Origin of the sequence: Dryocola clanedunensis subsp. sulfonylureivorans, from assembly GCF_016756775.1 — a bacterium.
GTDB classification, from domain to species: domain Bacteria; phylum Pseudomonadota; class Gammaproteobacteria; order Enterobacterales; family Enterobacteriaceae; genus Dryocola; species Dryocola clanedunensis.
The window spans coordinates 56,121-113,791 of sequence record NZ_JAERMU010000010.1 but is presented as its reverse complement, the minus strand read 5'-3'; the positions used below and the strand labels follow the sequence as shown (position 1 = coordinate 113,791).

The following is a 57,671-nucleotide window of genomic DNA, read 5'->3' as shown; positions in this document are numbered from 1 at the left end:
GACGACAGGCCAAACTCATGGGCAACGGGCAAGAAGCTCTCCGGCAGGAAAACTGCGCCTTCACCGTCGTTCATGCGAATCAAAATCTCATGATAATTATCACCCCTCGCTCCCTCAATCCGCTGCGCCATCAGAATAAAATCACCGTTGTCGAGCGCGGACTGTAACCGGTTCATCATCGTGATTTTGTTCTTAACCGTGTTTTGTACCCGCTTCGAGCCCTGGTGCTGCAAACTTTCAGGATGAGAGGACTGCAATGACAGCTCTGCCATCGTGCTGAGTTCCCCCAGCAGAAGATATAAGTGACTGACGGGCTGGCGAACATCGCAATAACTGATGCCGACCTGTAGCTGTAACGGCACGCCATCCCAGATAAAGCGGAACTGTTTCACGCGCTGATCGATTAAGGCTATCCGTTCCTGATGCGTTTCACAGTTCAGCCGGACAGCCAGATCGTGCCCGAAAAGGTGATAAATCTTTTCTTCCTCATCCAGCACCGGACGCAAATATTCAGCAAGCTGCTGTTTGTACTTAATGCGTAGCAGTACCCCGTAATTGCGCCCTAACAACTCCAGCTCAGGCACGCTAAGGAAGACCAGGGTCATCACCGAGTAATGACTAATATCGTGATTCAGTGCCCGCAGATTGGGGATCATGACAACAGGGTCGATAAAGGCGGCCCGGTACGCTTTGGTATGCATACTGCGCTGACGCGTGCTGATCGCCGACATCATATAAATCGTCAGGGAGAACATGGCATAACTGGATGTCACGATGGCCAGGTGAAGCTGCAAACCTACATCCGAGGGCAGATAGTTATTAAATCCCCGGCAAAGAAGAATGAGAAGTGGCGTCCAAATAATGGTGATGAAATAGAGGCCATAGCGCGTAGCCCCCCATAGCATAACGGGTAAAAGTAACGTCAACGTATAGTCCGTCTTAAAGATCGAACCAGACGGGCCAACGGGTGATAAAAGTAGAGTGATGACCATGGCCATTAGCATTGACCAGAGCGCAAACTCCATCGTGGTAACCCCCTGGTGCGCCTGAGCACGCGTGCGCGACCAAAGGGATTTAAGAAACTGCGGATTACGGGCTATGCGGATAATGCAGTAAAAGAGCGGCAAACCAGTCAGGGTCCCGACTAATACGGCCTGAAAATTGATGAGCATCCGGGGCCGGAAAGGATTTTCTGCCATCAGCCCCTTCAGCGGTTCATACCAGCCAAAAAATACACCTATCTGGAAAATCATCACAAACAGGGCTGAATTGAACAGAACCAGCCAAAACATCCTTTGCAAAATCACCTGCAGGGAAGTGAAATCGATGCAGTGGCGTCGAGGTGAGAACACCCGATAGCCGCACAGGCTCAACGTAATGGGAAAAAGGAAATGGAAAATGGTCAGTAGCGCTACCCACTCCCCTTTTATAGGAATATACCGAATGAGCAGTGCCAGAACGATACCCGGTATTGCCGCCCATCCAAAGAGGATAGTCAGTGCGGTCATCAGGGCTAATGGCAGATAAATAAGGAAAACCCTACCGTCGTTTAATACAGTATTAGCATTACACCAGACGGCAAAGGGGAGCAGCAGACACGGCAGAACGAGAGGTAGCGCCCACCACTTATTTTTATACGTTCTGTACCAGTTCGCAACTTGCATAGATATTTGTCAGAAACCTGCCGGGTGAAGTTCAGAATGGGCTTCGGTTTGCCTGATTTGTAACCTTGTTATGAGGTGAAGGGTGATTTTAGTTAGGGTCTGACGATCAGAATTGATGCAGATCAATTTATGCTTAAAGTTGATCCAGGTTACAGAACTTTCCTGGATACTTAAAAACAAAATATCGCGATTTTAAATAAAGAATCGTTTATCTATCAGTCACAACCTGTCCGTTGACGCTATTTTACATGTTTCCGAATTGACCCAACCGCCGCGCTATGCCTAAATATCCCCGTCGCCCGCAGCTGTCGGGCAAACCCAGAGACCACTTGCGTGACACAGGTTACGAGTATGCGAAGACGACACCGGTTTAACGGCCGAATGACCCGCATTATTCTTCTTATCAGCTTCCTTTTCCTTTTTGGCCGTTTTGTCTACTCCTCGATTGGCGCCTGGCAGCATCACCAGGACAAGAAAGCAGACGCCCAGCAAAGCAGCCTCTCCGTGGATAACACCAACCGGTAACCCGCCCCCGTTAAGTAAAATAACGCTGTAGAAACAGCGGGCTTCGTCACGCCTGTCGTTCATCAATACCAGATAAAAAAACGGGTGGCACATGGCCACCCGGTTTATTTATGACGTGAGTTTTATTCCCACTCGATAGTCGCTGGCGGCTTGCCAGAGATATCGTAAACCACGCGGGAGATACCGTTAACTTCGTTGATGATGCGGTTGGAAACGCGGCCAAGGAAATCGTATGGCAGATGCGCCCAGTGCGCGGTCATGAAGTCGATGGTTTCCACAGCACGCAGGGAAACAACCCAGTCGTACTTGCGGCCATCGCCCATTACGCCAACGGAACGAACCGGCAGGAACACGGTGAACGCCTGGCTCACTTTGTTGTACAGATCCGCTTTGTGCAGCTCTTCGATGAAGATAGCATCCGCACGACGCAGCAGGTCACAGTACTCTTTCTTCACTTCGCCCAGCACGCGCACGCCCAGACCTGGCCCCGGGAACGGGTGACGATACAGCATGTCGTAAGGCAGACCCAGCTCCAGACCGATTTTACGCACTTCGTCTTTGAACAGCTCTTTCAGCGGCTCAACCAGACCCATCTTCATCTCTTTCGGCAGGCCGCCCACATTGTGGTGAGATTTAATGACGTGCGCTTTGCCGGTGGCGGAAGCCGCGGATTCAATAACGTCAGGATAGATAGTCCCCTGCGCCAGCCACTTCACATCTTCCAGACGCAGCGCCTCTTCGTCGAACACTTCAACAAAGACGCGGCCGATGGTTTTACGTTTGGCTTCTGGCTCATCAATACCTGCCAGCTGGGACAGGAAACGCTCTTCCGCAGGCACGTGAACGATATTCAGACCGAAGTGATCGCCAAACATTTCCAGAACCTGCTCGGCTTCGTTCAGGCGCAGCAGGCCGTTATCCACGAACACACAGGTCAGACGGTCGCCAATGGCGCGGTGCAGCAGCATGGCCGTGACGGAAGAATCCACGCCGCCGGACAGGCCCAGAATCACTTTGTCGTCACCCACCTGCTCACGCAGACGCACAATAGCATCTTCGATAATTTTTGCCGGGGTCCACAGCGCTTCACAGCCGCAGATATCCAGAACAAAGCGCTCCAGCAGACGCTGACCCTGACGAGTATGGGTGACTTCCGGGTGGAACTGTACGCCGTAGAAACGCTTCTCTTCGTTGGCCATGATGGCGAACGGACAGGTTTCGGTGCTGGCAACGGTCACGAAGTCAGACGGGATGGCCGTGACTTTGTCGCCGTGGCTCATCCAGACGTCCAGCAGCGGTTTGCCTGCGGCGCTCAGAGAATCTTCGATACCGCGAACCAGCGCGCTATCGGTTTTAACTTCAACCTGCGCATAACCAAATTCACGCTCGTTAGAGGCTTCTACGTGGCCGCCAAGCTGCATCGCCATGGTCTGCATGCCGTAGCACACGCCGAATACCGGGACGTCTGCGGTAAACACATATTCCGGCGCACGCGGGCTATTTTGCTCGGTGGTACTTTCCGGGCCGCCGGACAGGATAATGCCGCTTGGGTTGAATTCACGGATTTGTGCTTCAGTGACATCCCACGCCCACAGCTCACAGTAAACGCCCAGCTCACGTACGCGACGCGCTACAAGCTGAGTGTACTGAGAACCGAAATCGAGGATCAGGATGCGATGTTTATGAATGTTTTCCGTCATTGACGCTAATTCCGAGGCAAGTGAAACAGGGAAAGTAAATCGCCCGCGTGTGCGGGCGATGAAGAATCAGGAGCCCATACGGTAGTTCGGGGACTCTTTAGTGATGGTCACGTCGTGTACGTGACTTTCCTGGATACCCGCACCGCTGATGCGTACGAATTCCGCTTTGGTGCGCAGGTCGTCGATGGTAGCACAACCGGTCAGACCCATACAGGAGCGCAGGCCGCCCATCTGCTGGTGAACGATCGCTTTCAAATGGCCCTTGTAAGCCACGCGGCCTTCGATACCTTCTGGAACCAGTTTGTCTGCCGCGTTATCCGTCTGGAAGTAACGGTCAGAAGAACCTTTGGACATCGCGCCCAGTGAGCCCATACCACGGTAAGATTTGAATGAACGCCCCTGGTAGAGTTCGATTTCGCCCGGAGACTCTTCAGTACCGGCCAGCATGCCGCCAACCATGACCGCAGACGCGCCCGCAGCGATAGCTTTTGCGATGTCGCCGGAGAAACGAATACCGCCGTCGGCGATGACCGGAATGCCAGTGCCTTCCAGCGCTTCCACCGCGTCTGCTACAGCAGTAATCTGCGGAACGCCAACGCCGGTAACGATACGGGTAGTACAGATGGAGCCTGGACCGATACCTACTTTCACTGCGCTAACGCCCGCATCAGCCAGGGCACGAGCACCCGCCGCTGTCGCAACGTTGCCACCGATGATTTGCAGGTCAGGATATTTAGCACGGGTCTCGCGAATACGTTGCAGAACGCCTTCGGAGTGCCCGTGAGAGGAATCTATCAGCAGAATGTCCACGCCAGCAGCTACCAGAGCGTCGATACGCTCTTCGTTGCCTGCGCCTGCCCCTACGGCAGCCCCAACGCGCAGACGGCCCTGGTCGTCCTTACAGGCGTTTGGTTTACGCTCTGCTTTCTGGAAGTCTTTTACGGTGATCATGCCGCGAAGGTGGAACTGGTCATCAACGACCAGCGCCTTCTCAACGCGTTTTTCATGCATTTTTGAAAGCACCACGTCGCGTGCTTCGCCTTCTTTCACGGTCACCAGACGCTCTTTCGGCGTCATGTACACGCTAACAGGCTGATTTAAATCGGTAACGAAACGCACATCACGGCCGGTGATAATACCGACCAGCTCGTATTTCTCAGTGACTACCGGATAACCGGCAAAGCCGTTACGCTCGGTCAGCTCTTTCACTTCACGCAGGGTGGTGGTTGGCAGTACGGTTTGCGGGTCGGTGACCACGCCACTTTCATGCTTCTTCACACGCAGGACTTCTTCAGCCTGGCGCTCAATCGACATATTTTTGTGGATAAAACCAAGGCCACCTTCCTGAGCAAGCGCAATAGCCAGACGTGCTTCGGTCACGGTATCCATCGCTGCGGACAGCATCGGGATATTCAGACGAATAGTTTTGGTCAATTGGGTGCCGAGATCCGCCGTATTAGGCAGAACGGTGGAGTGAGCTGGAACGAGGAGAACGTCATCAAACGTCAGTGCTTCTTTGGCGATTCGTAGCATGGCAATATCTCAACCTGGGGTGAATGAGAACAGATAAAATATTGCCGCGGCATTATACAGAGCGTAATCGGTTGCATCCACACTTTTTTACCAAAAATCCTTGCCACTCGCGATATGGGAGGTACTATTGACCGAATAACCCGCTGATTTAAAATTTGATCCAGCTCACATGCCAATCGCAAATTCTCCTTCAATTTTTACTGTTACCCGTCTGAATCAGGCGGTCCGTTTGCTGCTGGAGCAGGAAATGGGACAGGTCTGGATCAGCGGCGAAATCTCCAACTTCAGCCAGCCCTCTTCCGGCCACTGGTACTTCACGTTGAAAGACGACACCGCTCAGGTTCGCTGTGCAATGTTCCGCAACAGCAATCGCCGGGTAACTTTTCGTCCGCAGCACGGGCAACAGGTTCTGGTTCGCGCCAATATCACGCTGTATGAACCACGCGGTGATTACCAGATTATTGTCGAAAGCATGCAGCCAGCGGGCGAAGGTCTGCTTCAGCAGCAGTACGAACAGCTCAAGCAGCGTCTGACAGCAGAAGGCCTTTTCGAGCAGCAGTACAAAAAATCCCTGCCCAGTCCGGCGCGTCAGGTCGGTGTGATTACGTCCAAATCCGGTGCGGCCCTGCACGATATTTTGCATGTCTTAAAACGCCGCGATCCTTCTTTGCCGATTATCATTTATCCCACCTCCGTTCAGGGTGCCGATGCCCCTGGGCAAATCGTCCGGGCCATTGAACTCGCCAACCAGCGCGCTGAGTGTGATGTGCTGATTGTCGGGCGCGGCGGCGGTTCGCTGGAGGATTTGTGGAGTTTTAACGACGAGCGTGTGGCCCGGGCTATTTTCGCAAGCCAAATCCCGGTCGTTAGCGCCGTAGGACATGAAACTGACGTCACGATCGCCGATTTTGTGGCGGATCTGCGTGCTCCAACCCCCTCGGCTGCCGCAGAGATTGTCAGCCGTAATCAGCTTGAATTGTTACGTCAGATCCAGTCGCAGCAAACGCGTATGGAGATGGCGATGGACTACTACCTCGCCCAGCGAACGCAGCGTTTCACTCGCCTTCAGCATCGCCTGCAACAACAACATCCTCAGCTTCGCCTGGCTCGTCAGCAGACCACGCTTGAGCGTTTGCAGCAGCGCCTGAACGCAGCAATGGAGACAAAGCTGCGCCGGACTTCTCAGCAGCAGCAGCGCCTTGCCCAACGCCTGAATCAGCAACAGCCGCAGGCGCGCATTCACCGTGCGCAGACACGCATTCAACAGCTGGAATACAGATTGTCGCAGATCTTGACGGCGCGGTTGAGCACCACGCGGCAGCGCTTTGGAACGGCACTGGCACAGCTGGAAGCCGTCAGCCCGCTGGCAACGCTTGCCCGTGGCTACAGCGTCACAACCGCAACGGATGGCAAAGTGCTGAAGAAGACAAAGCAGATTAAATCCGGAGATACGCTGACAACGCGCCTGGAGGATGGCTGGGTAGAAAGTCAGGTCACCGGTATTACACCGGTGAAGCCTGCCCGCAAGCGTAAGCCAGCGGCTAAAAGTTAGCGCTTACTGCGCGACGGGAACAAACTCGACGCGCTTTTTAGAAATCAATCCGTGGCCGTTCTGGCAGAAATAATCCACCGCGCCGCAGGCCTTCAACACTTCCAGCGGCTGATGGCAGTCCGGGCAGCGGGCTTCCAGCCTGAAATCCTGATTGCAGCTTTCGCAGTGGCCGCCGCCGTCGATTTCCTGCAGCTGCCTGTCGCAGATTGGGCAGTTCATGTCCATGACTCCTCCTCAAAGAAAACGGGAGCGCTTTGCTCCCGTTGTGTATTACTTGCTCTTCTTGATGTGCTTGATCAGGCGCTTACGCTTACGCATCTGGTTCGGCGTCAGGGTATTACGCTTGTTGGCAAACGGGTTATCCCCTTCCTTGAACTGGATGCGGATTGGCGTCCCCATGACGTCCAGCGACTTACGGAAGTAGTTCATCAGGTAGCGCTTGTAGGAGTCCGGCAGGTCTTTCACCTGGTTGCCGTGAATCACCACGATTGGCGGGTTGTAACCACCGGCGTGCGCATACTTCAGCTTCACACGACGACCGCGAACCAGCGGTGGCTGGTGATCTTCAGACGCCATGTTCATAATGCGGGTCAGCAGCGCGGTGCTTACACGACGTGTAGAACTGTCGTAGGCCTCACGTACTGATTCAAACAGGTTGCCTACGCCGCTGCCGTGCAGTGCGGAGATGAAGTGCACGCGGGCAAAGTCGATGAAGCCAAGGCGATAATCCAGCGTCTCTTTGACCTGCTCGCGAACTTCGTTACTGAGGCCATCCCACTTGTTAACCACAATCACCAGTGAGCGCCCACTATTGAGGATAAAGCCCAGCAGCGAGAGATCCTGATCGGAGATGCCTTCGCGGGCGTCAATCACCAGCAGCACGACGTTGGCGTCTTCGATAGCCTGAAGCGTTTTAATTACGGAGAATTTCTCAACGGTTTCAGTGATTTTGCCACGCTTACGCACGCCCGCGGTATCGATCAGTACGTATTCACGCTCGTCACGCTCCATCGGGATGTAGATGCTGTCACGGGTCGTGCCGGGCATGTCGTAAACGACGACGCGGTCTTCACCGAGGATACGGTTAGTTAGCGTTGACTTACCAACGTTCGGACGCCCGACGATAGCCAGCTTAATCGGCAGATCCTGAGGATTGAAAGCTTCCTCTTCTTCTTCCTCTTCGGCCTCGTCATCTTCGTTGACAATGCCGTTTTTCGCGTTGAATGCCGCCCAGTAGGCCGCATCTTCGTCAATCTCTTCTTCCGCTTCGCGCGGGTTCACTTCGTCGATGAACGGCATCAGCACGTGTTCGAGAAGCGTTGTCACACCGCGACCGTGGGAAGCCGCAATAGGATGAATTTCGCCCAGGCCAAGGGAGTAAAAATCAATGACGGCCTGATCCGGGTCCATCCCATCAGTTTTGTTCGCCACCAGGAAGGTTGGCTTCTGACGCGAACGCAGGTGTTTGGCGATGGCTTCATCGGCAGGCATCAGGCCCGCACGAGCATCCACCATAAACAGCACGACATCCGCTTCTTCAATCGCCAACAGCGACTGGGCAGCCATGTGCGTTTCAACACCGTCTTCCGTACCGTCAATACCGCCGGTATCGATAGCGATAAATTCGCGACCTTCCACTTCAGCACGACCATACTTGCGGTCGCGAGTCAGCCCCGGGAAATCCGCGACCAGCGCATCACGGGTACGCGTTAAGCGGTTAAACAACGTGGATTTTCCAACATTAGGGCGCCCGACAAGCGCAACCACAGGTACCATTATAAAAGCCTCATTACTCAATAATTCATCATCAAACGGCGCGCAAATGCGCCGTTTCTTAAAAACAGGAAACGGCTCCTGGAGATCAGGAACCGTTTCGAACTAGCCAACTACCCTGGCAAGTTTAGCGTTTGATCGAGTACAGCGTACCGTCTTTCGCCTGAATCAGCAGTTTATCACTGGCAACGACTGGCTCAGTCTGGAAGCCGGAGCCGTCCATTTTTTGCTGAGCAACAAAGCGACCATCGTCGGTGTTAATCCAGTGCATATAGCCTTCGCTGTCGCCGACAACCAGATAGCCATTGTACAGAACAGGTGCAGTCAGGTTGCGGTGCAGCAGATCGCTCTGCGTCCACAGCGTCACGCCGCCTTCTGCGTTCAGGGCAATCACGCGGTCGCTCTGATCCACCAGGAAGATACGGTTGGCATCCACGATGAAGTCGTTAACTGAACCCAGCTCACGCTTCCACATGATCTGGCCAGAGCGCAGGTCCAATGCGGTCAGGTTGCCGTTATAGGCCAGCGCGTACACTACGCCATTAACAATCACCGGCGTGGTATCCACATCGCTCAGGCGGTCAATTTCTGTTGCACCTGTTGCCTGGGAGATACGCTGTTGCCAAATCAGCTGGCCTTGTTTCATCAGGACTGCGCTGACGCGGCCGTTGTCACCGCCCACGATGGCTGCGCCAAACGCAACGGACGGAGCTGATTCACCACGCAGCGAAAGCGCTGGCATATCAAGGTTGACGGTCCAGACAACCGCACCGTCAGTTTCGTTCATCGCCTGCAGCTGACCGTTGCTGGTATGAATCAGCACCAGGCCATCGCTGACAACAGGACGGGACAACACTTCGCCCGCGGCCTTGCTTTGCCATGCGATGCTGCCGTCAGTGGTATTGAGCGCGAAGACCTGCGCTTTTTCGCTGCCGACATACACATGACCGCCATCAACCGTTACACCACCGGAAAGCAGTGCCGGGATATTGCGGGAGAAGAAGCCCGTTTTTTCGGACAAGTCGACAGACCAGACTTCTTTGCCATCATCCGCATTCACAGCTTTCACTGTTCCACGACGGTCAGCAGCAAAAACGGTGCTGTCCTGCCATGCCGGATGAAGGTTGGAGTAAAAATCACCAATTCCGTCACCGACCGAAGTGCTCCACACTTTTTCCGGTTCGAACTGGTTTTCAACCGTTGGCAGTGGAGACATTTTAACAACATCTTCTTCACCGCTGAACAATGAACAGCCGCTGAGCAGCGTCAGAGAAATCAGACCTGGCACAAGTAATTTACGCAATTGCATCGTGTCCCTCTTAGCTGGACAAATTATTAATTTTCATCTGCATCATTTCACGCAGTGCAGGAGAAGCGTCAGATTGTGCGCCCTTGCTCCACGCATCGCGCGCACCTTGCTTGTCCCCTTTACTGAGCAGCGCTTCGCCGCGCATATCCGCGACAATAGCAACCCAGCCTTCGCCTTTGATCCCTTCCAGGGTCTTCAGCGCGGCGTCAGCTTGTTTTAACTGGACCTGAACACGAGCCAGACGCAGGTTAATGAGCGCCTGAAGATTCGCATCTTTGGTTTTGGTCAGAGCCTGCTGCAGCTGCGCCGCAGCTTTGGCAAGATCATTTTTGTCCGCGTACTGCTGCGCCAGCTCAAGTGAGGTCAGTGCGCCGTAGGTATTGTCTGTCGCGGCAGCAAATTTTTCTGCAGCGCTGAGCGTTGCCGGTTGATCTGCACGCACGTTGCTGGTGACGGTCTGATATTCCAAAGAGGATGCCATGGCGGAATCAGCCTGATGGCTATTCCAGTAGCGCCAGCCCACCAGCGCGCCAATCCCCAGTACGACACCCACCACCAGCGCTTTGCCGTTTTCGGCAAAGAAGCGTTTTACCGCTTCAACCTGATCGTTTTCGTTCTCGTAAACTTCCACGCAGTCCTTCTCCTTAACGATTAATCACCGGGGAAATTAGCCCAGTAGCGCCTGTAGATGTGCCACCGCGTTGTGCTGTTCCACGGTTTGCTGCTCACCTGTGCGCAGATCCTTCACAACGACCAGGCCTTTAGCCACTTCATCTTCACCCAAAACCAGCGCGGCGCGAGCGCCCCACTTATCTGCGCGAATGAACTGTTTCTTGAAGTTGCCGCCGCCATAGTTGGTCATCAGCTTCAGTGCCGGGATCTGGTCACGCAGCTGCTCTGCTAACAGCATGGCAGCGGCCTGAGTTCCCTGACCCGACGATATCAGGTATATATCGACAACAGGTTCTGCTTTAAATTCAGGATTGATCGCCTGAACCAGTAAAACAAGACGCTCGAGACCCATCGCGAATCCAACTGCAGGTGCCGCACGGCCCCCAAGTTGTTCAACCAGACCATCGTAACGACCACCGGCACACACGGTTCCCTGGGAGCCGAGGCTGGTCGTCACCCATTCGAACACAGTACGGTTGTAATAGTCGAGACCACGTACCAGGCGCTGGTTCACGGTATAAGCAATACCTGCAGCATCAAGGTACTGGCACAGGCCAGCAAAATGTTCACGGGACTCGTCGTCGAGATAGTCACCCAACGCAGGTGCATTATCCAACAGCGCCTGCACTTCAGGATTTTTGGAATCCAGTACGCGCAGCGGGTTGGTATACATGCGGCGCTGACTGTCTTCATCTAATTTTTCTTTGAACTGCTCCAGGTAGGCAACCAGCGCTTCACGGTATTTTGCGCGTGCTTCCAGCGAACCGATAGAGTTCAGCTCAAGGCTAACGTGCTTATCAATACCCAGCGCACGCCACCAGCGAGCCGTCAGCATGATTAACTCGGCGTCGATGTCGGGCCCTTGCAGACCAAAGACTTCCACACCTAGCTGGTTGAACTGACGGTAGCGCCCTTTCTGCGGACGCTCGTGGCGGAACATCGGCCCGATGTACCACAAACGCTGTTCCTGATTGTACAGAAGACCATGTTCGATACCGGCGCGTACGCAGCCTGCAGTGCCCTCAGGGCGCAGGGTCAGGCTATCGCCATTGCGGTCCTCAAAGGTATACATCTCTTTTTCAACCACGTCGGTCACTTCACCAATGGCGCGTTTGAATAACGGGGTCTGCTCTACAATCGGCAAACGGATTTCACTATAGCCGTAGCTACCGAGTACCTGTTTGATAATGCCTTCAATACGCTGCCAGATGGCGGTTTCGCCCGGCAGGTAATCGTTCATGCCGCGAATGGCTTGAATATTTTTTGCCACGTTTGTTCTCTGTCGTTTTATACAAAAAATGAACCCGAAATCAGTTCCTTCGCTACTGCGAAAAAACCAGCGGGTTCAATCATACACGCAGAAGCCCTGTGCTTCCCATGTTTCGCGTTATTTTTCCAGTTGCTGGATGCTGATTCGCTGCTTCTCATCGAGCATACTGGCCTTGGCACGAATGCGCGCTTCAAGCTGAGCAATCATGTTGTCGTTGTCCATGCGCTCTTTCTGGCGTACGCCATCTTCGTAGAATCCGCTCTTTTTATTGCCGCCCGTCACGCCCAGGGTGGACACCAGCGCTTCACCAGGCCCGTTGACCACACAACCAATGATAGAAACGTCCATCGGCGTGATGATGTCTTCCAGGCGCTCTTCCAGCGCGTTAACGGTGCCGATCACGTCAAATTCCTGACGGGAGCAGGTTGGGCAAGCAATAAAGTTGATGCCACGGGCACGAATACGCAGAGATTTCAGGATGTCGAAACCAACTTTGATCTCTTCCACCGGATCGGCCGCCAGAGAAACACGCAGCGTATCGCCGATCCCTTCCGAAAGCAGAAGTCCCAGGCCGATAGCGGATTTCACGGAGCCGCTGCGGAAACCACCCGCTTCGGTGATCCCTAAGTGCAAAGGCTGATCGATCTGTTTTGCCAGCAAACGATAAGACTCCACCGCAAGGAATACGTCGGATGCTTTGACGCTGACTTTAAACTGATCGAAGTTAAGACGATCTAAGTGATCGACATGGCGCATGGCGGACTCAAGCAGTGCCTGAGGCGTTGGCTCACCATATTTCTCCTGGAGATCTTTCTCCAGAGAACCAGCGTTGACCCCAATACGAATAGGAATATTTTTGTCACGTGCGCAGTCAACCACCTGACGAATACGCTCTTCACTGCCGATATTGCCTGGGTTGATGCGCAGGCAATCAACGCCGTATTCGGCAACTTTCAGCGCAATGCGGTAGTCGAAGTGAATATCGGCCACCAGCGGAACATTAACCTGCTGTTTAATCAGTTTGAAAGCTTCAGCCGCGTCCATAGTAGGAACAGATACGCGAACGATATCCGCACCTACTCTTTCTAACGCTTTGATCTGATTGACCGTTGCTTCAACATCCGTGGTACGGGTGTTGGTCATGGACTGGACGGCGATAGGGGCCCCATCGCCGATTGGCACATTCCCGACGTAGATGCGCTTAGATTTTCTACGCTGAATCGGGTTTTCGTTATGCATGACAAGTCTCCACAATTACACGTCTCGCCGGTGGCGATTATTCCGCGCTGACGGTCAGACGGGCAACCTGGCTAGTTCTGATAAAGCGACTCAGATCGACAGGTTTACCCTGGAACTGAATCTGTACTGCTGCCGGAGCACCGATTTTTAACTTATACGGGGCCTGACCTACTAAATTTAAATTGCCGTCTTTACGCTGCATACCGCTGAACAGCTTTTTGCCCGTGGCGTCGGTCACTTCCAGCCAGCAATCTGCATTGAAGTTCATCACCAGCGCATTAGCATCTGCCGCAGGTTGCGTGGTAGCAGCCTGATCGGTAGGCAGAGTGGTCGCAGTACCTGGTGCTGGAGCCGTTTGTGCGGCATCAATCGGAGCCTGGCTCGGTGACACGACAGTGCCGTTATCCGCTGGTGTCTGTTGCGGCGCGGTCTGCGCTGTGCTGTCTACTGGTGCAGATTGACTCTCTGGAGCCGTTGTCGGCGCAGGCTGAGACGCCGTTGCATCAGGAGCAGCCGCAGCATCGCTACCTGTATTCAGCGGCACAGACTGACCAGCAGAGGTATTGCCTGCTGACAGCTCTGCGGAGGATTGATCTGCCATTGTTGAGATCTCTTCCTGCTGTGCTTTATGGTTTTGCCACCACCACGCACCCGTCAGGCCGATAACTACAAACAGAATCATCCAGGTAAAGCTCATTAACCAACCGTCACGCTTTTTACGGCGTTTACCCAGCGCAAAAGTCTGCATTGGGGCCACTTTTGCTGCCCTGATCGGAGCTTGTTTCTCCATCATCGGCAACAGTTCTTCCTCTGGAATATGCACCAGACGAGCGTAAGAACGGATATAACCGCGCAGGAACGTCGACGCCAGTTCAGCAGGCGCTTTGTCGTCTTCAATATCCCGAACGGTAGAAACCTTCAGACATAACCGTTCAGCCACGGCTTGCTGGCTGAGACCCAGTTGCTCACGCGCATTACGTAAACGAACGCCTGTGGTTTGTGCTGCATTTGTTTCTTGAGTGGCTTCAGTATTCATTAGCTACAACTGCTGGTACGGTTCAATTAGGAAATAGGCACGAGCCTGTAGTGCAGCTTATCAGCTGCGCTACAATCGCCCGAACCACGAGAATAATCTGGCACCTGAGGAGTCACTCCTCAGCCAATCGCGCCGGCATTGTCCACATTGGATGTTCATACACTGCCTGAAGCAACAGCGTTACTGATGCTTCTGTTAACCATAGACTGCATTTTTAAATGCTGTCGGCTGACGTTTCACAATGTCTGCTCAAACGCCCGGCGCTAAACTGTTGTTGTGCGGTTACATACTGCCTTAAAGCGCAAAGAAACGCACCGTAATTATTGCCCTGAATCAGGTACCGATTAACCAGACTCACTGATGGTTATCATTCGGTGGTTTTTTGCACCAGCCAGCGCCTGTTTTGCACTGGCTGGTCATAGGTAACTGCTAATCAGACTGCTTTAACATCAATTGGTTCACCCTGCATACGTTTACGCAGAGTTCGTTTGGTCCGGTCGATAACCTCACCCGCTAACTGACCACAGGCGGCATCAATATCATCACCACGAGTTTTACGCACGATGGTGGTGAATCCGTAGCTCATCAGTACTTTTGAGAATCGGTCTATGCGGCTGTTGGAGCTGCGCCCATAAGGTGCGCCCGGGAACGGGTTCCATGGAATCAGGTTAATTTTGCACGGCGTATCTTTCAGACATTCTGCAAGCTGGTGCGCGTGTTCGGTACCATCGTTAACATGATCAAGCAGCACGTACTCAACGGTGACGCGGCCTTGGTTGGCGTTGGATTTCGCCAGATAGCGACGCACGGCGGCCAGGAACGTTTCGATATTGTACTTTTTGTTGATCGGCATGATTTCATCACGAATATCATCCGTTGGCGCATGCAGAGAAATCGCCAGCGCCACGTCGATCATATCACCCAGCTTGTCCAGCGCAGGAACTACGCCAGAGGTCGAAAGCGTTACGCGACGTTTTGACAGGCCGAAGCCGAAATCGTCCAGCATGATTTCCATGGCCGGGACAACGTTGTTCAGGTTCAGCAGCGGCTCGCCCATGCCCATCATCACGACGTTAGTGATAGGCCGCACGCCGGTCTTTTTCTGTGCGCCAATAATTTTCGCCGCGCGCCAGACCTGACCAATAATTTCAGAAACGCGCAGGTTACGGTTAAAGCCCTGCTGCGCCGTGGAACAAAACTTACACTCCAGCGCACAACCAACCTGGGATGAAACGCACAGCGTGGCGCGGTCTTCTTCCGGGATATACACGGTTTCGACCAGCTGATCGGCGATCCTGATGGCCCACTTAATGGTACCGTCCGCGGAACGCTGCTCTTCCGCAACTTCAGGGGCGCGAATTTCGGCGACCTCTTTAAGCCTGTTGCGCAGAACCTTATTGATATCGGTCATCTCATCGAAGTCATCACTGCAGTAGTGATACATCCATTTCATGACCTGATCGGCACGGAACGGCTTTTCGCCCATTTCGGCAAAGAACTCGCGCAGCTGCTGACGGTTGAGATCCAACAGATTAATTTTTTCAGATTTACCAGGCACGACAGCGACTGGCGTCTGGGAGGTGACAGTTTGCTCAGACATAATTTTTTCCGGCCTCGTTGTTACACGTTACGGCCCCAGGAGGGTTAAAAAGAGACGCCCCGGAGAGATGGCTCATCCGGGGCGCAGCATTGTACAAATTCTATGGCACAGATGCCATGACTGAAAGCGGCTTCACCTAAATAAAATGTAAAGTCCTCTCACAGCAAACACTTATTAACGCGTGCGTGGGCACACTTCGCCTTCTGCGAAGAAGTAAGCGATTTCACGTGCAGCAGATTCCAGAGAGTCAGAACCGTGGGTGCCGTTCTCGGTGAAGCTGTCAGCGTAGTCTGCACGCAGAGTACCAGCCAGTGCGTTCGCAGGGTTAGTTGCGCCCAGGATATCACGGTGGCGCTGAACTGCGTTTTCACCTTCCAGCACGCTAACAACGATTGGGCCAGAAGTCATGAACGCAACCAGACCGTCGAAGAAAGGTTTGCCTTCGTGTTCAGCGTAGAAACCCTGAGCCTGCTCGGAAGTCAGGTGCAGCATTTTAGCGCCAACAATTTTAAACCCTGCTGCTTCAAAGCGAGCATAAATGTTACCAATAACGTTTTTTGCCACCGCGTTTGGTTTGATGATGGAAAAAGTACGTTCAATAGCCATGATTACCTCTGTGTTTGTTCTGTTTGTACCGGTTGCCCGGTTATGAATTGGCGCAGATTATAATGACCATCGCGGGCGTTGCCTATGGATGGAGATAACATTTCTTTAAAATAAGACTATTTTCGGCAACACTTTTTTCCCTAAGGGGCCAAAAAAGCAGTTTTTACCTACCTCAAGGTAAAGTTTGCCGCGGCAACCTGCCCCGCCTCATCCAGCACCAGAACCTGATAAGTGCCTGGTTTATCTAATGTCAGCGCCATCTCGTTAACGCTCTCGCCGACAGCGTCTCCGTTTAAGAACCACCAGCGTTTACCTTGTCCGCCCTGGCTGGTTAAGCGGAGCGGAAGCTCTGTCTGCCCCGGTAAGCGTTTTAAAATAGCGCCCTCACGCACGCCGAACAACAACAAAGGCGTAACCTCATCTTTCTGGATGGGTGGGCAAGTGACAGATACTGGCGGTAAACGTGCGGCCCTGCGTTCTGCTACGGGAAGCCACGGCTCCAGGGGCAGAGGCCAGAGTGAAATTGTTTTTTCAGCGGCTTCCGGGCAGTCTGCCGCCACCCGCTGCCCTTTGCCGTCCAGCCATATGATCCGCCGGGTTCCCTGAATGCTTTCCTGGCCCGGCGCCTGTAGCGTAGGCGGCTCGCTTTTATCCAGCAGCCAGCTCGACAACCTGCGGCGGCAATTGGCATCGCCGGCAGGCAGATTTTGCCCTCCGGGCCAACATATCTCCCCGGCTGAAACAGAGGCTGGCCGGGGATCGGCAGGCAACCGCGCCTGCTGGATACCCGAACTGGCCTGGAGCAGATTATTGACCTGATTAAGCAACGGCACGGCACTCCCAAGCCCAAACTGTCCCGCGACGGGCGTACTGTCTGGTCGCCCTGTCCAGACGCCGATGAGGTAGCGGGAATTCAGCCCTATCGCCCAGGCATCGCGATAGCCGTAGCTGGTTCCAGTTTTAAACGCCAAGGGCACGACGGCAGGTAAAGAGGAGTCCGGTTGCGGCAAAGCTTCACCCGCAAGAATCCGCCGGATTATCCAGGCCGCCCCTGGGGAAAGCAGTGGCCGATCAACCAGTGGCTGCCCTGGCTGGACACGAAGCTGCGCTGCCCGACCATGGCGGGCAAAAGCGCTGTAGGCGGCAACCATCTGGTCAAGACGCGCGCCGCCGCCGCCGAGAATCAGCGACAAATTAGGCTCACTGCCTACCGGGAAGCGGAGATCCAGCCCAACGTTTCGTAGCCTGGCAGCAAAACGTTTAGGTCCGTAGGCGTCCAGCACCTGCACCGCCGGCAGGTTCAACGAACGAACCAGCGCCTGGCTCATACTGACCGGGCCGTGGAAGCCGGTATCAAAATTACCCGGCCGATAGTCGCCAAACCGCCGGGGGACATCCTGAAGCAGCGACGAGGGATGGATCAGCCCTTCGTCAAGCGCCATTCCATAGACAAAGGGTTTCAGCACCGAGCCGGGTGAACGAATCGCCGTCACCATATCAACGTGCCCGAAGCGGCTATCATCACGAATATCCGCCGATCCCACCCAGCCGCGAACGGCCATGGTCGTGTGATCCACGACCAGCAGCGCCAGAGAAGAACGCGGGGGCAGTTGCCCTTTCCAGTTCAGCGCCAGCTCTTCAAGCTGCCTTTGCAGTGCGGCATCCAGCGTGGTGGTCATTTTCGCATCCCGTGTCCGTCCGGCGAGATAACGTGAAAACAGGGGGGCTAACTGCGGCATCTGGCGCGGAGCCAGCCAGACAGGCTCTTCCAGCGATTCGTTGACCTGCTTTTGTGTCCAGACGCCCTGCTCCGCCATGCGGTGCAGAACTTTGTTACGCGCGGCTTCAGCCCTTTCCGGCCAGCGGTCAGGACGCAGACGGCTGGGTGCCTGCGGCAAAACGGCCAGTAATGCCGCATCTGAATAGCTCAGCTGCGCCGGTGATTTACCCAAATACGCCCAGCTCGCCGCCCCTACGCCTTGCAGAGTGCCCCCAAACGGCGCGCGATTGAGGTAAAGCGTCAGGATCTGCTCTTTGGAAAGGTGCCACTCCAGCTGCATTGCCCGCCAGACCTGGCGAACCTTACCGCCAAATGTGCGGGGATGCGGATCGAGCAATCGCGCCACCTGCATGGTCAGGGTACTCCCCCCTGAGATCACTTCACCGCTGCGAAGATCCTGCCAGGCCGCACGAAGAATAGCGAAAGGGTTGATCCCGGGGTGATCCCAGAAGAAACGATCTTCATAGTTGATCAGTGCTTCCAGGTAACGAGGGGAAACCTCGGCGATCGTGACCGGATAGCGCCAGATTCCGTTCTCGTCGGCAAAGCGCCACAGAGGCGTACCGTCCGCTGCAACAACCACACGGGCGGGATGGACTTCCCTGAGAGGAAGCGGCCAGCATTTATCCGCCAGCCACATGCCCAGCACCAATAAAACCGGCACCACCGCAAAAAGATAGCGGCGGTGCCAGCGGGCTAATTTGATCACCTCAACACCGGATTACGGCAGAACCGTCAGAACACCAGCGCTGACACCCGTTGCACGCCACTGCGGCACGTACATGGATTCCACCTGCGGCACCGGAATCGTGTAGCTTCCCGGCGTGACGGCACGAGCCAGATAAACCAGCGTGGCATGCTGGCCCTCGTTGAGCGGCAGTGCCGCAACGAAGCGATCGTCCCGGAACTCCATATGCTGGATATCCGCCTGCTGCATCTGGCTCAACAAACCCTGCACCTCGTTGCTACTCTCGCCCAGGCTGGCGCTGCTGTCGGATAAATTCTGGTTCTCAAGTTCCAGTCCGGCAGGAAGCAGATCGACCACTAACGCATCGGGCACGTTTTTATCTGCCCACACGTCCAGCCAGACCATGACCAATTCGCCGCTCTTGAGGGCGGAAACAGGTTTGGTGTTGCCTTTGGCATCAAGGAAATGACGCTCAACGTGCAGAACATTGCTGTAAGGTTGCGGCGCGCGAAGTGGATAGCCCACGGTATCAAGACGCAGATACAGATTTTCCGTCCCCGTATTCGTCACCTGCAGCGCGGAAAGCCGATCCGCATCCAGGTTTCTGGTCATGCTCTGCCCGGCAGCTAAGGGCTCACTGCTGAATGAAGTCTGGGCCTGCCAGTCGCCTTTCGCCGTTTGCCAGTGACGACCGGCAAGGAACAGCGAATTACTTTCCTGAGTAGAGAGCCAGCGCTGGCTGTAGGCCAGATTTGATAGCGCCTGTAACAGCTGATTTTGCTGTTCCGGCAGAAGCTTGTTCTCTTCAAGCAGGCTGAGCATCATCGCCTTATCGCGCAAATCGCTGCCGTAATCGGCCATCCAGATATGCCGGTCATCACGTTTGGTCTGCAACCCCAGCGTCAACGTCTGCTGGCTGCGTGGCGCATCCCCCATCAGTTTTAATGCCACACCCAGCTGTACCAGCGGTAGCCCTGCTTTTGCGGTTTCATGGTGCTGCCACAGCTCACGCAGTGCGCCCAACGGTGCTTTTTGCTGACGAGCAAGCACCAGGCCCGCATAGGCCTGTACGGCAAATTTGCTGGCGGCTGTGTCATCGCTATAGCGCAGGGCAATCAGGCCGGGGTCCTGTAAGTAACGCAATAAGCGCTGGTTGGCATTGTTCAGCGCATCGCTGTTGACGCTGTAACCCTGCTCACCGGCCCTCACCAGGAAATCGGTAACGTAGGCGGTTAGCCAGTACTCTTCCGGCCCCTCTTTGTCCCAAAGCCCAAATCCACCGCTTTCTCGCTGCATGTCCAACAGGCGCCCGATTCCTACATCAATGGCCGTACGCCGCTGTTCATCGCTGATACCCTTAATCCCCAGTGCGGTAAGCTGAGCCTCATTGGTATACAAGGACGGGAACAAGCCGCTGGCTGTCTGCTCCAGACAGCCATAGGGATAAGCCTTAAGCTCACGGATATAGCGGGCCAGGTTAAGCGGCGGTCGTCCGCTCAGCAACAGCTGGCCTTCAAGCGTTTTCGGCGCAAGGCCTGAGAGATGCTCCGCTGAAATATTCCAGACCTGCCCTGGCGACAGAATCGCCCCGCTATTCACCGTTTGAGCCGGGAAGGCAGGACGCACGCCAAGCTTCCACTGTTTTACCTGCGACGCGACGGTTTCACCCGGCAGGTTAAGACCGGTGATCTCTGCGCTCAATGCTCCGTCACCAAAGCCATCCAGTGCGCGCACGGGAACAAAGACGGTTGAGCGGGCACCTGGCGCTAACTTCACGGGCAGTGAGGATGAAGCATCCAGAGAGAGCAAACCGCTGGTTTTAAGATTAACCGTGAGCTGCTGGGGTAGATCCGTCAGGTTAGTCAGATCAAGCGCCAGGCGACTGTTATCACCGCTTGCCATAAAGCGCGGCGCGGCAAGCTCTGTCACCAGCGGGGCCGCCACTGTCACTTTGTCTTCGCTATTGCCAAAGCGATCGTCCGTCCAGGCCTGCGCCATCACGCGCAGCTCACCGTTGAAATCACCAATCGGTAAGGTGACGGTTCCTTCACCTTTGTCATCCAAAAGCACCGGCTGCGCCTGCTGGGCGATTATCGTGACGTGGTTAACCGGTTTTTTACCGCCACGGCTTAACTCATCCCCCTCGTCGCCGTCACCGCCAAATCGAAGCGTGGCTAGTTTGCCTTCACCTTCAATCACCTGGCCATAGATATCATAGAGGTCTGCGCCATAGCGTTTACGGCCAAAGAACGCCTCCCACGGATCCGGGGTTTTGTAGTCGGTGATATTTAAGACCCCGCTGTCGACAGCGGAGAGCAGCACGTTAATTTTCTTCGGCACTTCCCCCTCTTTAACGCTTGCTTTCACCTTCATCGTCAGCGTCTGATTCGGGCGTATCTTCGCCGGCCCCTCCAGTGCGATAGCAAGGCGACGGCTTTCGTCGCCCAATGGAAGATGGAGAAGGCCTACGGCACGCTTCGGCGTTGCTGCACGGCTCTTATCACCGGGACGAACCACCAGGGTACTCAGATACAAATCATGACGCTGCCAGCTTTTATCTACCGGGATGGAGAGGTCCATGCCTTCTGCAGGCACATCAATTTCTTTCCACCACAGCGGGCCATCGCTGGATTCCACCATCGCATAACCTTTACCCGCAGCGGGGGCCGCGATATGCAGTTTGATCGTATCGCCTGGCTTGTAGGCAGGCTTATCTATTTTCAGCATGACGCGATCCGGGCGAACTGACCCGGTGCCGTCACTGTTGTCCTGCCAGCTGTAGCCTGCCCAGAAACGCACGCTGCTGACGATCTCGTTATCGGGAGAGCGAACCTCGAGCCGGTAGGATCCCCATTCAACCGGGAAGGAAACCTTGCCTGTCTCACCTGCGGCAAGATCGACTTTCTGCTCTGCCTCCACCAGATCTTTTTGATCGTACTGAGACTGCCAGCCCTGCCCGTCCTCCCAGTTCCAGTAGTAATCGCGGCGTTCGCGGATCAGGCGAACATCCAGACCCGTTGCGGCAAGCTTTTCCCCCTTCGCGTTGGCGTAAACAATGTCAAAACCCGCACTGCTGTCTTCATCAACAATAGGATGGGTGCGCGTCGTATCAGTGCGGTAGTCATACACCTCTTTACTGGCGAACTGAGGACGAATACCGGGTAAAGCGTCCGCAGGCCAGATAGCCTGCTCGGCACGACGCGTCACGGGGCGACCGCCGGATTCGAGAAGACTTGCCTGCAACACCAGCCGCAGCGGCGAATGAACATCACCCCACTGGCTTTCAGTACTCACCGTCGTATTGCCTTGTTCATCCATCTGCAGCTGAACTTCATCCAGGCTGCGCGAGAGATTCTCTTCGGTGAGATCTCCAAACTGGAAGCCCGGCAGGGCTGTGACCGCTTCACGCAGCGGACGCAGGAATAGCTGCCCTTGCAGAGTGTTTCCTGCCGCAGGTGCGCCGTAGAGATAACGGCCGTTTACCTGGAAGCTAACCGCCTCATCAGGACTCACTGGCTGCCGCCCGCTGGTGATATTGAGCGCCATACGCTCCGGCATGAAATCTTCGACTTTAAATGACCAGCTGCGCGGCTGGTTGTCCCCGGTATTGACCCTAACCTGCCAGCTGCCCGTCTGAACATCGCTGCCCAGCGGATAGTTGAACTGATAAAGGCCGTTTTCGGGCTGCCATACTTGCGTTCTTATCACCTGCCCGTCAGGCTTAACGACTTCGAGTTTAACCGGCTGAGCGGGCAGAGGCTTACCGTCGCCGTCGCGCAACAGCGCATTTAAAATGACCGTTTCACCTGGGCGATATAAATCGCGCGGGCCAAACATAAAGAATTGTTTGCTGTACCCCTTTTCCCCGGCTATATCGAATTCGGCTAAATCCAGTGCCGGACGATTTAAGTCCAGCAATGTGGTCTGATCCCCGCTCCGAGCCAGTAACAATACGCCTTTATGAATTTTCTCCAGCAGCGCGTGTCCGTCGCCATCGCTTTTCGCCTGCGCAACGGTCTGGCCCTTTTCATTAAGCAGTGTGATATCCACACCTGACTGCGCGGCACCGTTCTCAAGGCTTTGGGCAAAAACATCCAGCCGGTCGTGGTAGCGGTGTGCAGAGACACCAACGTCGCTCAACGTGAAGAGCGTGGCGGCGTTGCTGTAGCTGTACCGCCCGGCCTCGCTCATGATGGCAAGGTAGACCCCCGGCTGCTGCAGCGGCTTAATCTCGCCCAGCGGCAGCATGACCTTTTCGCGGGTATTGCGCTGTGGATTGAGGTCGAATCGCCCGCTGTAGACCAAATCGGCGAGCTTGAGCAGATTGTCAGATTCCCAGTTAGACATGGCGTTGCGGTATTCCCACTGGCTGACAAACGAAGCAAGGGATTCATTTTTAATGCGGTAGAAATTCACATCCACTTTATCAACGTTTAGCGCCATGACGGGTAGCCCGGCGATGACCTTCGTGGGCAGCAGCGAACCACGGCTGGCAAAGCCAACGCTTGGCTGAATATCTCGCGTGGCAATTTTCTTTTCGAAGTTTATTTCAAAGGTGTTTTTATTCAGCGCAGCCAGCCCGCTGTCGACGGTCAGAATCAGATTACGTTTTGGTTCAAGGTGACGCATGCGCAGCTCTTTTAAATCCTGCGAAAGCTCCCAGGCACCGTCAACTTTGCCGCTGGTTTTGTCCACCAGATGGACAACGCTGGAAAAGTTCTGATCCGGGTTGAGGGGAATGGAAAAAGTCAGCACCAGGGCACTTGCCCCGTCCAGCTGTACTTCCGAAGCGTCCAGTAGTTTCAAAGGCTTGCCAGCAGAGAGCTGAGAGAGTTTTTCCAGCTGTGCGGCATCGGGTTTCGGGGCCGGTACCGCGCTTTGCTTTTCAGCCGCTGCTGGCGGGGCCGACGCCGTCTGAGAAGTGTTTTTATCATCACACCCTCCGAGCGCTAAACCCGCCAATAAAGCAGCCGTGAGGCCAACTATACGCATGTTTTTCATTTTTTTATCCTGGCCATAGCGGCCCCCAGTCCCAGAACGTAGGGAAAGTATTATGCGTGAAGCAGGAAAAAGCGAAAGTAGAAAAGCCGCCCGGTGCGGGATGTCTCGCAAACAGAAAAGTAACGGATGCAAACGGCAGAAAACTTATTTCAGAACTTCGAGTTATCTCGCGTGCCGGGAGATGGACGCTTGTCGGTTTGCTGAAAAGCGTCGACAATCCTTAGGTGAAAAATAATTCGGAGGCAACCATGTCCACCTCTTACTTCGTTGCGGGCGACTGGCTCGCAGAACATATTTTCGATGCCGACATCCAGGTTCTGGATGCCCGCATGCTCCCGCCCGGCCAGGAGCACAGAGATATTGCGAGCGAATACCGGGCGGGCCATCTGCCCGGAGCAGCCTTTTTTGATATTGAAGCCTTGTCCGACCACACCAGCCCGCTGCCGCATATGATGCCGCGAGCGGAAGCTTTTGCGGTTGCCATGCGCGAACTGGGCGTGAACAGCGATAAGCATCTGATTGTTTATGACGAGGGCAACCTTTTCTCCGCCCCCCGCGCATGGTGGATGCTGAAGAGCTTTGGCGTTGAGAACGTGTCAATTCTGGCGGGAGGACTGGCAGACTGGCTGCGCGAAGAGATGCCGCTCCAGCAGGGGGACGTTGAATTACCAGAAGGTGAATTCGACGTGAACTTTGACCCGCTGGTGATAAAACGGCTGACGGATGTTCTACTCATTAGCCATGAAGGCACCGCTCAGCTGGTTGATGCCCGCCCGGCTGCCCGCTTCAATGCGCAAATGGATGAACCGCGTCCGGGCCTGAAACGTGGCCATATTCCCGGTGCGCTGAACGTGCCGTGGGGCGATCTGGTGGAAAACGGCCAGCTGAAGACGACGGATGAGCTGAGTGAGATTTTCGAACGTCAGGGTGTGAGCTTTGAGCAGCCGATCGTTGCCAGCTGTGGCTCTGGTGTTACCGCTGCGGTGGTTGTGCTGGCGCTGGCGACTTTAGGTGTGAACGGCGTGTCGCTGTATGACGGCTCGTGGAGTGAATGGGGCGCACGTTCCGACCTGCCTGTCGAACCGGCGTAAACAGCGCCCCTCACTGACAGAGTGAGGGGCAACTTGTCAGATAATACGGTTTGTTTTGAAGTCGCGCAGGAAGCTGCCCCAGCGGCGTTCGTAGAACGGGGTGATATGGGCCATCATAAAGTGGCTAATGCCCTTCTCCCCTTCGGCGACCAGACAAATATCTACCGGCTCGTCACCGGGTAAAGTATCTGTCGCCACGCTTCCCGCCTGGCGGATGATCGCCTCAACATCCCCCTCGGCCTCAATACCAATCAGCAGGTTTGGCTGCTCGTCGGCCCTCTCCTTAATGGAGCACAGAAAAGCTCGCTTCACGGTTTTCAGGCTTTTGAACAGGGTAGTCAGCGACTCCACCATCTGCGCTGGCGGCTCGGCAACTTCTGAAAGCAGCAGTGAGGCACCGCCCTCCAGTACTTCCTGCTGGCTGAGCGGATCGCCTTCGCTGCTAATCAGATGGCTGATTTCACGCGGAGTGAACTCTTTGCCGGTCGGCAGCTTAGCGTTCAGGAACAGCGTCTCGCCGATGGTCATCTCAAACAAGGTGCGCACAGGCATCGCCACAAAGGCCTGCTCGTGGCTAATGGCCTGCTGTAACGCCTCTACGGAGGTGAAAAAAGGAATGACGGAGGTGCCGTCTTCTTTTTCCCAGTGCTGTAATTCAACCGCGCTGTCTGCATCTATGGCTTCGCCTTCGGCCGCTTCGCCCGGCACCCAGACGGTAGATTCAAGCAGGACACGGAAGAAGGCCGGACGGTGCGCAGGCTCAGTTGCGGCCTGCTCCAGCAGGGTTTCAAGTTCGTTTTTTGGTTCTGACATTGTGGTTCCAGGAAAAGCATAAGTTGTAGGGTGAACAGGCGCATTGCCCTCCACCACTTATCTGAAAAAGCGGCGGATGGCGCAAGCTTATCCGCCCTACAAAAAGGTGTTATTTACTCGTCAACAGGTTAGCAATGGCGCGCACGCCCAGGCCGGTTGCGCCCGCAGACCATTGCTCAACGGCACCTTTGCGATAGGTTGCAGAGCAGTCCACGTGCAGCCAGCCCTGATGGTAATTTTCCACGAAGTGGGAAAGGAAGCCTGCTGCGGTGCTGGCACCCGCCGGGAAAGAGGCGTTGGAGGTGTTGTTCAGCTCGGCAAAGTTAGACGGCAGCTGATTGCGGTGGAACTCAGCCAGCGGCAGACGCCAGAACGGTTCGTTCTCCTGCTCGGCGCTCGCCATCAGACTGTTTACCAGCCCGTCATCGAAGCTGAACAGCGCGTGATAGTCGTTGCCCAGCGCGGTTTTCGCCGCCCCCGTTAAGGTTGCACAGTCGATGATCAGCTCCGGTTTTTGCGCGCTGGCGTCAATCAGGCCATCGGCCAGTACCAGACGGCCTTCCGCATCGGTGTTCATCACCTCAACGGTTTTACCGTTGCGGTATTTGATGATGTCGCCAAGTTTAAAGGCGTTGCCGCTGACCATGTTGTCCGCGCAGCACAGGTAAAGCTTCACGCGCTTGTTCAGACCGCGAGTAATCGCAAACGCCAGTGCACCCGTGATAGTAGCCGCGCCGCCCATATCAGACTTCATGGAGTCCATGAACGCGCTTTGCTTCATGCTGTAACCGCCGGAGTCAAAGGTAATGCCTTTGCCGACCAGAGCCGCGAAGACCGGCGCTTCCGGATTACCCGTCGGGTTGTAATCCAGCGCCAGCAGAACTGGCGGACGCTCAGAGCCACGGCCCACGGTGTGGATACCCATGTAGTTCTGCTCGCGCAGATCTTCGCCTTTCGTGATGCGGTAAGAAACCCGATCGCAGGCTACATCGCACAGCAGATCGACCGCGCGCGATGCCAGCTGTTCAGGCCCCAGCTCTTCTGCCGGTGCGTTGATGGTGTTGCGAACCCAGTCGATGATTTTCAGACGGTTATCCAGCTCTTTCTGGTCAGCGTCATTCAGCTGCGCCCACTCAACTTTACGAGTGCCTTTTGGCGCGCGGTAGCCCTGCCAGAAGGCCCAGCTTTTCTCTACGTCCCAGCCTTCGCCCGCCAGCTGAACGTGCTTCAGCCCCTGGCCGTCGATTTTACGCGCGGCGCGCTGAATCAGTCCCAGGTCGTCTTTACCGTTCAAATGCAGGGTAATGCCTTCGTCATTAATACTATAAGCGGCTTTTTCGCCCCAGCGCGCATCGGCAGGCGCGGTGGAAAGCGTAATTTTCATGGCTTCTGTCATTTTATTTTCCTTTATCCAGCACATGTAAAAAAGGCTGCCTGAGGCAGCCCCTTTTCAACTATTCTGCTTCATCTAACCAGACTAACAGAATCGCTTCCAGAATTTTTTCATTGGATGCGTTTGGATCGTCGTCGAAATCTTCCAGATCGCATACCCACTGATGAAGATCGGTGAAGCGCACCGTTTTCGGATCGAGATCCGGGCGGCTGTCATACAGCGCTTCGCCGATTTCACGGCTGTCGGTCCATTTCAGTCCCATTAAGCCCCCGTTAGTGCTCGCGCGCATGGTTGATGGTGTAGCGCGGCATCTCAACAACCAGGTCTTCGTCAGTGACGCGAGCCTGGCAGCTCAGACGGCTTTCCGGCTCCAGACCCCATGCCTTATCGAGCATGTCGTCTTCATCTTCCGTGCTTTCCGCAAGGGAGTCGAAGCCTTCGCGCACGACGCAGTGGCAGGTGGTGCAGGCACAGGATTTCTCGCAGGCGTGTTCAATCTCGATACCGTTGCGCAGGGCCACGTCAAGAATGGTCTCACCGACATTCGCTTCCAGAACTGCGCCATCCGGACAAAGGTCCTGATGAGGCAGAAAAACAATCTTTGGCATGTTAAACCTCGTCCACGGAGTGGCCTTTCAGCGCTTTACGGATCGATTGATCCATGCGGCGAGCGGCGAAATCCTGGGTTTGTTTGTCTACGTTTTTAATGGCTTGTTCGATAGCATCGGTGTCGTCACCTGCGGCGGCGGCGCTAAGCACAACCATCGTGGCGTCGATTTCCGAGCGCTCTGCGGCGCTTAACAGCGCGGCATCTGTAGCTAACGCACCCTGCAGGCTTTCCAGCACGCGGGCCGCGTCGACTTTTTGCTCCGCGAGCATGCGCGCTTTCACGTCATGCTCGGCAAAACTCATGGAGTCCTGAATCATCGAGGCGATTTCACCGTCGCTGAGACCGTAGGACGGTTTCACCTGAATAGAGGCTTCCACGCCGGTGGATTTCTCCATCGCCGTTACGCTCAGCAGGCCGTCCGCATCCACCTGGAAGGTTACGCGGATATGTGCGCCGCCCGCAGGCATCGCCGGGATGCCACGTAGCGTAAAGCGAGCCAGAGAACGGCAGTCCTGCACCAGTTCACGCTCACCCTGTAAAACCTGAATCGACATTGCGGTCTGGCCGTCTTTGAAGGTCGTGAAGTCCTGCGCGCGCGCCACCGGAATCGTGGTATTACGCGGGATCACTTTTTCAACCAGCCCGCCCATCGTTTCCAGGCCGAGCGACAGCGGTATGACGTCCAGCAGCAGCATTTCGCTGTCCGGCTTGTTGCCGACCAGAATATCCGCCTGGATAGCTGCGCCAATGGCGACAACTTTATCCGGGTCAATGGAGGTCAGCGGCGTACGGCCAAAGAACTCCCCCACTCGCTCACGCACCAGCGGTACGCGGGTTGAACCGCCAACCATTACCACTTCCAGCACTTCCCCGGCTTCCACTGCGGCGTCTTTCAGCGCCCGGCGGCAGGCCAGCAATGTGCGTTTAACCAGGGAGGCAATCAGCTCATTGAACTCTTCTCGCGTCACCGAGCCTTTCCAGCCGGCAACTTCAACGGCTGCGCTTTCCGCATCGCTCAGGGCAATTTTGGCGGCAATAGCGGCATCCAGTAACTGACGCTGTACGCGATCGTCGCTGCGGTCGGCAACGCCAGCCTGCTCACGCAGCCAGTCCGCCAGCAGATGGTCGAAGTCGTCGCCGCCCAGCGCGGAATCACCGCCGGTCGCCAGCACTTCAAACACGCCGCGGCTCAGGCGCAGAATCGAGATATCAAATGTACCGCCGCCCAAATCGTAGACGGCGATAACACCTTCTTTACCGGAATCCAGGCCATAGGCAATCGCTGCCGCCGTGGGTTCATTCAGCAGGCGTAAGACGTGCAGGCCAGCCAGACGCGCGGCGTCTTTGGTGCCCTGACGCTGTGCGTCATCGAAGTAAGCAGGAACGGTGATCACTACACCATCCAGTTCACCTTCCAGCGCTTCGGTCGCACGCAGGGAAAGCGCCTTTAGAATGTCGGCGGAGATACGAATTGGGTTTAACAACCCCGCAGGCGTGGCGATCATCGGCAGACCGTTTTCGCTGGCTTGCAGTTTGTAGGGGAGATGCGGGTAACGTGCCTGGATATCGCTCAGCGAACGTCCCATCAGACGCTTAACCGAACTGATGGTGTTAGCCGGGTCCGCTGCCGCCTGGGCACGCGCGTCCCAGCCTACGTTCAGGCCGTCTTGCTGATAGTGTACGACTGAAGGTAACAGATGGCGCCCTTCGTGGTCTGCCAGCGTTTCGGCCTGACCACTGCGCACGGTGGCCACCAGGGAATTGGTGGTACCCAAGTCGATGCCCGCCGCCAGCTTGCGCTGGTGCGGTGCGGCGCTCAGGCCGGGCTCACTGATTTGTAATAACGCCATTTTAGCTTCCAGTTAAAAATCGAGCAGCTTTTCTTCGAGTTGTTCTATTTGGCTGCGCAGTTTATCGAGAAAACGGAGTTTACGCACGGTATCCGCCGCCTGCGTCCAGTCCTGGGCAGCCAGCTGCTGCTCCATTTGTTCGCTGCGGGTTTTCACCATGCCGTTCACATTCGTTGCAAAGGACGCAAGGCGATCGCTATCTTTCGCCTGCTCGATATTATCGAGCTCTTCGCGCAGTTCGAGCTGCTCCATCAGAAACGCGGTATCGCGCACGGTATGCTGCTCGTTAGCAAGGTCAAAACCGTTGAGGGAGAGGATGTACTCGGCGCGTAGCAGCGGGTGACGTAGCGTAAGCCATGCCTGATTGATGGTGGCAGATTGTTGCACCGCCAACAGCTGTTCCGCCTGGGGGCGGCTGGCGTATTTATCCGGGTGGAACTGGCGTTGCAGCTCCTGGTAACGGGTAGCCAGCAGCTCGCGATCGACGGTGTATCCTGCCGGTAACCCAAAGAGGGTAAAGTAATCCATAACAGACTCGGGGTTAACGTGGTAAAGCGTCATCCCCCACCGGGGTGGGGGATGAGCTGAAATCAGACGTGGAAGCTTTCGCCGCAGCCGCACTCATCTTTAACGTTCGGGTTAGTAAACTTAAACCCTTCGTTCAGACCTTCTTTGACGAAGTCGAGCACGGTGCCGTCCAAAAATTGCAGGCTTTTACCATCGACGACCACTTTCACGCCTTTGTCTTCGAATACGGTGTCATCCACCATAGGTTCGTCGACAAATTCAAGAACATAAGCCATACCAGAACAGCCAGATGTGCGCACGCCTAAACGCAGGCCAAACCCTTTACCGCGGTTGGCAAGAAAAGCATTCACACGAGCGGCAGCACTGTCGCTAAGGGTAATCGACATACAACAACCTCAATTCAACAATGATTATTTCGCTTCACGCTTGCTTTTGTAATCCGCGATAGCCGCTTTGATAGCGTCTTCTGCAAGGATTGAGCAGTGAATTTTCACCGGCGGCAGCTCGAGTTCGTCTGCGATATCGGTGTTTTTGATCGCCTGCGCTTCGTCCAGGGATTTACCTTTGACCCACTCGGTCACGAGGGAGCTGGAAGCAATCGCCGAGCCGCAACCATAGGTTTTGAAACGGGCGTCTTCAATAATACCTTCATTGTTAACTTTGATCTGCAACTTCATCACGTCGCCACAGGCTGGTGCACCCACCATGCCGGAACCTACGCTGTCGTCGCTGTTATCAAAAGAGCCCACGTTGCGTGGATTCTCATAGTGATCAATTACTTTTTCGCTGTAAGCCATTTTTTACTTCTCCAGAATCCTGACGACTAATTAGTGGTGAGCCCATTCGATGGAATTGATATCCACGCCCTGCTTAAACATTTCCCACAGCGGAGAAAGGTCGCGCAGACGGCCAATGGATTTACGTACCAGCTCGATGGTGTAGTCGATCTCTTCTTCGGTGGTGAAACGGCCCAAAGAGAAACGAATGGAGCTGTGAGCAAGCTCGTCACTCATACCCAGCGCACGCAGCACGTAAGACGGCTCAAGGCTTGCGGAGGTACAGGCGGAACCTGAAGAAACCGCGAGGTCTTTCAGCGCCATGATCAGAGACTCACCTTCTACGTAGTTGAAGCTCACGTTAAGGATGTTCGGTGCGCCCTGCTCCAGGTCGCCGTTCAGGTAAACTTCTTCCATATCTTTCACGCCGTTCCACAAACGGTTACGAAGCGTGCGCAGACGGGCCATCTCTGACTCCATCTCTTCTTTCGCGATACGGTAAGCTTCACCCATGCCGACAATCTGGTGAACAGGCAAAGTCCCTGAACGCATACCGCGCTCATGGCCGCCACCGTGGATCTGGGATTCAATACGAATACGTGGCTTACGGCGAACATACAGCGCGCCAATGCCTTTAGGACCGTAGATTTTGTGCCCGGAGAAGGACATCAAATCCACTTTCAGCTCGCCAAGATTAATAGGCAGTTTGCCCACGCTCTGGGTCGCATCTACGTGGAAGATAATGCCACGCGCACGGCACATTTCGCCGATTGTCGCGATATCCTGCACCACGCCGATTTCGTTATTTACGTGCATGATGGACACCAGAATAGTGTCGTCACGCATTGCCGCTTCCAGGGCCTTCAGGTCAACGATGCCGTTGCTCTGTGGCGCAAGGTAAGTTACCTCGAAACCTTCGCGCTCAAGCTGGCGGCAGGTATCAAGGACGGCTTTATGTTCGGTTTTAACGGTGATGATGTGCTTGCCTTTCTTCTGATAGAAGTTAGCGGCACCTTTGATAGCCAGGTTATCAGATTCCGTTGCACCTGAGGTAAAGACGATCTCACGTGGATCTGCCCCCACCAGGTCTGCGATTTGGTTACGAGCGATATCAACCGCTTCTTCTGCCTGCCACCCAAAACGGTGGGAGCGAGAAGCCGGGTTACCGAAGGTTCCGTCCATCGTCAAAAACTGCATCATCTTCTGCGCAACACGTGGATCGACAGGCGTGGTTGCGGAGTAATCCAGATAAATCGGTAATTTCATTGCTCTTAAGCTCCGTACATCACTTCAATACGAAGAATCAGGCTTAAAAGGGTATAGCCATTTTTAGAAGGGGTGGATAAACACCCCTGACCTGATTCTAAAATTCTTTGCTTTCTGCTTATGCGCGCAGTTTGACGTCAATTGCGTCCTGAGAACGTGAACTACGATGGTTTTCGTTCTGCTGACGGTCAGATACATCCAGAACTTCCTGGTTATTCACCAGTTCACCTAAGGTAATGTTGTTCAGGAAACCGGTCAGACGATCGCTCAGGTCGCGCCACAGCGCGTGGGTCAGGCATTTATCGCCGCCCTGGCATCCGCCTTTACCCTGACAACGGGTGGCATCAACAGATTCGTCTACTGCACTGATGACTTCACCTACCGCGATGCTGCCTGCATCTTTCCCTAACAGATAACCGCCGCCTGGACCACGTACGCTGGCAACGAGGCCATTTTTACGCAGACGGGAGAACAGTTGCTCCAGATAGGAGAGCGAAATTCCCTGACGCTCAGAAATATCAGCCAACGGCACCGGACCTGATTCGGAGTTTAAAGCAACGTCCAGCATTGCGGTCACGGCATAGCGCCCTTTCGATGTCAGTCTCATGTCTTACTTAACCTCAGATAGCCCCTCGAGCCGGGGGTTTTTCAAAAATGTGATTGTCACATAGCAGGCGCAAGTCTGACATTCCCGAGTAAATTGGTCAACTATTTAACCTACTAATTTACTCAAGTATTATTTGCTCAATTTTTTGTCGCTTTCGATAGAGGAAAGCATGCCGCGCAGGATGTTAAGTTCCTGACTTTCCGGGCGGGCACGGGTAAACATGCGACGAAGTCGGCTCATCACCTGCCCCGGATGGTTTGGCTTAATAAAGCCGGTATTTTGCATGACCTGCTCAAGATGACCGTAAAAACGCTCCAGATCATCCACCAGCGGGTACTCGACAACTTCGGCTTCAGGTTCGTCTTTTTCCTGAGAATCCAGCCAGGCAATGCGCACTTCATAAGCGAGGATCTGCACCGCCATCGCCAGGTTCAGAGAGCTGTATTCAGGATTAGCCTGGATCGCGACATGATAATGACACTTTTGCAGCTCATCGTTGGTTAAGCCAACACGTTCGCGGCCAAACACGATGGCAACCGGGGCATCTTTCGCCTCGGTGATGCTTTGCAGGCCACATTCACGGGGATTAAGCATGGGCCACGGTAACGTGCGGGAACGCGCGCTAGTCCCCACCACGAGGCTACAACCGGCCAGCGCTTCGTCCAGGGTGTCGACGATTTTGGCATCGCCAATCACATCGCTGGCACCCGCCGCCAGGGCGATAGCCTGAGAGTCAGGTTTCACCAGCGGATTCACCAGCCAGAGATTAGTCAGACCCATCGTTTTCATAGCACGGGCGACGGAGCCCATGTTGCCGGTGTGGGAAGTTTCAACCAGCACAATACGTACGTTATCCAGCATGCTCAATTCATAGTCCAGGAAGAATATCGCAATATCTTATCATAAGCCTGGGACATAATCCGAACGCTCTGCTATACTCCGCCCCGTTTTCCGTTCTTTAACATCCAGTGAGAGAGATACCGATGGGATCATTGCACCCGCTGCTCAACATCGCCGTGCGCGCTGCGCGCAAGGCCGGTAATTTAATTACCAAAAACTACGAAACCCCGGACGCTGTTGAAGCGAGCCAAAAGGGTAGCAACGATTTCGTGACTAACGTCGATCGTGACGCCGAGCGTCTGATCATCGAAATCATCCGTAAATCCTACCCGAACCACACCATTATCGCCGAAGAATCCGGCGAATTAGCGGGTAGCGAGCCGGATGTACAATGGGTTATCGATCCTCTGGATGGCACCACCAACTTCATTAAACGTCTGCCGCACTTCGCGGTCTCCATTGCCGTTCGTGTCAAAGGCCGCACCGAAGTTGCTGTGGTATATGACCCAATGCGCAATGAGCTGTTCTCTGCCGTTCGCGGTCAGGGCGCACAGCTGAACGGTTATCGTCTGCGCGGCAGCACGGCTCGCGACCTGGACGGCACTATTCTGGCGACCGGTTTCCCGTTCAAAGCCAAACAGCACGCAACGCCTTATATGAATATCCTCGGCAAACTGTTCACCCAGTGTGCAGACTTCCGCCGCACCGGTTCCGCAGCACTTGACCTGGCCTACGTTGCCGCAGGTCGCGTTGATGGTTACTTTGAAATTGGCCTGAAGCCGTGGGATTTTGCCGCGGGTGAACTGATTGCTCGTGAATCCGGCAGCCTGGTGTGCGATTTCACCGGTGGCCACAACCACCTGCTGACGGGTAACATCGTTGCGGGTAACCCACGCGTCGTCAAAGCCATGCTGGCGAGTATGCGTGAAGAACTGAGCGAAGCGCTGAAGCGTTAATCTCAGTTAGCTTTCCCGCCCGGGATGGCTTCGGCTGTTTCAGGGCGGGGAAGCACTCCGCCCTCCCCCAAAGCATCAGAAAGGCCTTATCCCCCGCACCGCAGGTTGAGCACTCAACCACATCACCACCGCCGCTACAATCAGAATCAAACTTCCTGCTAAGGCAAGCGTTGCCCAGCCAACCTGTCGCCATAATACAGGTGCGGAATTACCGCTGACCTTGACGGCGAAAGTGCGGAAGCTGTGTACCAGCAGCGCAAGAGCAGAGATGGTTATCGAGGTGCCCGCCGCCATCGCCAGAGCAGACAGCATCCCCCAGTTAAACACGCCGATCACCTTGCTGAACAACAGCACCATAATCGCCCCGGAACATGGCCGCATCCCCATAGAAAGCACGATCATCAGGCGCGCCCGCCAGTCCTCCCCGGCGGCCAGCTGTTTTTCCGTTGGTAGGTGCTGATGCCCGCAGCCGCACTTTGCGTCATGAACATGATGCGGCGTAAAAGCAGTAAATTTAGGCCTGCGCAGAACCGAACGTAATTTTTTCAACGCCCGCAGAGCCAGCATCAGCCCCAGCACGCCCACCAGCAGATAGCTTCCCTTCTCCAGCCAGAAGCTGCTCATATGCAACTGCCGGGAAGGTAGCTGTAAAATAACCAACACCACCACGACCAGAGCTATTGCCACCAGCCCCTGTAAAAGCGAGGCGGCGAAGGTAAGTTTGAGACTGCTTTTAAGCCGTGAAGGATGCGTGGCAAGCCAGGTGGTTATCACAACTTTGCCATGCCCCGGCCCAAGCGCGTGAAGCACGCCGTAGATAAAGCTGAACGAAAGCAAAGACCAGCCCGCCCGCGTCGGGTTCTCCGCCACCTGACGCAGCAGGCTACTTAACTGCTGGTTGATGGTTTTCTGCCACGCGGCGCTGTTGAGCAAAATCTGCGGCCAGTAATGCCAGAGCAGATATAACGCCGCCGTGGTCAGCAGCGCAAAGAGCGCCAGCGGCCACAAATGCAGCCAGCGGCGAGGAGCGGGTTTCGATGAAGAGATTACTGACACTGGACGGTCACCTGCTGGGCAAACTGTTTACCCAGTTCCATATCTTCCGGCGGTGCATCGGCCTTATCCAGCGACAGCGCAAACGCCTGCATATCCTGAGTAGGCTGCGGCGTTTTGACGGCAATATGACAGCCCGCAGTTAACTCATCACTCAGGCGGGCATCCGTTGGTTTGTCGTAGCTCATATCGACAAAGTAGGTCGGATCGAAGGTAGAAAAGGTATAAGTCTGCCCTTTTAAAGGCTGCGGGTGCGCCAGCGGCAGCACGAAAGTCAGCACGGCCTGATGGTCGACATCTTTCAGGCTATATTCCGTAGGGAGATTGTTGAATTTCACCTTTTCGCCGTTGTGCCAGAACTCGGTGAAGTAGTGCTGGCCCAGCACGTTGGCCATCACTTCTGCGGCAAGCTTCTTCCACACGGGGGAGTCCGGCTTCGCGTCCCCTGCGTCATACAGTAGATCCGCTGAAGTGATTTCATCCATCGTCCAGACCATTTTAAGGCCGGTCATCTGGCCCTTATCCGCCATCACGGTAGAGGCCAGCGAAATGAAACTGTGCGGGTGTGCCAGCGCAGCGGGCGCCAGGAGCGCCGAAGCCAGTATGATAGTCCCTTTCGTCCAACCCGTTTTCACGTGCATATAACCCTTAGATCAAAAATTCTGTGAGCCAGTCAAGATTCCGTAATTAAAAACCCCTGCCGCTACGATCTCCTGCAAAAGCTTTAGCTATCCTTAGCAATACTCAATTTAACTGGACCTGACGGATGATGACATTGCTCTCCCCACCACCATCTGTGCTCTCCAGTCCGCAGCGCCGCTGCCACCTGCTCTTAATGCTCTACCTGCCTGGCCTCACGGTCACACCGGAGATCCTGGGCAGGATTAACGGGGTGGACAGTCACAAAGCCCTGCAAGATATAGCCGACACGGGTGATGAAATCCAGCGTTATCACCGTCTCGCTATGATCACTGAGCCCGATGGCAGCTACCGGATTGAAGGCACCGCACTCGACCGCCGCCTCTGTTTACTTCACTGGCTTCGCCGGGGCCTGCGGCTGTGCCCGCATTTTGTTCAGCAGCATTTTGCCCCGACGCTGAAAGAGCAGCTAAGACGCCAGGGGATAGCCAAAGCCCTGTACGACGAAACCAATCTCCAGGCGCTGGTCAGCCTGTGCGCCCGACGCCTCCAGCGTCAGTTCGACAGCCGTGACATGCAGTTTCTGAGCCTCTATTTGCAGTATTGCCTGCATCAGCATCAGCTTGGCGTAACGCCCGAGTTTAACGATCGGCAAAGGGAGTGGACTCGGGCACGCCCGGAATTCCTCGCAGCCCAGGATATCGCCCGCCACTGGACACGCCGCGTTCGCCTGCCCGCGCATGAAGACGAACAGCTGTTTCTGGCGCTGCTTTTCCAGATGCTGCGCATGCCGGACCCTATCCGCGACGACCATGAGCAGGATGTGCGCCTGCGCACCTCGATTTCCCGGACCATCGGCCGCTTTCGCGATCTGGCAGGCATGTCGTTCAGCGATGAGCAGGGGCTGAGCGATCAGCTTTATATTCACCTGGCCCAGGCGCTGGACCGCAGCCTGTTTGCCATCGGCATCGACAACAGCCTGCCGGAAGAGATAACCCGTCTGTATCCTAAACTGATGCGCACCACCCGTGAAGCATTCAGCCAGTTTGAAACTGACTACGGCGTGCGATTTTCCGATGAAGAGATGGGTCTGGTGGCGGTGATTTTTGGCGCGTGGCTGATGCAGGAGAACGATTTACAGGAGAAACAGGTGCTGCTGCTGACGGGGAACAATCTCGAGCTGGAGCAGCAGATTGAGCAGCAGCTCCGTGAGCTGACCCTTTTGCCGCTGAATATAAAACACCTGACGGTACACGGCTTTCAGAAAGAGGGCGCGCCGAAAGAAGTGGTGCTGGTGATCACGCCCTACTCCACCAGCCTGCCGCTTTACTCCCCGCCGCTGCTGCACGCCACGCTGCCGCTTGGGGAACATATGCAGCAGCGTATTCGTGAGATCCTGGAAGGTTAAACGTCGGATGGCGCTTGCGCTTTTCCGACCTACGAAACCTATACCTGAACTTTAGGTCGCAGCACCAGCGCGGGCAGCGCCACTACCGCCATTATCCAGAACACCCCGCCGTGCATATGCTGGTACAGGAAGCCGGAGAACATCGTCATCACGGCGATGCCGCCGCCCATCGCCACCGCGGAATAGACCGCCTGCAAACGAATCACCTCGTTGCCCTGCCGCGCCGAGATATAACGCATGGCGGCAAGGTGGCAGACGGTGAAGCTGCCGCAGTGGAGGATCTGCGCCACCAGCAGCCACGGCAGCTCTGTCGTCCAGCCCATCAAGCTCCAGCGGATAATGCCCGCCACGCACGACAGCAGCAGCAGGTCGCGTGCGCTCCAGCGGCGGAACAGCTTATTACTCAGCGCAAAGATAACGATCTCCGCCACCACGCCCAGCGACCACAGATAGCCCACGGTTGAAGCGGAATACCCTGCGCCCTGCCAGTAAATGGCGCTGAAACCATAGTAGGCCGCGTGCGCGCCCTGCAGCAGCGAGACGCAGGCCAGAAAACGCCATGAGCTGAGCACCAGCTTCTTCCACGCCTGCCAGCCCGCCGCCTCTTTGTGCCTCGCCTCACCCTGCGGCATTACGGAAGGCCGCAGCATCATACCAATCAGCATCGACGCCACGCCAATACTCAGCAGCACCAGAATCGCCTGATAGCTGAACATGCTGACCAGCTTGCCGGTCATCGCCGAGCCAATCACGAAGGCCAGCGAGCCCCACAGGCGCACCCGCCCGTAATCCATGGTGATTTGCTTCTGCCAGGTACCTGCCAGCGCGTCAGTAAGCGGCACCAGCGGTGAGAAAAAGAGGTTAAAACCAACCATCACTACCAGCAGCCACGTGGCCGTTTGGCCGAACCAGAAGGCAACGGCAAAAAGTAAGGTGAGAAGCGCGAGGAGGCGTAAAGCAAAAACGAGTCGGGAGGGGTCGGTAACGCGGGGGGCTAACAATAAACTACCAAGAAAACGGGCGATTAATCCGGCGCCTAACAGCAGACCTATCGTTTCGGGCGGAAGCCCTATCCCGGCCAGCCAGACGCTCCAGAATGGCAGAAAAACACCGTAGCTAAAGAAGTAGGTAAAGTAACCGAGCGCCAGCCAGCGCGTTGAATGCAAACTCATGATCCCTCCCGTTTTCGTGGCGCTAGTGTGGGGGAGAGCAGGAAGGCTTGCAAGTAATCATTAACAGAACAATAACACCTTAAATTAAAAGGGTTTTCTTTTTTGTCGGGTAAGCGCCAGCGATAGTTACAGGGAACATCGGATGGCGCTTCGCTTATCCGACCGACGAAACTACGAAACCGTAATGTCCATTGCCAGACGCGTCGTTTCACCCTCACCTAATAATACCAACCCCGGCTGGCCCGGCATATTGTGGGCGTTAACGGGATGGCTTTGTGGCTCAAGGCAGATAAAGGGTTCGTCGGCCATGCGAAAGACCATGAGATACGGCGAGCCGCTGCTGAGCTGAACTTGCATAGTGCCGCTGTCGATCAGCGCTTTTCCGCTCCAGCCGGAGTAGCCTACGTTCAGCCATTGATTTTCCGGGACTTTCGGCTCGGTGAAATCAGTCTGCGGGGTCAGCACGCCTTGCCAGGCTTGCGGCAAATGCAGCTCTCCTTCCGGCCAGAATCCCGTCGCGCCAAACTGGATGCGGGTTTCGGGCGTGAGATGGAAAAACGGATGCATTCCCAGGCCGTAAACCATGGGCTGTACGCCCACGTGCGTCAGTTCCAGCTCAGCGAAAAACCGCCTCCCCTCCAGCCGGTAACTCAGCCGGGCCTGATAATCAAACCCGCAATCGTGCCTGCTGCGCAGCGTCAACACGAGCTGGTGACTGCCATCACTTGCAACCTGCCAGCGCCGCGTCCAGCCGTCGCCATGCAAAAAGAAGCGCTCATCTACCGGGCTTTTTGGCAGTTCAACGATGTCATCATGCAGCGGAAAACGATTTTCAGCCACGCGGTTGGCCAGCGGCAGCATCGGGAACATCGCCTTTTCGCCGGGGTGAAGAACAGGCTGCTGATGTTCCAGCGACTCAAGGCTGAGGATCGCCGCCCCCTGAGGGGCGACGGCTAAACGCAGAAAGTCATTTTCAAGCAGCAGCCTGTCCATCAGTGCGCCGCTCGATGAGCACGGGCTTCAGCCGCATCACCGTGTTGTTTCGCCATACGGGCTTCCAGCGCCTCCAGACTTACACCTTTGGTTTCCGGCACATAGCGGCGGACGTAGACAAAACCAGCCGCACAAATCACGCCGTACAGCAGGAAGCTCCCCGCCGCGCCCAGGCCGGCGTTCAGTAACGGGAAGGTATAGGTCAGCAGGAAGCAGGCAACCCACAGCGCCAGCGTCCCCAAAGACATTGCCAGACCGCGCACGCGGTTAGGGAAGATCTCAGACAGCAGAACCCAGGTGACCGGGGCCAGCGTCAGCGCGTAGATGGCAATCGCCGCCAGCACGAGGATTAATACCGGCAGGCCCATGATGCCCAGACCATAAGCCGCCCCTATCAGCGCATAGATAATTGTCAGGCCCGCAGCGCCAAACAGCATCAGCTTCCGACGGCCGATTTTGTCCACCAGCGGCAGCGCGATAATGGTAAAGATCAGGTTGATCAGGCCCGTTGCCACAATGGATTTCAGGGTGCTGTTGATGTCGAAACCGGCGGAGGCAAAAATCTCCTGCGCATAGTTAAAGATGACGTTAATCCCGCACCACTGCTGGAAAACCGCCAGCACCATGCCGATGATGATGATAGGTTTAACCTGCGGCTGCCAGAGCGCAGACCAGGAAACTTTCTGGTTGTCCTGGCTGAGCGTTTGCTGAATCTCTTTTAGCGTCTCATCCGCGTAGCTCTGGTTGCCGATGCGTTTGAGCATCTGGTGCGCACGTTCGTTTTTACCCGCGCGGGCCAGCCAGCGAGGCGATTCCGGGACAAAAAACATCAGCACCAGAAAGGCCAGGGCGGGCACCAGCTCGGCCCCAAACATCCAGCGCCAGCCCACCTGGCCGTTCCAGGTTTGGGTGATCTGCTGCATGGTTGCCGACGCGGCCACCGGCTCGGCGATCATCAGGTTGATGAGCTGAGCGGCCAGCACGCCAATCACGATGGTCAGCTGGTTAATAGCAACGAACTTACCGCGTTTAGCCGCAGGGCTGACTTCGGCGATGTACATAGGGCTTAGCGCCGAGGCAAGGCCAATCCCCACGCCGCCGACAATACGATAGACGATAAACATGTCAAAGTTGGTGGCCAGCGCCGTCCCCCACGCCGAAGCGGTGAACAGGATGGCGGAGAGCATTAACGGCAATTTGCGCCCGAAGCGATCCGCACACCAGCCGGAGATCAGCGCGCCAAACACGCAGCCCGCCAGCGCCGAGCTCATTGCCCAGCCGGACTGTGCCGGGTCAGTAATGGAAAAATAGGCCTCATAAAACGGTTTCGCGCCGCCGATCACCACCCAGTCATAGCCAAACAGCAGCCCGCCACAGGCGGCCACCAGACAGATGGTCCAGACATACCCCATGTGTAGTTTTGTCTGCACAGTATTCATGGTCGTTCCTCATTATTCTTGTAGAGATACAGAGGAGCGGGCGTGCATCTTGCGATTGCCACCCGCCGTTTTTGTTATATCAGACTCATGCAAAGACAGCCTGCTGCGCGGCAAGCCGCAGCAGGTGGGCTTTATCATGAGCAGGGTTTTGCGTAAGCAAGGTCTTAAGGACTGTTTCAAACTCGGTAAGCTGCCCTAATCCCAGATGCCCAAGAGCGGCGACAAACAGGCAGTGCTGCTGATGTTTTGCCTGGAGATCGGCATCCAGCGCCACCAGATCGGGCAGGGAGACGGCGAAGAAATCTGGCTCTACCCGGTCGTTACGGTGCTCATCGGCCCAGGAGAGAAAGTGGCGGAACTGCTGCCCCGCCTCCACGACCTCACCTGAACGGGCAAGCGCCATCGCCTGATAGAACAGATAATCCACCGGCTGGTCGTTGTAGTAGCGTCCGGCTTCCAGCGTCGATCCGCCCTCCAGCGCGCGGCTAAAACAGGCCTGCGCACGTTCGAAGTGCTGGCGCTGCGTGGCGCACCAGCCCAGCAGATACCAGATATCGTTATCGCTCTGGCCAACCAGACGGCCTTCTCCCAGATTCTCCGGATAGCTAAGCGCCTGGTTCAGCAGCGTCTCAGCCTGGGCATACTGCTTATCCGCAATGCATTTCAGGGCGCGTCGCTGCAGGTTGATCAGGTACTGGCCGGTGATTTTGCCTTCCCCGCCCTCCCACGGATGGAATTTACGCTCGGCAAGCACCTGAGCGGCGGCCTCGGTCTGGCCGTGGATATTCCACAGGCTGAGCAGTTCGGCGGTGAGGTCGTCGCGCTTAAGCACCACATCGCGGCGTGAAGCCAGCAGCTCCAGACGCTGTTCCGTTGGGCGAGCGGTAAGTTTTTGCAGATAGTCGAGTTCGAACAGGAAGCGGGCGTTATCCGGCTCCAGCTCAACGGCACGTTGCAGATAGCGTTCGGCAAGCTGCGCATCGTGCTTTTTGTTCCATGCATGAATGCCCAGTACGCGCTGCACCGGGCCAAATTGCGGCAGCTGTTTAGCGGTGAATGTCCAGCACTCCACGGCCTCGTGATAGCGACGTTTGCTGTACCAGAAGCAGCCGAGTAGGTACTGAGCAAAGCCGTCCTGCGGCAGGCGCTGAAGCATCTGCATTTCATCCAGCGTGTTCGGGAAGCGGACTTTGGCGGCAAAACGCTGCTGTGCAAGCGTCAGGAAGGGCTGTCGCGCCTCACCTTCGGCAAGCGCAGCCTGCCAGAGCAAAGGCATGGCTTCCTGTGAATCTAGCGCGGCCAGCATCGCTTTCGCGGCGGCTTCCGCCCCCATACCTACCAACCAGCCCGCCAGAATACTGGCGTTCGCGCCACGCTGCCCGGTCACCCGCAGCAGTTCAGCTTTATCGGCAGGACTTTGTGTAATGGCCCAGCGTGCATAATGCAAAGCGTAACTTAACGGGTACTCTTCCAGCTGCTGACTTATCCAGGCCAGCGCCTGACTGCTCGCTCCCGTCTGGTGTAACGCCAGCGCCTTCAGCCCCATTGCCAGATTATTGCTGGCGTTAAATTTCAGGCTTTGCGAGACAAAGGCCAGCGCCTGGTCGGCGTCCCCTTTGCGCATCGCAAGACGCGCCAGAGCGTAGAACGCCGCATCACGGCAGTTGCCGCTCCAGCTGGCTTTGAAGTAGTCATCAAATGCGCCCTGCTCGTCCCCCTGACGCTCTTTCGCCCCCGCGCGCAGCATGCTGGCATCGCCGTTCTGCGGGTTCTTGTTAAGGCGATGGCCGCGTTGAAGGGCGGCATCCGCAAGTTTTTCTGCCAGCGTCCAGTTCCCCCGGTTAAATTCCAGCGTACCCAGCGCGACGTTACAGCGGTAGTCCTGCGGATCCAGCTCCAGCGCCCGCTGGTAGTAATCGAACGCCGAACGGCTGGCGTGCAGATACTGCTCCAGATGCTGGCCAATGAAATACAGCTCGTCGCAGTTAGTGATGTCCTGCGGTTTGGCCGGGACGCTTGCCGGCTGCGGCAGCGGCAGCTCGGCGGCAACGTGTTCGCAGTAGCTGAGGATAATATTGCCCTGCGCATCGCGCAGATTAAGGGTTAATCGTTGCGGCCAGCTATCCTGAATGCTGTCCTGCCAGGCTTGCGCGGGCTGCAATGACAGCCCTGTTTTCCAGATCGTTTTCCCTTCCGCCGTCATCTCAAGCGTTGCCTGACTCAGTGGAGCAATGGCGTAGACGCCGAGCTGAAGCTGCCCGTTGTGGCGTTCCAGCTTCACCGCCGCCCGGGTGTTGGCGTTTTGCAGAGTGCCAAGCTGGCTGTACGGCAGGAAGTTCTGAACGAAGACTTTCTCTTCATAAGGAGCAAGCCAGGTGAAGTCCGGCTGGTTGTCGGTGAACACGCCGGTCATCAGCTCAATATACGGGCCGTTGCTGTCGGTCAGGTTGCGGTCCCAGGCCAGCCCAAAGTCGCAGTTGCCCCACGTCCACTGTTTCTTACCCGGCGAAACATGATGGTCGGCAATGTGCAGCAGCCCGCCCTTTTCGCCATGATGGTAAGCGCCAACGAAATCGTAGTCAGACTTGTCGGCCATGTAGGATGTCGGCACCGGGATGTTTTTATAGCGGGAGATATCCACGCCTGCCGAGTAATCCACTTTGTAGTAGGTGCCGTGGGCAATCGGGAAAGCGGAAACGTCACGCTTGCCGTGGTCGAAGACCGCCGTGACATCCGGTGGGAAGACGCTCTGATGATCGTCTCCGCCTTTCACCGCCGGGTTGGCCCACCACAGGAAATGACGCGGCGTGGCGTTGCCGTTGAACACTTTACCGGTGATTTCAATTAGTGCTTTATCCGGGTAGAGCGTGAAACCGGTCATCACCTGCAAACCGCGCATCGGCTCCACTTCACCGAGCCAGACGGTCTGCGCGCCGTTTTCGCGCTGCTGGAAGGTCACGTCCACCGCCATGAAGGTCGTTGGGCGGTGGTGCTGCGGCCAGTTAAACTCGATACCGCCGGAAATCCACGGGCCCACCAGCCCCACCAGTGCGGGTTTAACGACCTCGTTGTAATAGACGAAATCACGCTCCATCACTTTGTCGTAAGCGCGATGGATACGTCCACCCAGCTCCGGCAGCAGCATGACGCGGATAAAATCGTTCTCAATCCACACGGCCTGATAGTCGCGCATTTCGCGCTTGCCGGTCAGCGTGTCGATAACGCCGTAGGGATAAACCGCGCCGGACGAGCCCTGGTAAACGCGATTCTCCAGAAACATTGGATTCGGATCTTCTGCCCCGAGGGTCCAGGTGGGCAAAGTGACGGTATCCTGCCTGACAGTAACGGCTCCGTACATTTCTCTTCTCCAGTAAACAATTCATAGTGAAATACGATATGTTTGCAGTGTAGAGAACTCGCTCAGGCCGAAAGCGCTTAATGCTCACGCAATACAGTTAACGGAGTTTAGTGAAATGCACAGTTCGGGATTGAATAACCAGCGGGTAAGGCACCTCAACCGGCAGACGCTGCTGAAGCTGGTCTGGCAGCATAAGCGCCTGAGCAAATCGCAGTTCGCCCAGCTGACCGGCCTGTCGATCCCGGCGGTCAGTAAGATCCTTGAGGAGCTGGTCACCGACGGCAAACTCAGCCACTCCGCCGAAAATCTCAGCAACCGGGGGATCAACAGCGGCAGCTATCAGATCCCTCCCGAGGGCGACTACATCCTGTGTATGAACGTGACGCCCACCAGCATCGAAAGCCAGCTTTGCAACGCCCAGCTCTCCGCACTGGGGAATTTTGAGCGCATCCAGGTTAATGCGATGACGCCGCAGGCGCTGCTGGCAGCCATCGAAGGGATCTGGCAGCAGCAGCGTAAGGTTTGGCCTAAGCAGAGAATCAATCTGGCGCTGGGCATTCACGGCCAGGTCGATCCGGTGACGGGCGTATCGCAGACCATGCCGCAGGCCCCCTGGCGCGAACCGCTGGAGATAAAGTATCTGCTGGAGGAGAAGCTGGGGATCACGGTGCGGCTGGATAACGACTGCGTGATGCTGGCGCTGGCGGAAAAGTGGCAGAATCCCGGCAACCGTCAGGATTTCTGCGTGATCAACGTCGATTACGGCATCGGCTCGTCGTTCGTGATTAACGGGCAGATTTATCGCGGCAGCCTGTACGGCAGCGGGCAAATCGGGCACACCATCGTTAACCCGGACGGCATGGCCTGCAACTGCGGACGCTACGGCTGCCTGGAAACCGTCGCCTCGCTTTCCGCGTTGAAAAAGCAGGCGCGTATCTGGCTGAAGTCACAGCCTGATTCCCAGCTGCGGGATCCAGACTCTGTCACCGCCACGCAGCTTATCAGCGCCTGGCACGAAGGGGACGAACAGGTTCGGCGCTGGGTAGAAAATGCCGCCAACGCCATTGGCCTGAGCCTCTATAACTTCCTGAATATTTTGAACATCAATCAGATTTGGTTTTACGGCAGGAGCTGCGGTTTTGGCGAGACGTGGCTGGCCACCATTAACCGGCAGATAGGGTTCAACCCGTTTGACCACGGCGATGCCCTGAAGGTGAACGCCACACAGATAGGCTTCGGCCAGCTAACCCGTCCCCAGCAGGTGATGGGCATTGGCTATTTGTATGTCGAGGAGGCGCTGAGCGCTGAGCAATAAAAAAGGCCGCTTGCGCGGCCTTCAGACGGATGACATTTCGGTGGATGACGCTATCGCTTATCCACCCTACAAGAGCCAGCAGTTCCGTAGGTCGGATAAGCAAAGCGTCATCCGACAAACCACAGATAACTTACGCGTATACCGGCAGGCGAGCGCAGATCTCGAGTACTTTGTTCTTCGTACGTTCGATTGTCGCTTCGTCGTTGATATTGTCCAGCACGTCACACATCCAGCCAGCCAGCTCGCGAACGTCCGCTTCGTTAAAGCCGCGACGAGTCACCGCTGGCGTCCCGATACGGATACCGGAAGTCACAAACGGGCTCTTCGGATCGTTTGGCACGCTGTTTTTGTTAACGGTGATGTTAGCGCGGCCCAGAGCGGCATCGGCTTCTTTACCGGTCAGGTTCTTATCAACCAGGTCCAGCAGGAACAGGTGGTTGTCGGTGCCGCCGGAAACCACTTTGTAGCCGCGGTCCAGGAAGACGGAAACCATCGCTTTCGCGTTTTTAGCAACCTGCTGCTGGTAGGTTTTGAACTCTGGCTCCATCGCCTCTTTCAGCGCCACCGCTTTACCGGCGATAACGTGCATCAGCGGGCCGCCCTGCGCGCCCGGGAAGACGGCGGAGTTCAGTTTCTTATACAGCTCTTCGCTGCCGCCGTTGGCGAGGATCAGACCGCCGCGTGGGCCAGCCAGCGTTTTGTGAGTGGTGGTGGTAACAACGTGCGCATGTGGAACCGGGTTAGGGTAAACGCCAGCCGCAATCAGACCAGCCACGTGGGCCATGTCCACGAACAGGTAAGCACCAACCATGTCGGCGATTTCACGCATTTTTGCCCAGTCAACCACACCGGAATAGGCAGAGAAGCCGCCGATGATCATTTTCGGCTTGTGGGCTTTCGCCTGTTTTTCCAGGTCCGCATAATCGATATGGCCGGATTCATCGATGCCGTAAGGCACGATGTTATAAAGCTTGCCGGAGAAGTTTACCGGGGAGCCGTGGGTCAGGTGGCCGCCGTGCGCCAGGTTCATGCCCAGTACGGTGTCGCCTGGCTCCAGCAGAGTGGTGTAGACCGCGAAGTTAGCCTGGGAGCCGGAGTGCGGCTGCACGTTGGCATAATCTGCGCCAAACAGCTCTTTAGCACGGTCGATAGCCAGCTGCTCTACCACGTCGACGTATTCACAGCCGCCGTAGTAACGCTTGCCCGGATACCCTTCAGCGTATTTGTTGGTCAGCTGAGAACCCTGTGCCTGCATCACGCGAGGGCTGGTGTAGTTTTCGGAGGCGATCAGTTCAATGTGCTCTTCCTGACGTACTTTTTCTTGCTCCATAGCCTGCCACAGTTGGGCGTCATAATCGGCAATGTTCATTTCACGCTTTAACATTCGCATCTCCACTCAGCTAACGGTAAAAATTTTACCCCGAAAGGGGGCCCGGATTGGGCGACGGGCAACAGTGTAAACTGAATTGGCAGCAGGGGATAGGTCTTGACAGAGGTTTTTACGCAAACGATTGGCACCCCGCCCTACAAGGGTTTGATGGCAAAAGGGCTGGCCGCAAAATCAGGATATTTCTTCATCTGCGCCATGCGAAAAATTCATTACTGCGAGGCGGGTAACAAAATAGACCCTTTACAACGTAGCGGTATTTGCTTATAACATGCATATAAAATACAACTTAAAGAAATCCCCTCGATAATCAGGAGCGCCTCATGCTTGATGCACAAACCATCGCCGTTGTGAAATCCACCATTCCCCTGCTTGCCGCCACCGGCCCAAAGCTAACCGCCCATTTCTACGATCGGATGTTCAGCCACAACCCCGAGCTGAAAGAGATCTTTAATATGAGCAACCAGCGCAATGGTGACCAGCGTGAAGCGCTGTTCAACGCGATTTGCGCCTACGCCACCAATATTGAAAACCTTGCGGTGCTGCTGCCTGCGGTAGAGAAAATCGCCCAGAAACACACCAGCTTCCAGATCAAGCCTGAGCAGTACGACATCGTTGGCGGACACCTGCTGGCGACGCTTGATGAGATGTTTAGCCCAGGTCAGGAAGTGCTGGATGCGTGGGGGAAAGCGTATGGCGTGCTGGCGGGGGTGTTTATTAACCGTGAAGCCGAAATCTATCAGACTAACGCTGCCAAAAACGGCGGCTGGGAAGGCACCCGTGCTTTCCGCATCGTCAAGAAAGCCCCGCAAAGCGCGCTTATCACCAGCTTCGAATTTGCTCCCGTCGATGGTCAGCCGGTTGCCGATTATCAGCCAGGCCAGTACCTCGGCGTGTGGTTGAAGCCGGAAGGCTTCCCGCATCAGGAAATTCGTCAGTATTCCCTGACCCGCAAACCAGACGGCAAAACTTACCGCATTGCGGTGAAGCGTGAAGAGCTGGGCCAGGTATCAAACTGGCTGCACAATCACGCGAACGTGGGGGATGAAATTTATCTCGCCTCCCCTGCCGGTGATTTCTTTATGGACGTTGCGCCGCAGACGCCGGTCACCCTGATTTCCGCAGGCGTAGGCCAGACGCCAATGCTGGCAATGCTGGATACGCTGGCAAACAGCGCCCATAACGCTCAGGTAAACTGGTTCCACGCGGCGGACAACGGCGACGTGCATGCTTTTGCAGATGAAGTGGAGGCCACTGGTGAAAAACTGCCGAACTTTACGCGCCACGTCTGGTATCGCACGCCTGCAGAAAGCGACCGCGCGCAGGCGAAATTCGACAGCGAAGGCTTAATGGATTTGCTGGCTCAGGAAGGCAAAATCAGCGCGCCGGCTATGCAGTTCTATCTTTGCGGCCCGGTGAACTTTATGCGTTTTGCCGCGGAACAGCTCGTCAGGCTGGGCGTTGAGCAGGATCGTATTCACTACGAATGCTTTGGCCCGCATAAGGTGATGTAACTTTTCTCCTTCACGTTCCCGATCGACTGGCTCGATCGGGAAACGCCAGCCCCTCTTAGCGCTTATCGTATCTCTCCTTGCCCCACCGCAATGCCGTAGCCACCAACCGTTCCAGCAGCTGCTGCATCTGACCGGCTTTCTCGGGCAGATACTCAAAACTCTCCTCATCCATATAGCAGCACTGGGCCATTTCCAGCTGCACCGCGTGAATATGCTGTTCAGGATTGCCGTGATGGCGGGTGATATACCCTCCCTTAAAGCGGCCGTTGAGCACCCGGCTGTACTGCGGGAAATCCTCACAGCACGCCAGCAGCGACTGGCTGAGCTGCGGCGAACAGCTGGCACCCTCGGCGGTGCCGAAGTTCAGATCCGGCAGGCGGCCTTCAAACAGGCGCGGCACCACGGATTTAATGGAGTGGGCGTCCAGCAGCAGCGCGTAGCCAAACTTATCCTGCAGGCGCATCAGCTCGTCTGCCAGCTGCTGATGATAAGGCTGCCAAAGGGTGTTGAGAATGTCGGCTTTCGTCGCCGCATCCGGCGCGCGGCCTTGCTCAAAAATAGGCTCACCGTCGAAGAAAATATCGGTAAACAGTCCCGTCGTTGCCGTGCTGTACAGCGGCTTATCGTCCGGCGGACGGTTGATATCCACCACATAACGAGAGTAGCGGGCGCACAGCGTGCTGGCCCCCATTTCGGCAATGGGCTGATAGAGCTCAGGAATATGCCAGTCGGTATCTTCCAGGCGCTGCGCTCTTGGCGTCAGCCCGCTGGCAATTGCCGGAGTAAGCAACGTGCCCGGATGGGGCATACTCACCAGCAGCGGCAGGGTTCCCTGCTGAAAATCAAAGGCCTTAATCACGATAAACCTCCTCTCCTTTATAGATAACCTGTTTTGAGAGCGTCCCACCCAGCCAGTAGCTCAACTCCGCCGGGTGATGAACATCCCACGCGACAAAACTGGCTTCCTTACCTGCCGCCAGCGAGCCGCACTTGTCGTCCAGCCCCAGCGCTTTCGCCCCGTTGAGGGTCACCGCCGCCAGCGCCTCTTCCGGCGTCATGCGGAACAGCGTGCAGGCCATGTTCATCATCAGACGCAGGGAGAGCACCGGCGACGTCCCAGGGTTTAAGTCACTGGCCAGAGCAATCGGGACGCTGTGCTGACGCAGCAGCTCCACCGGCGGCAGCTGTTTCTCGCGCAGGAAGTAGTAAGCGCCGGGCAGCAGGACGGCTACCGTCCCCTGACGGGCCATCTCGACAATATCTTCCTCACACAGATACTCCAGATGATCGGCAGACAAAGCCTGGAAGCGTGCGGCCAGCGCCGCGCCGTGCTGGAGCGACAGCTGCTCTGCATGAAGTTTTACCGGTAATCCCAGCCGCTTTGCTGTCTGGAAAACTTGCTCCACCTGGGCGGGCGAAAAGGCCAGGTGCTCGCAAAACGCATCCACCGCACCCACCAGCCCTTCAGCATGAAGTTCAGGCAGCAGCGTTTCACAGATATAGCTTATCCACTCATCCGCCCGCCCCTGATACTCCACCGGCACCGCGTGGGCCGCCAGGCAGGTGCTAAGGATTGAAAGCGGAAGATCTTCGCCCAGCCTGCGGATCACCCGCAGCATTTTGCGCTCGTTGGCCAAATCCAGGCCGTAGCCAGATTTAATCTCAAGCGTGGTGACACCATCTTTGCACAAGGCGCTGACGCGTCGTTTTGCGCTCGCAAAGAGTTCGCTTTCACTGGCCTGACGCGTGGCGTTCACCGTGCTGGCAATGCCGCCGCCAGCCGCGGCGATTTCCGCGTAGCTCGCCCCGTTGAGACGCATTTCAAATTCACGTGCGCGATCGCCGCCAAACACCGCATGGCTGTGGCAATCCACCAGCCCTGGTGTGACGACTCGCCCCTCTAAATCCACAGCACGGGCGACGCTGACGTCCGGGAGATCCCGGCGATCGCCAACCCAGAACAATGTGGCATTGTGGGTCAGCATTGCGCCATCTGTCAGCAGGTGGTACTTGCCACCTTCCATGGTGGCTATCTGGCAATGATGCCAAAGGGTATACATATGCACCTCGTTAGCGGCTCAGAGCGGTACCTGCCGCGGTGTGGGTGGACTGCACTTTACGCAGGATGTAATAGAGCGCGGCCGGCAGCGCCAGGCCGATAAGCCACGAGATATCGATGCCGCCGAGCAGGCTGACGAACGGGCCGCTATAAAAACCGCTATCGATAAACGGCGTCTGCACCGCCACGCCGAGGATATAAACGCCCAGTCCCGTTGCGTTCCAGGCACGGTATTTGCCAGCCGGATCGTTCAGGGCAGCAACATCAATCTCCTGGTGGTTAAAGAAGTAGTAATCCACCAGGTTGACCGCGCTCCACGGCGTAAAGAAGGTTAGCAGGAACAGCAGGAATGATTTGAACGCGGCCAGGAACGAGTGCTGGCCAATAATCGCAATCCCCGTGGCGAGAGCAATAATTGCAGCCAGCACCAGCAGCCGCACCCGTGGGCTAATGCGAATCTGCTGCTTCCCGCAGCTGTAAACCGTGCTCAGACACATCAGGCTGCCGTACGCGTTAAGGGTATTAATGGTCAGCTTGCCAAAAGCGACGCTCAGATAAAGCAGCGTGGCAACCGCGCCGGTTCCCCCTAACGTCACGATAAAGTCCACTTCATGGCCCAGCAGTTTTCCCTGGGAGATCGCCGCTGCCAGCACGCCAACCGTCATCGCCACCTGCGCGCCAATCACCGATCCGCTGCCTACTGCAAAAAAGACCTTTCTGCTGGACGTATTGCGCGGCAGATAGCGCGAGTAATCCGCAACGTACGGGCCGAAGGTGATCTGCCAGGAGGCGGCAAGCCCGGCGGCGGTTAAAAACGTGCGCCAGCTAAAAGCCGCGTTGCCCAGCAGTTCACCAATGGGATGCGCCGCACTGATTTTCCAGAACAGGTAGATAAACGCGATAACGCCCACGACGCTGGCGAGCTTGCCCAGCAGGTGAATAAGGCGATAGCCCACAAAGGCGATAACCAGCGTGGTGAAGGCAAAGAGCACAATGCCGCTGGTTTCTGAGGTATGAAAAACGGCAGAAATCGCCTGGCCGGAGAGCACCGCGCCGGTGGCGATAAAGCCGATATACATCAGGCAGACCAGCAGAATCGGCACGCAGGCACCGTAAACGCCGAACTGCACCCGGCTGCTGATCATCTGCGGTATCCCAAGCTTCGGCCCCTGGGCTGCGTGTAATGCCATCACGATGCCGCCTGCGACCTGGCCCAGCGCCAGACCCGCCAGTGACCAGAAGACATCGCCACCAAAGACGATAGCCAGCGCGCCGGTGACAATAGCGGTGATTTGCAGATTTGCCCCCAGCCAGAGCGTGAACTGGCTGAAGATGCTGCCGTGCCGCTCGCTATCGGGGATCGGCTCAATGGAACGGGTTTCGATAAATGTTGTGTTGTTTTTATTGTTCATAACAGGCGCTCCGGGTAGATGTGAGGGGGCCGAAGCCCGCCTCACCGGAAGAGTTAATCCGTCATCATTGGCAGGTTGAGCCCTTGTTCCCTGGCGCATTCAATCGCAATGTCGTAGCCTGCATCCGCATGGCGCATCACGCCCGTTGCCGGATCGTTGCCCAGAACCCGGGCGATACGCTCGGCGGCTTCGTCGGTGCCGTCGCAGACGATGACCACCCCGGAGTGCTGGGAGAAGCCCATGCCCACGCCGCCGCCGTGGTGCAGGGATACCCAGGTCGCGCCGCTGGCGGTATTCAGCAACGCGTTCAGCAGCGGCCAGTCGGAAACCGCGTCCGAGCCGTCCTGCATCGCCTCGGTTTCACGGTTAGGGCTGGCAACGGAGCCAGAATCAAGATGGTCGCGACCGATAACAATAGGGGCAGAGACTTCACCGCTGCGCACCATTTCGTTAAAGGCCAGCCCCAGACGCGCGCGCTGCCCCAGCCCCACCCAGCAGATACGGGCCGGTAAGCCCTGGAAGCTGATGCGCTCGCGGGCCATATCCAGCCAGTGGTGAAGATGCTCATCGTCGGGGATCAGCTCTTTGACTTTGGCGTCGGTACGGTAGATATCTTCTGCGTCACCGGAGAGCGCCACCCAGCGGAACGGGCCAATACCGCGGCAGAACAGCGGGCGAATATAGGCGGGAACGAAGCCTGGGAAATCAAAGGCGTTTTCCACCCCCATCTCTTTGGCCATCTGGCGGATATTGTTGCCGTAATCAAAGGTCGGGACCCCCTGCTGCTGGAAGGCGAGCATGGCTTTAACATGTTCGGCCATGGAGGCTTTAGCCGCTTTGATCGTTTCTGCAGGCTGGCTTTGAGCGCGTTCGCGGTACGCTTCCCAGCTCATGCCCAGCGGCAGGTAGCCGTTAAGCGGATCGTGCGCGCTGGTCTGGTCGGTCACCATATCCGGGCGAACGCCACGCTTCACAAGCTCAGGTAAAATTTCGGCCGCGTTGCCGTGCAGCGCAATAGAGACGGCCTTGCCTTGCGCCGTATAGCGGGCGATACGCGCTAACGCGTCGTCCAGATCTTTCGCCTGCTCATCCACGTAGCGGGTACGCAGACGGAAATCGATACGCGACTGCTGGCACTCAATGTTCAGCGAGCACGCTCCTGCAAGGGTCGCGGCCAGCGGCTGCGCACCGCCCATCCCGCCCAGACCGGCGGTCAGCACCCAGCGCCCGCGCAGCGTCCCGTTATAGTGCTGGCGTCCTGCTTCCACGAAGGTCTCGTAGGTGCCCTGCACGATGCCCTGGCTGCCAATATAGATCCACGATCCGGCGGTCATCTGGCCATACATTGCCAGACCTTTAGCATCCAGCTCGTTGAAATGCTCCCAGTTCGCCCAGTGGGGAACCAGGTTCGAGTTAGCGATGAGTACGCGTGGTGCAAAGCTGTGGGTTCTGAACACGCCCACCGGTTTGCCCGACTGGATCAGCAACGTTTCATCGTCGTTAAGCTGTTTCAGCGTCTCGACGATTTTGTCGTAGCACTCCCAGTTGCGGGCCGCCCGGCCAATGCCGCCGTAGACCACCAGTTCTTTCGGGTTTTCAGCGACATCGGGATCCAGATTATTCATCAGCATCCGTAATGGGGCTTCAGTGAGCCAGCTTTTGGCGTTCAGCTCGGTACCGCGGGGTGCCCTGATTTCAACATCGCGAAAACGGGTTGTTTGCTTACTCATGCGCTTTCCCTTCTTATCGGTTATCGGTTGCATGTTACTGAGGTGTTAACTTTTTTTGGTGCAGCTTTATCTTGTATATACATGATAAGCACAGAGGATGCCAGATTAACAATTAATTAAAATAACCAATCAAATTCAACAGATTAACAAAACAACCAAAAGCAAGGGACTGGAAAACCTCATAAAAACGCCTAAGGATTGAACCATTAAAGTGCAAAAAGTGGCGTCTATGCCTCATTTTTGCGCACAAGATCATTACAAAGACATAACATTTATGCTTTTATTGCTTAAGCTTTGCCCACATCAAGAGAAAAATGGGCGGCATGTCCACCCAGAATAAAAAGCTAATAATCTGTATATAAACGATTTATAAAGAGGAAGGCGAAGAGTGACCATCAGGGATGGCATAAACTTTGCACTTGTACATACAAGACTGTACATGCAGATAGCTAAACAGAACGCTTTATCGCCCTGTTCACTCCGCGGGGCGGGAACACAACACGCAACGTCCAGAGGTGTGAAGATGATTACCTTCCAGAATGTGACCAAGCACTACGGAAACGGCTCGCTAGTCGTAGACGGCCTCAGCCTGGTAGCGCCAGGAGGCAAAATTACGGTATTTGTCGGCCCATCCGGCTGCGGGAAAACCACCTCGTTGCGGATGATCAACCGCCTGGTCGAACCTTCGGGAGGCCAAATACTGCTTAATGGCGAAGCCACCGACCAGATGGATACCGTGCATTTGCGTCGCCGCATCGGCTACGTCATTCAAAATGCAGGTTTATTCCCTCACAAAAACATCATCGATAATATCGCCACTACCGCGATCCTGAACGGTGCCAGCAAGAGCAAGGCGCGTGTCAGAGCCGGTGAACTGCTGGAAGTGGTCGGGCTGGACCCAATCATCGCCACGCGCTTTCCCTGGCAGCTTTCTGGCGGCCAGCAGCAGCGCGTCGGCGTCGCCCGCGCGCTGGCGGCAGATCCGGAATTTATGCTGATGGACGAACCCTTTAGCGCGGTCGATCCCGTGGTGCGCGAACAGCTACAGGAAGAGTTTCTGCGTATTCAAAAAGAGGTGAGTAAAACCATTATCATGGTCACTCACGATATCGATGAAGCCATGAAGCTTGGCGATCTCGTCGCCGTCCTCAGGCCCGGCGGCAAGCTGGCGCAGCTCGCCACGCCCGGCGAGCTGTTAAATACCCCCCAGAACGATTTTGTGGCGGACTTTATTGGCCGTGACAGAGGCTACCGCAAACTTAGTTTTCATACGACGGACGCCGCTTCCGCCCTGCAAAACGAACCCTGCGCGGAGCTGGACTGCACGCTGGAAGAAGCCAGACGCAAAGCGACCGACCGCTGGCTGCTGGTGACCCGGGGCGGTAAAGCCTTTGGCTGGTTCGATACCCATCAGCAGGTGTCCTCCATCACCCTCGATAACATTAATCTGGGGGCGACCTTCCACCAGCAGGGCGGCCCGCTGCGCCATTTGCTGGATGCCGCCCTTAGCTCGCCGAACCATCGGGCCATTATCGTCGATAAAGAGCTGGCACCTGTCGGTTCGGTTCTTCTGGAACAGGTCGTTGAGATGTGTAAATCAACGCGTCAGGAGGCACGATGAGATTTGACTGGCTCTGGGCGCAAAGTGACAAAATCTTCAGCCTGCTGCTCTGGCACTGTTACCTCTCCATCGTGCCGGTAGTCATCGGGCTTATCCTGGCGATCCCCGTCGGATGGGGAGTGAACAGCCTCCCAAGGCTCAAGGCCGTGATCATTAACCTGTTTGGTTTGCTCTACACCATTCCCTCGCTGGCGCTGTTTGTGCTGCTGCCGCCGCTGCTGAATACCCAGATTCTGGATCCGATCAACGTGGTCGTCGCGCTGACGGTTTACAGCTTCGCGCTGCTGGTCCGCACGGTCTGTGACGGGCTGGATTCCGTCTCTACCGACACCCGCCAGTCCGCCGCCGCCCAGGGCTACAAGCCCCTGCAACAGTTTCTTCAGGTCGAGCTGCCGCTGGCCGTGCCGGTGATTGGCTCTGGCCTGCGCGTCGCCGTGGTGTCGAACGTCAGTATTGTTTCCGTGGCTGCGCTTATCGGCGCGCCGCAGCTCGGCTCCCTGTTTACCCAGGGCTTCCAGCTGCAATTCCTGACGCCCATCATCGCCGGGATCGTGCTGAGCATCCTCCTCGCGCTGCTGCTGGATCGCCTGGTGGTTCACGCCACCCGTCAATTAAGCCACTGGCAACCCCTGAGAGGATAATGATGATTAGCTGGTTCCTGGATCCCACCCACTGGTTTGGGGATGACGGTATTTTTCCTTTGCTGTTGCAGCATATCGGCTACAGCGCCGTCGCCCTGGTTATTGCGTTCGCCATCGCCTTTCCCGTCGGCTGCTACACCGGCCATACGGGCAAGGGGGAGGCATTCTTAATTGGTACGACCAATGCGCTACGCTCCCTGCCCTCGTTCGGTTTAATCATCCTGCTGGTGATTCTACTGGCCGGCTCTTTTGAATCTGACATGGCGTTTATCGTGCCCTGCATTCTGGTGCTGGTGGCGCTGGCGCTGCCGCCTATTGCGCTGGGGGTTCATGCCGGTATCCGTTCGGTCGATCCTTCCGTTCATGACGCAGCCAAAGGCATGGGCCTGACGCGGCTGCAGATCCTCGCTCAGGTAGAGCTGCCGTGTGCGCTTCCGCTGATTCTGTCCGGCGTGCGCAGCGCCACGCTACAGATTGTTTCCACGGCCACCATTGCCGCCTATGTCTCTCTGGGCGGGCTGGGCCGCCTGATTATTGATGGACGCGCCGCCAACGATTTCAGCCAGATGGCGGCGGGAGCCACCCTGGTGGCGCTGCTGGCGCTGCTGATCGACGGCTTCTTCTCCTTCTCGCAGAAAATGGTCGTCTCGCCCGGTATCACCCGGCGCGTAAAACACTGATACCCCTGACCGCTCTTAAAAGGATCTCAAGATGATGAAAAAATATGCTCTGACGCTCTGCTCCGCGCTGCTTCTTTCGGTAACCTCCTCCGTCTGGGCTGCATCAAAAATCATCGTTGGCTCCGCCGACTTCCCCGAAAGCCAGCTGCTCGGCACGATTTACGCAGGGGCGCTCGAAGCGCAAAACATCCCGGTGGAGAAAAAACTCAATATCGGCAGCCGCGAAGTTTATATCCCGGCGCTGCTGGACGGTTCTGTCACCTTTATTCCGGAATACAGCGGCGCGATGCTGAGCTACCTGGACGCCAAAAACGAGGCGCACGGCAGTAAAGAAGTTGCCGCCGCGCTGGCGACGAAGCTGCCGGCGAAAATCAAAATGCTGGATATCTCGCCGGCAGAAGATATCGACGTGCTGGCGGTGACGCAAAAGACCGCCGCGAAGTACAAGCTGAAAACCATCGAAGATCTGAAGCCCATTGCCGGTCAGCTGGTGCTCGGCGGCCCGGCAGAGTGGAAAACTCGCCATGAGGGCATATCCGGGCTACGTGAAGTTTATGGCCTGAACTTTAAGC

At 56.0% G+C, this 57,671-nt stretch carries 47 protein-coding genes (2 of these 47 cut by a window edge); 11 read left to right on the top strand and 36 right to left on the bottom strand.

Features of this window, described 5'->3' with window-relative positions; genetic code table 11:
* Positions 1-1,664 carry the 5' portion of a sensor domain-containing phosphodiesterase gene (locus tag HYQ67_RS12390; RefSeq protein WP_202303989.1) on the bottom strand. 574 nt of this gene lie to the left of the window's left edge, so the window shows 1,664 of its 2,238 coding nt (coding positions 1-1,664); its start codon is at positions 1,662-1,664; its stop codon lies beyond the left edge, outside the window.
* Between the two features lie 333 nt (positions 1,665-1,997).
* Here HYQ67_RS12390 and HYQ67_RS12385 point away from each other — a divergent pair, with 333 nt between their 5' ends.
* Entirely contained in the window at positions 1,998-2,189 is a 192-nt protein-coding gene (locus tag HYQ67_RS12385) for a YfgG family protein (protein WP_202303988.1), read from the top strand.
* A gap of 122 nt (positions 2,190-2,311) precedes the next feature.
* Here the strand turns inward: HYQ67_RS12385 and guaA are convergent, their stop codons facing one another.
* Positions 2,312-3,889 carry a glutamine-hydrolyzing GMP synthase gene (gene guaA / locus HYQ67_RS12380; RefSeq protein WP_202303987.1) on the bottom strand — a complete coding sequence of 526 codons (1,578 nt, stop codon included), beginning with the start codon at positions 3,887-3,889 and terminating at the stop codon, positions 2,312-2,314.
* Between the two features lie 66 nt (positions 3,890-3,955).
* A complete protein-coding gene (gene guaB / locus HYQ67_RS12375; RefSeq protein WP_202303986.1) occupies positions 3,956-5,422 on the bottom strand; it encodes an IMP dehydrogenase in 1,467 nt (488 codons plus the stop codon).
* Positions 5,423-5,591: 169 nt separating this feature from the next.
* Here guaB and xseA point away from each other — a divergent pair, with 169 nt between their 5' ends.
* Positions 5,592-6,974: an exodeoxyribonuclease VII large subunit gene (gene xseA, locus HYQ67_RS12370; protein WP_202303985.1), complete on the top strand. Its 1,383-nt coding sequence runs from the start codon at positions 5,592-5,594 to the stop codon at positions 6,972-6,974.
* Positions 6,975-6,977: 3 nt separating this feature from the next.
* Here xseA and HYQ67_RS12365 read toward each other — a convergent pair whose 3' ends face one another.
* The 11 genes from HYQ67_RS12365 to HYQ67_RS12310 form a co-directional block, all read right to left on the bottom strand.
* The gene (locus HYQ67_RS12365; protein WP_202303984.1) at positions 6,978-7,199 is read right to left on the bottom strand and encodes a zinc ribbon domain-containing protein; all 222 of its coding nucleotides are present in this window, start codon (positions 7,197-7,199) and stop codon (positions 6,978-6,980) included.
* A 45-nt stretch (positions 7,200-7,244) separates the two neighbouring features.
* The gene (gene der, locus HYQ67_RS12360; protein WP_202303983.1) at positions 7,245-8,750 is read right to left on the bottom strand and encodes a ribosome biogenesis GTPase Der; all 1,506 of its coding nucleotides are present in this window, start codon (positions 8,748-8,750) and stop codon (positions 7,245-7,247) included.
* A gap of 124 nt (positions 8,751-8,874) precedes the next feature.
* Positions 8,875-10,056 carry an outer membrane protein assembly factor BamB gene (bamB, locus tag HYQ67_RS12355; RefSeq protein WP_202303982.1) on the bottom strand — a complete coding sequence of 394 codons (1,182 nt, stop codon included), beginning with the start codon at positions 10,054-10,056 and terminating at the stop codon, positions 8,875-8,877.
* A gap of 10 nt (positions 10,057-10,066) precedes the next feature.
* On the bottom strand, positions 10,067-10,687 hold the full coding sequence (locus HYQ67_RS12350) for a YfgM family protein (protein WP_202303981.1): 621 nt from the start codon (positions 10,685-10,687) through the stop codon (positions 10,067-10,069).
* 36 nt (positions 10,688-10,723) lie between these two features.
* Positions 10,724-11,998, bottom strand: a complete 1,275-nt coding sequence (gene hisS / locus HYQ67_RS12345; protein WP_202303980.1) for a histidine--tRNA ligase — start codon at positions 11,996-11,998, stop codon at positions 10,724-10,726.
* Positions 11,999-12,115: 117 nt separating this feature from the next.
* Positions 12,116-13,237, bottom strand: coding sequence for a flavodoxin-dependent (E)-4-hydroxy-3-methylbut-2-enyl-diphosphate synthase (gene ispG / locus HYQ67_RS12340; RefSeq protein WP_202303979.1), 1,122 nt, complete (start codon positions 13,235-13,237; stop codon positions 12,116-12,118).
* A gap of 37 nt (positions 13,238-13,274) precedes the next feature.
* Complete coding sequence (gene rodZ / locus HYQ67_RS12335; RefSeq protein WP_202303978.1) at positions 13,275-14,273, bottom strand: cytoskeleton protein RodZ; 999 nt, start codon at positions 14,271-14,273, stop codon at positions 13,275-13,277.
* A gap of 433 nt (positions 14,274-14,706) precedes the next feature.
* A complete protein-coding gene (gene rlmN, locus HYQ67_RS12325; protein WP_202303977.1) occupies positions 14,707-15,873 on the bottom strand; it encodes a dual-specificity RNA methyltransferase RlmN in 1,167 nt (388 codons plus the stop codon).
* 174 nt (positions 15,874-16,047) lie between these two features.
* The gene (gene ndk / locus HYQ67_RS12320; protein WP_202303976.1) at positions 16,048-16,479 is read right to left on the bottom strand and encodes a nucleoside-diphosphate kinase; all 432 of its coding nucleotides are present in this window, start codon (positions 16,477-16,479) and stop codon (positions 16,048-16,050) included.
* A 167-nt stretch (positions 16,480-16,646) separates the two neighbouring features.
* Positions 16,647-18,968, bottom strand: a complete 2,322-nt coding sequence (gene pbpC, locus HYQ67_RS12315; protein ID WP_202303975.1) for a peptidoglycan glycosyltransferase PbpC — start codon at positions 18,966-18,968, stop codon at positions 16,647-16,649.
* Positions 18,969-18,980: 12 nt separating this feature from the next.
* Positions 18,981-23,948: an alpha-2-macroglobulin family protein gene (locus HYQ67_RS12310; protein ID WP_202303974.1), complete on the bottom strand. Its 4,968-nt coding sequence runs from the start codon at positions 23,946-23,948 to the stop codon at positions 18,981-18,983.
* A gap of 248 nt (positions 23,949-24,196) precedes the next feature.
* On the opposite strand from HYQ67_RS12310, the gene sseA reads away from it, so the two are divergent.
* Complete coding sequence (sseA, locus tag HYQ67_RS12305) at positions 24,197-25,039, top strand: 3-mercaptopyruvate sulfurtransferase (RefSeq protein ID WP_202303973.1); 843 nt, start codon at positions 24,197-24,199, stop codon at positions 25,037-25,039.
* A gap of 36 nt (positions 25,040-25,075) precedes the next feature.
* Here the strand turns inward: sseA and sseB are convergent, their stop codons facing one another.
* From sseB to trmJ, 11 genes are all read right to left on the bottom strand, one after another.
* The gene (gene sseB, locus HYQ67_RS12300) at positions 25,076-25,852 is read right to left on the bottom strand and encodes an enhanced serine sensitivity protein SseB (RefSeq protein ID WP_202303972.1); all 777 of its coding nucleotides are present in this window, start codon (positions 25,850-25,852) and stop codon (positions 25,076-25,078) included.
* 109 nt (positions 25,853-25,961) lie between these two features.
* Positions 25,962-27,248: an aminopeptidase PepB gene (gene pepB / locus HYQ67_RS12295; protein ID WP_202303971.1), complete on the bottom strand. Its 1,287-nt coding sequence runs from the start codon at positions 27,246-27,248 to the stop codon at positions 25,962-25,964.
* 58 nt (positions 27,249-27,306) lie between these two features.
* Complete coding sequence (gene iscX, locus HYQ67_RS12290) at positions 27,307-27,507, bottom strand: Fe-S cluster assembly protein IscX (RefSeq protein WP_183270201.1); 201 nt, start codon at positions 27,505-27,507, stop codon at positions 27,307-27,309.
* 10 nt (positions 27,508-27,517) lie between these two features.
* Positions 27,518-27,853 carry an ISC system 2Fe-2S type ferredoxin gene (gene fdx, locus HYQ67_RS12285; RefSeq protein ID WP_034459208.1) on the bottom strand — a complete coding sequence of 112 codons (336 nt, stop codon included), beginning with the start codon at positions 27,851-27,853 and terminating at the stop codon, positions 27,518-27,520.
* 1 nt (position 27,854) lies between these two features.
* The gene (hscA, locus tag HYQ67_RS12280; protein ID WP_202303970.1) at positions 27,855-29,705 is read right to left on the bottom strand and encodes a Fe-S protein assembly chaperone HscA; all 1,851 of its coding nucleotides are present in this window, start codon (positions 29,703-29,705) and stop codon (positions 27,855-27,857) included.
* A 12-nt stretch (positions 29,706-29,717) separates the two neighbouring features.
* Positions 29,718-30,233 (bottom strand): co-chaperone HscB, encoded by a 516-nt coding sequence (hscB, locus tag HYQ67_RS12275; protein WP_202303969.1) that lies wholly within the window; start codon positions 30,231-30,233, stop codon positions 29,718-29,720.
* 62 nt (positions 30,234-30,295) lie between these two features.
* The gene (gene iscA / locus HYQ67_RS12270; protein ID WP_202303968.1) at positions 30,296-30,619 is read right to left on the bottom strand and encodes an iron-sulfur cluster assembly protein IscA; all 324 of its coding nucleotides are present in this window, start codon (positions 30,617-30,619) and stop codon (positions 30,296-30,298) included.
* 24 nt (positions 30,620-30,643) lie between these two features.
* Positions 30,644-31,030 carry a Fe-S cluster assembly scaffold IscU gene (iscU, locus tag HYQ67_RS12265; protein WP_004866383.1) on the bottom strand — a complete coding sequence of 129 codons (387 nt, stop codon included), beginning with the start codon at positions 31,028-31,030 and terminating at the stop codon, positions 30,644-30,646.
* Between the two features lie 30 nt (positions 31,031-31,060).
* On the bottom strand, positions 31,061-32,275 hold the full coding sequence (locus HYQ67_RS12260) for an IscS subfamily cysteine desulfurase (protein WP_202303967.1): 1,215 nt from the start codon (positions 32,273-32,275) through the stop codon (positions 31,061-31,063).
* Positions 32,276-32,393: 118 nt separating this feature from the next.
* Positions 32,394-32,882 (bottom strand): Fe-S cluster assembly transcriptional regulator IscR, encoded by a 489-nt coding sequence (gene iscR / locus HYQ67_RS12255; protein WP_202303966.1) that lies wholly within the window; start codon positions 32,880-32,882, stop codon positions 32,394-32,396.
* Positions 32,883-33,011: 129 nt separating this feature from the next.
* Complete coding sequence (gene trmJ / locus HYQ67_RS12250) at positions 33,012-33,743, bottom strand: tRNA (cytosine(32)/uridine(32)-2'-O)-methyltransferase TrmJ (RefSeq protein WP_202303965.1); 732 nt, start codon at positions 33,741-33,743, stop codon at positions 33,012-33,014.
* Positions 33,744-33,874: 131 nt separating this feature from the next.
* Between trmJ and suhB the strand changes: the two genes are divergently transcribed.
* Positions 33,875-34,678: an inositol-1-monophosphatase gene (gene suhB, locus HYQ67_RS12245; RefSeq protein WP_202304063.1), complete on the top strand. Its 804-nt coding sequence runs from the start codon at positions 33,875-33,877 to the stop codon at positions 34,676-34,678.
* Positions 34,679-34,753: 75 nt separating this feature from the next.
* Here suhB and HYQ67_RS12240 read toward each other — a convergent pair whose 3' ends face one another.
* Both HYQ67_RS12240 and HYQ67_RS12235 read right to left on the bottom strand, forming a co-directional pair.
* Entirely contained in the window at positions 34,754-35,734 is a 981-nt protein-coding gene (locus HYQ67_RS12240) for a HoxN/HupN/NixA family nickel/cobalt transporter (RefSeq protein WP_202303964.1), read from the bottom strand.
* Entirely contained in the window at positions 35,725-36,372 is a 648-nt protein-coding gene (locus HYQ67_RS12235) for a DUF1007 family protein (protein ID WP_202303963.1), read from the bottom strand. Before HYQ67_RS12235 ends, HYQ67_RS12240 begins: the two co-directional genes overlap by 10 nt.
* 125 nt (positions 36,373-36,497) lie before the next feature.
* On the opposite strand from HYQ67_RS12235, the gene csiE reads away from it, so the two are divergent.
* Complete coding sequence (gene csiE / locus HYQ67_RS12230; RefSeq protein WP_202303962.1) at positions 36,498-37,778, top strand: stationary phase inducible protein CsiE; 1,281 nt, start codon at positions 36,498-36,500, stop codon at positions 37,776-37,778.
* 38 nt (positions 37,779-37,816) lie between these two features.
* Here csiE and HYQ67_RS12225 read toward each other — a convergent pair whose 3' ends face one another.
* The 4 genes from HYQ67_RS12225 to HYQ67_RS12210 all read right to left on the bottom strand — a co-directional run bounded on the left by HYQ67_RS12225 (position 37,817) and on the right by HYQ67_RS12210 (position 44,740).
* Entirely contained in the window at positions 37,817-38,950 is a 1,134-nt protein-coding gene (locus tag HYQ67_RS12225) for a 3-phenylpropionate MFS transporter (RefSeq protein ID WP_202303961.1), read from the bottom strand.
* 171 nt (positions 38,951-39,121) lie between these two features.
* Positions 39,122-39,943 (bottom strand): aldose 1-epimerase, encoded by an 822-nt coding sequence (locus HYQ67_RS12220; RefSeq protein ID WP_202303960.1) that lies wholly within the window; start codon positions 39,941-39,943, stop codon positions 39,122-39,124.
* Complete coding sequence (locus tag HYQ67_RS12215; protein ID WP_202303959.1) at positions 39,943-41,382, bottom strand: sugar porter family MFS transporter; 1,440 nt, start codon at positions 41,380-41,382, stop codon at positions 39,943-39,945. The genes HYQ67_RS12220 and HYQ67_RS12215 overlap by 1 nt, the downstream gene beginning before the upstream one ends.
* 85 nt (positions 41,383-41,467) lie before the next feature.
* On the bottom strand, positions 41,468-44,740 hold the full coding sequence (locus HYQ67_RS12210) for a DUF5107 domain-containing protein (protein WP_202303958.1): 3,273 nt from the start codon (positions 44,738-44,740) through the stop codon (positions 41,468-41,470).
* Positions 44,741-44,855: 115 nt separating this feature from the next.
* Between HYQ67_RS12210 and HYQ67_RS12205 the strand changes: the two genes are divergently transcribed.
* The gene (locus tag HYQ67_RS12205; RefSeq protein ID WP_202303957.1) at positions 44,856-46,055 is read left to right on the top strand and encodes an ROK family protein; all 1,200 of its coding nucleotides are present in this window, start codon (positions 44,856-44,858) and stop codon (positions 46,053-46,055) included.
* Between the two features lie 130 nt (positions 46,056-46,185).
* Here HYQ67_RS12205 and glyA read toward each other — a convergent pair whose 3' ends face one another.
* On the bottom strand, positions 46,186-47,439 hold the full coding sequence (glyA, locus tag HYQ67_RS12200; RefSeq protein ID WP_202303956.1) for a serine hydroxymethyltransferase: 1,254 nt from the start codon (positions 47,437-47,439) through the stop codon (positions 46,186-46,188).
* Positions 47,440-47,765: 326 nt separating this feature from the next.
* On the opposite strand from glyA, the gene hmpA reads away from it, so the two are divergent.
* The gene (hmpA, locus tag HYQ67_RS12195; protein WP_202303955.1) at positions 47,766-48,956 is read left to right on the top strand and encodes an NO-inducible flavohemoprotein; all 1,191 of its coding nucleotides are present in this window, start codon (positions 47,766-47,768) and stop codon (positions 48,954-48,956) included.
* A 55-nt stretch (positions 48,957-49,011) separates the two neighbouring features.
* Here hmpA and hutG read toward each other — a convergent pair whose 3' ends face one another.
* From hutG to hutU, 4 genes are read right to left on the bottom strand one after another with little or no spacing between them, the layout of a single operon-like run.
* A complete protein-coding gene (hutG, locus tag HYQ67_RS12190; protein WP_202303954.1) occupies positions 49,012-49,815 on the bottom strand; it encodes an N-formylglutamate deformylase in 804 nt (267 codons plus the stop codon).
* The gene (gene hutI / locus HYQ67_RS12185) at positions 49,808-51,016 is read right to left on the bottom strand and encodes an imidazolonepropionase (RefSeq protein WP_202303953.1); all 1,209 of its coding nucleotides are present in this window, start codon (positions 51,014-51,016) and stop codon (positions 49,808-49,810) included. Before hutI ends, hutG begins: the two co-directional genes overlap by 8 nt.
* 10 nt (positions 51,017-51,026) lie before the next feature.
* On the bottom strand, positions 51,027-52,427 hold the full coding sequence (locus HYQ67_RS12180; protein WP_202303952.1) for a purine-cytosine permease family protein: 1,401 nt from the start codon (positions 52,425-52,427) through the stop codon (positions 51,027-51,029).
* Positions 52,428-52,480: 53 nt separating this feature from the next.
* On the bottom strand, positions 52,481-54,157 hold the full coding sequence (gene hutU, locus HYQ67_RS12175) for a urocanate hydratase (protein WP_202303951.1): 1,677 nt from the start codon (positions 54,155-54,157) through the stop codon (positions 52,481-52,483).
* Positions 54,158-54,680: 523 nt separating this feature from the next.
* On the opposite strand from hutU, the gene HYQ67_RS12170 reads away from it, so the two are divergent.
* The 4 genes in view from HYQ67_RS12170 to HYQ67_RS12155 are tightly spaced (at most 31 nt apart) and all read left to right on the top strand, a layout consistent with a single transcriptional unit that may run on beyond the window.
* On the top strand, positions 54,681-55,778 hold the full coding sequence (locus tag HYQ67_RS12170; RefSeq protein WP_202303950.1) for an ABC transporter ATP-binding protein: 1,098 nt from the start codon (positions 54,681-54,683) through the stop codon (positions 55,776-55,778).
* On the top strand, positions 55,775-56,419 hold the full coding sequence (locus HYQ67_RS12165) for an ABC transporter permease (protein WP_202303949.1): 645 nt from the start codon (positions 55,775-55,777) through the stop codon (positions 56,417-56,419). Before HYQ67_RS12170 ends, HYQ67_RS12165 begins: the two co-directional genes overlap by 4 nt.
* Before the next feature lie 2 nt (positions 56,420-56,421).
* On the top strand, positions 56,422-57,099 hold the full coding sequence (locus HYQ67_RS12160; protein WP_202304062.1) for an ABC transporter permease: 678 nt from the start codon (positions 56,422-56,424) through the stop codon (positions 57,097-57,099).
* A 31-nt stretch (positions 57,100-57,130) separates the two neighbouring features.
* On the top strand, positions 57,131-57,671 hold the 5' portion of the coding sequence (locus HYQ67_RS12155) for an ABC transporter substrate-binding protein (protein WP_202303948.1). It continues 332 nt past the right edge of the window; only the first 541 of its 873 coding nucleotides appear in the window; it begins with the start codon at positions 57,131-57,133; the stop codon falls past the right edge of the window.

Coding starts and splice junctions, on each gene's coding strand:
- guaA (WP_202303987.1), bottom strand. CDS start 3,889: ATGACGGAAAACATTCATAAACATCGCATCCTGATCCTCGATTTCGGT.
- guaB (WP_202303986.1), bottom strand. CDS start 5,422: ATGCTACGAATCGCCAAAGAAGCACTGACGTTTGATGACGTTCTCCTC.
- xseA (WP_202303985.1), top strand. CDS start 5,592: ATGCCAATCGCAAATTCTCCTTCAATTTTTACTGTTACCCGTCTGAAT.
- HYQ67_RS12365 (WP_202303984.1), bottom strand. CDS start 7,199: ATGGACATGAACTGCCCAATCTGCGACAGGCAGCTGCAGGAAATCGAC.
- der (WP_202303983.1), bottom strand. CDS start 8,750: ATGGTACCTGTGGTTGCGCTTGTCGGGCGCCCTAATGTTGGAAAATCC.
- bamB (WP_202303982.1), bottom strand. CDS start 10,056: ATGCAATTGCGTAAATTACTTGTGCCAGGTCTGATTTCTCTGACGCTG.
- ispG (WP_202303979.1), bottom strand. CDS start 13,237: ATGCATAACGAAAACCCGATTCAGCGTAGAAAATCTAAGCGCATCTAC.
- rodZ (WP_202303978.1), bottom strand. CDS start 14,273: ATGAATACTGAAGCCACTCAAGAAACAAATGCAGCACAAACCACAGGC.
- rlmN (WP_202303977.1), bottom strand. CDS start 15,873: ATGTCTGAGCAAACTGTCACCTCCCAGACGCCAGTCGCTGTCGTGCCT.
- ndk (WP_202303976.1), bottom strand. CDS start 16,479: ATGGCTATTGAACGTACTTTTTCCATCATCAAACCAAACGCGGTGGCA.
- HYQ67_RS12310 (WP_202303974.1), bottom strand. CDS start 23,948: ATGAAAAACATGCGTATAGTTGGCCTCACGGCTGCTTTATTGGCGGGT.
- sseA (WP_202303973.1), top strand. CDS start 24,197: ATGTCCACCTCTTACTTCGTTGCGGGCGACTGGCTCGCAGAACATATT.
- sseB (WP_202303972.1), bottom strand. CDS start 25,852: ATGTCAGAACCAAAAAACGAACTTGAAACCCTGCTGGAGCAGGCCGCA.
- pepB (WP_202303971.1), bottom strand. CDS start 27,248: ATGACAGAAGCCATGAAAATTACGCTTTCCACCGCGCCTGCCGATGCG.
- iscX (WP_183270201.1), bottom strand. CDS start 27,507: ATGGGACTGAAATGGACCGACAGCCGTGAAATCGGCGAAGCGCTGTAT.
- fdx (WP_034459208.1), bottom strand. CDS start 27,853: ATGCCAAAGATTGTTTTTCTGCCTCATCAGGACCTTTGTCCGGATGGC.
- hscA (WP_202303970.1), bottom strand. CDS start 29,705: ATGGCGTTATTACAAATCAGTGAGCCCGGCCTGAGCGCCGCACCGCAC.
- hscB (WP_202303969.1), bottom strand. CDS start 30,233: ATGGATTACTTTACCCTCTTTGGGTTACCGGCAGGATACACCGTCGAT.
- iscA (WP_202303968.1), bottom strand. CDS start 30,619: ATGTCGATTACCCTTAGCGACAGTGCTGCCGCTCGTGTGAATGCTTTT.
- iscU (WP_004866383.1), bottom strand. CDS start 31,030: ATGGCTTACAGCGAAAAAGTAATTGATCACTATGAGAATCCACGCAAC.
- HYQ67_RS12260 (WP_202303967.1), bottom strand. CDS start 32,275: ATGAAATTACCGATTTATCTGGATTACTCCGCAACCACGCCTGTCGAT.
- iscR (WP_202303966.1), bottom strand. CDS start 32,882: ATGAGACTGACATCGAAAGGGCGCTATGCCGTGACCGCAATGCTGGAC.
- trmJ (WP_202303965.1), bottom strand. CDS start 33,743: ATGCTGGATAACGTACGTATTGTGCTGGTTGAAACTTCCCACACCGGC.
- HYQ67_RS12235 (WP_202303963.1), bottom strand. CDS start 36,372: ATGCACGTGAAAACGGGTTGGACGAAAGGGACTATCATACTGGCTTCG.
- csiE (WP_202303962.1), top strand. CDS start 36,498: ATGATGACATTGCTCTCCCCACCACCATCTGTGCTCTCCAGTCCGCAG.
- HYQ67_RS12225 (WP_202303961.1), bottom strand. CDS start 38,950: ATGAGTTTGCATTCAACGCGCTGGCTGGCGCTCGGTTACTTTACCTAC.
- HYQ67_RS12220 (WP_202303960.1), bottom strand. CDS start 39,943: ATGGACAGGCTGCTGCTTGAAAATGACTTTCTGCGTTTAGCCGTCGCC.
- HYQ67_RS12215 (WP_202303959.1), bottom strand. CDS start 41,382: ATGAATACTGTGCAGACAAAACTACACATGGGGTATGTCTGGACCATC.
- HYQ67_RS12210 (WP_202303958.1), bottom strand. CDS start 44,740: ATGTACGGAGCCGTTACTGTCAGGCAGGATACCGTCACTTTGCCCACC.
- HYQ67_RS12205 (WP_202303957.1), top strand. CDS start 44,856: ATGCACAGTTCGGGATTGAATAACCAGCGGGTAAGGCACCTCAACCGG.
- glyA (WP_202303956.1), bottom strand. CDS start 47,439: ATGTTAAAGCGTGAAATGAACATTGCCGATTATGACGCCCAACTGTGG.
- hmpA (WP_202303955.1), top strand. CDS start 47,766: ATGCTTGATGCACAAACCATCGCCGTTGTGAAATCCACCATTCCCCTG.
- hutI (WP_202303953.1), bottom strand. CDS start 51,016: ATGTATACCCTTTGGCATCATTGCCAGATAGCCACCATGGAAGGTGGC.
- HYQ67_RS12180 (WP_202303952.1), bottom strand. CDS start 52,427: ATGAACAATAAAAACAACACAACATTTATCGAAACCCGTTCCATTGAG.
- hutU (WP_202303951.1), bottom strand. CDS start 54,157: ATGAGTAAGCAAACAACCCGTTTTCGCGATGTTGAAATCAGGGCACCC.
- HYQ67_RS12170 (WP_202303950.1), top strand. CDS start 54,681: ATGATTACCTTCCAGAATGTGACCAAGCACTACGGAAACGGCTCGCTA.
- HYQ67_RS12165 (WP_202303949.1), top strand. CDS start 55,775: ATGAGATTTGACTGGCTCTGGGCGCAAAGTGACAAAATCTTCAGCCTG.
- HYQ67_RS12160 (WP_202304062.1), top strand. CDS start 56,422: ATGATTAGCTGGTTCCTGGATCCCACCCACTGGTTTGGGGATGACGGT.